Genomic DNA, 56,020 nt, shown 5'->3' on the forward strand with positions numbered 1-56,020 from the left:
CAGCCACAGCGCCAGCTCGGCCTCCTGCAGCTTGCGCGCCAGCGTGCGCTCCTGGGTCAGGAACAGGTTCTTGGCGAGCTGCTGCGTCAGGGTCGAGCCGCCCTGCGACACGCCGCGATGCAGGACGTTGGCGACCACGGCGCGGGCGATGCCGATCGGATCGATGCCGAAATGCTGGTAGAAGCGGCGGTCCTCGATGGCGATGAACGCCTTGGGCAGATAGGGCGGCAGATCCTTCAGCGCGACATTGGCGCCCGCCATCTCGCCGCGCTGCGCCAGCATGCTGCCGTCATAACCCACGATCTCGATCGTTGGCGGGCGCTTCGGGATCTCCAGCGACTGGATCGGCGGCAGATGCGCGCCGGCCCAGATCACCACGCCGACCAGTGCGATCACGCCCCACAGGCCGCAGACCAGTGCCCAGTAGGCCATGCGACCGATCGACATTCCCCAGCGTGACTTGGCTCGGGCAGGCTTCGGTTTCGGTGGGGTGGCTTTCGGCGCGCGCGCCGGCACATCGTCCTCGTCGTCCGGCTCGACCGGCTTTTTCTTTGCAGCGGACTTCTTGGGCGCGTTGTCGGAGGGAATGCGATCCTTGGGGTCGAGGCGCAGATCGGCCATCGCGGCCGCAAGACCGAATCGCGGCTCCTTGCGTCCGCCGCCCTGTTTCCGTCCCCGCGCCATACGCAACCCGAGCCCGCGATCCCGCCGTCCGACCACGGTAATGTCCGGAGTTTAAGGGGCAGTTAGGAAGAGCTTAACGCGCGATTAGGAGTTTCGCGCTCGTAACGCCGCGTTATGGTTAAGCCAAGGTAAACAACGACAGACGAGGGAGTTCATGGGCCATATCGATCCCACCAAGGAGGTGTTCGCGCAGTTCCGGGAGAACGACCGCCCGGGTCCGATCCACATGCTGAACCTGGTGCGACTGCGCAAGGAGGCGGCCTATCCCGACGGACGCAAGGTCAGCGGCGCGGAAGCCTATGCCGCCTATGGCCGCGAGAGCGGCCCGGTGTTCGAGCGCCTCGGCGGCCGCATCATCTGGCAGGGCCGCTTCGAGCTGATGCTGATCGGCCCGCAGGAGGAGCGCTGGGATCACTGCTTCATCGCGGAATATCCGTCCGTGCAGGCGTTCGTCGAGATGATCCGGGATCCCGTCTACCGCGAAGCGGTGAAGCACAGGCAGGCGGCGGTGGAAGACTCGCGGCTCATCCGGCATGCGGTACTGCCGGTGGGGAAGAACTTTGGCGAGGTGCCGGCGTAGTTTTTTCTCAGCAGTGTTGGTCGAAGTCGACGCCCCATCGGCGGTAGGTTCCCTCCCCCCTTGTGGGGGAGGGTTAGGGAGGGGGGTAGCTACGAGGACGGTCGCCCGGAGGCCCCCCTCCCCAACCCTCCCCCACAAGGGGGGAGGGAGCGCAGCGGGGGACTTTGCGAGAGTGTTTTCTACAGTGGAATGCAGTCCGCGAGCGTGGGATCGCTCGATAGGCTCGCCAATGCTTGGGCTGCGGGCTTGCACAAAACATAAGTGTATGCTTATGTGTCGTCATGATCGAGAGTGACATCTTCAAGGCGCTGGCCGATCCGACGCGCTACGCGATCTTCGAGAAGCTCGCGGCCGGCGGCATGAATGCCAGCGCCCTTCGCGAAGGTTTGACGATCAGCCAGCCGGCGATGTCGCAGCATCTCGCGGTGCTGCGGAACGCGGGGCTGGTGCGGGAAGAGCGGCAGGGCCGCTTCGTCAACTACGAGGTCGATCCGAATGGCCTGGCGCACATCGCGCGCTGGCTGGCGAAGTACCGCGCCTACTGGCCATCACGGGTCGATGCATTGAAAACCCTGCTGAAGGACATGGACCAATGACCGATCTCGAGGCTGACGCGCAGGGCGATGAACTGGTGCTCGACTACGAGCTCGATGCGCCGCCGGAGAAAGTCTGGCGTGCCATCAGCAGTCCGGCGCTGCGCGACACCTGGCTGCCGCCCGGCGACCTCGCCGATGCCGCGCCGATCTCGTCGACGCCAGGCGAGGAAGTGCGCTACCGCATGCGCGACGACGAGCCGCCCTACCTCGAAAGCATCGTGACGTTCCAGGTCATCCCCAACGCCGATGGCGGCACGCGGCTCAGGATCATCCACGGACTGGCCGCGGCGCCGCTGATGCGGCGGACGCCGCCAGCGGCGAACAGCAACATGCGCAGTCTGATGCGCGCGGCCTGACGCATCAACTCATCAGCAACTCACTGAACGGGAGCTCGCGCATGCGCGACACGATGCAACTCGTCCCCATGGTCATCGAGCAGTCGAGCCGGGGAGAGCGATCCTTCGACATCTATTCGCGGCTGCTGCGCGAGCGGATCGTCTTCCTCAACGGCGAGGTCAACGACACGGTCTCCGCCCTGGTCTGCGCGCAACTGCTGTTTCTCGAGGCGGAAAACCCGAAGCGGCCGATCCATCTCTACATCAATTCGCCCGGCGGCGTGATCACCAGCGGGCTGGCGATGTACGACACGATGCAATTCGTCAAGGCGCCGGTGCATACGCTGTGCATGGGAACGGCGCGCTCGATGGGCTCGTTTCTGCTGATGGCGGGGGAGCCTGGCGAGCGCACCGCGCTGCCCAATGCGAGCCTTCACGTGCATCAGCCGCTCGGCGGCTTCCAGGGCCAGGCGTCCGACATCCTGATCCACGCCAGGGAGATGGAGCAGACCAAGCGCCGCATGATCCGGCTCTATGCCGAGCATTGCGGACGCAGCTACGAGGATGTCGAACGTACGCTCGATCGCGATCATTTCATGACCGCGGATGAAGGCCTGCAGTGGGGCTTGATCGACCGGGTCGTGAAGCAGCGGGACTTGGCTAGCGTCAGCAGCGATTGATGCGCCTGTGAGGCGACGGTGGTTGCTGTCGCGACGAGTGTCGTCATCCGCCGAAGGCGGGTGACCTAGTACCCGGAATCATAGGGAAGTGATACGGCGGCCTTTGAAGGGGCGCTGGCGTACCCTTTTCTTGGTCCAGACGAAGGGCTCAGCTCTGTCGTTGTAGGCTTTGACATAAGCATCGATGTGCTGCTCGAGCTGCTTGAGACTGGTGAATGAGGCGCCGCTTAATGACTGCCCCTGCAAAATCGAAAACCAGACCTCGACCTGATTGAGCCATGAAGCGCTCGTGGGCGTGAAATGAAATGTCACATTGGGATGCGCTGCGAGCCATTCCTCGTTCTTCGTATGGGTGCTGAGGTTGTCGAGGATGACGTGAAGTTGGCGGTTCGGGAATGAGGCGGTCACCTGATCCATGAAGTCGAGAAACTCGACCCGGCGGCGTCGTTTCGAATGCGTCGCAAGGATCTTGCCGGTGGCGACTTCCAGCGCGGCGAACAGTGTGGTCGTGCCGTGCCGCTTGTAGTCGTGGCTTTGACCGGTCAGGGATCTGCCATTGGGTAGTTTCAGATAGCCCTGCGCTCGTTCCAAGGCCTGGATCGACGGCTTTTCGTCGACGCAGAGGACGATCGCCTTTCTTGGCGGCGCCACATAGAGACCGACCACGTCGGCGGCTTTGGTCGCGAACTTTGGGTCGTCACTCTCGCACCAGGACTTGCGAGCGGCGAGATCGATCTTGTTGCTGCGCAAGAATCGCCAGACATATTGCACATCGACGTCGCCGAGTTCCCGAGCCAACAGCGGTCCAGTCCAGCGTCCGTACCCGGCGGGAGGCGACTTATCGAGCAACTTCAATATCCGTTTGTCGGTGGCCTTTGTATAGATCGGCTGCTTGCCAGGCAGCGGCCTGCTCTGCAGGCCGTCAAGACCATGATCTGCATAGCGATGCCGCCAAAGGCTGACGATCCGTGGCTGGACCCCTACCTGCTTGGCGATCGACCGGGTGCTGTACCCGGCCGCTGCCAGCAGAACGATCTTTGGTCGCTTCAAATCGCGCTGGAGCGTCACCGGCGAGCGGCAACGTTCCTCAAGCGTCTCGCGATCCTTCCGCGACAGGCGCACTTCTCTTGCTTCGGGTATCATCCCAATGTTGAATCACGACTCACTTCCTAAGAAAAGTGGGTACTAGTATTCCAGAGGCCGCCGTGATGACCCGAGCGGCCGCGGCCGGTGAGGGCAGCGTAGGCTCGTTAGCGTCGCGTGGGCCATTATGCTTTGCCACGAAAATCGTCCGTTCCCTCCCCCCTTGTGGGGGAGGGCTAGGGAGGGGGTAGCTCCGGGCGACCGTCTTCGTGGCTACCCCCTCCCCAACCCTCCCCCACAAGGGGGGAGGGAGCGGAGTTGAGGTTTTGGCACGATTTGTTGTCTCTCGCACTTAGTCGCGTGGGCTTACCCCGCGGCTCCCGTGTCCTCGATGATCGGGCCGAACAGCTCCCAGCGCTCGCCATTGAACTTCATCATCTGCATCTGCTTGTTGATGCGGAAGTCGGTCGGCGACGTCGTGATCGAGAGGCCGGGCAGCGCGAGGCTGGGCACGAAGCCCTTGATGCTGGCGGCCTGGCGCATCACGTTCTCGCGCGTGAGGTCGTCACCGCACTGGCGCAGGATCTGCACCAGCAGCTCCGCCGTCGAATAGCCGTAGGTGTTGACGGTGTTGAGCTTGTCGCCTTCCGGGTAATATTTGTCCATGAACTCGAAATAGGCCTTCACGCCCGGATCGTCCTTCCATTGCGGGTCGGCCGGGTCCTTGCCGTAGTTGGTGCTGATGATGTCCTTGGAGATGTCGAGGCCGGCCGGCTTCAAGGTCGCCGACACCGGGCTCGCATTGATGTCGAGGATGTGCACCGGCTTCCAGCCGAGATCGGCGAGCTTCTTGATCGCCTGCGCCGCGAATTTCGGCGTCGAGGCGTCGTAGAGCAGGTCGGCGCCCGACGACTTCAGCTTGACGATCTGCGAGTCCACGGTCGGATCGGTCAGCTCGTAGGACGCCTCCGACACGATCATGCTGTCGGCCTTGGCGCCGAGGCCGCTTCTGAGGCCGGCGATGTAGTCGCGGCCGAGATCGTCGTTCTGGTAGAGGATGCCGATCTTGGCATTGGGGTGGTTGGCGAGAATGTATTTGGCGTAGATCCGTCCCTCCGACTGGTAGTTCGGATTGTAGGCGATGGTCCAAGGGAAATTCTGGGGATCGGTGAAGCGCGAGGCGCCGGTCGCTGCCAGCAGCTGCGGCACCTTCTTGCCATTGAGATATTTCTGCACGGCCGCGTTGGAGGGCGTGCCGATGATCTGGAAGGTGAACAGCACTTCGTCGCCTTCCACCAGCTTGCGCACCTGCTCGACCGCCTTGGGCGGCGAATAGGCATCGTCATACTGGATCAGGTTGAGCTTGCGGCCGTTGATGCCGCCCTTGTCGTTGATCATCTTCAGATAGGCGGCCTGCGTCTTGCCGATGCCGGCATAGGCGGAGGCCGGGCCGGAGAACGGCACGGTCTGGCCGATCTTGATCTCGGTGTCGGTGGCGCCGGTGTCGTATTTCTTCTGCGCGTAGCTGGATGATGCAGGCAGCGCGACGGCCAGCGACGCAGCAATTGCAATTGCGCCGAGACCGAACAGCGACGTTCTCATGCGGGTCCTCCCTCCGGTGATGTTTGGCGATGGTTCTTCTTGGTTGTTATGTCGCCATCGCTGCACGCAAGTGTGGAGGAAGCAAGTCGACAAGGCAACGTTTCAGGGAGCGACCAACCGGCGCAATCCGTGCCGCAACGCAAAAGGGGGCCGCGCTCTCGCGCAGCCCCGCACCTTCGATGTCGATCACGTCATTCCGGGGCGCTGCGCAGCAGCGAACCCGGAATCTCGATGTTCCAGGTTCGTCGCTGCGCGCCGCCCGGAACGACGTCGAGCGGTGCTAACCCGCCGCGCCCTTGTCCTCCAGGATCGGGCCGAACAGCTCCCAGCGCTCACCGTTGAACTTCATCATCTGCAGCTGCTTGTTGACGCGGTAGTCGGTCGGCGAGGTGTTGATCTTCATGCCCGGCAGCGACAGGTCGCCGACGACATCCTTCAGCGACGTCGCCTGCTTCATGACGTTCTCGCGCGTGAGATTGTCGCCGCACATGCGCAGGATGGTCACCAGCAGCTCGGCGTTGCCGTAGCCATAGGTGTTGAAGTTCGAGTTCTTGTCGCCTTCAGGATAATACTTGGCCATGAACTCGAAATAGCGCTTCATGCCCGGATCGTCCTTCCACTGCGGATCGAGCGGGTCCTTGCCGTAATTGACCGAGATCACGCCCTTGGACGCCTCCAGCCCGGCCGGCTGAAGCACCGCACCGACCGACGTCGCATTGATGTCGACGATGTGCACCGGATGCCAGTCGAGCTCGTGCAGCTTCTTGATCGCCTGCGCCGCCTGCTTCGGCGTCGCGGCCGAGAACAAGAGGTCGGCGCCGGCCGCCTTGAGCTTGAGGAGCTGGGAGTCGATCGTGGGATCGGAGACCTCGTAGGAGGCCTCGGACACGATCATCGTCGCCGCCTTGTCGCCGAGGCCGGCCTTGATGCCGTTGAGGTAGTCCTTGCCGAGATCGTCGTTCTGATAGAGCACGCCGACCTTGGCATTGGGGTGCTCCTTCAGAATGTACTGGCCGTAGATGCGGCCCTCGGTGAAGTAGTTGGGATTGTATCCCATGGTCCAGGGGAAGTTCTTCGGATCGGTGAACTTGGTGGCGCCGGTGGCCGCGAACAGCTGCGGCACCTTCTTGGCGTTCAGGTATTTCTGGACCGCGGCGTTGGACGGCGTGCCGATGATCTGGAACGTCAGCAGCACCTCGTCGTCCTCGACCAGCTTGCGCACCTGCTCCACGGCCTTCGGCGGCGAGTAGGCGTCGTCATACTGGATCAGCTTGATCTTGCGGCCGTTGATGCCGCCCTGCTCGTTGATCATGTTGAAATAGGCGGCCTGGGTCTTGCCGATCGAGGCATAGGCCGAGGCGGGACCCGAGAACGGCACGGTCTGGCCGATCTTGATCTCGGTATCCGATGCGCCGGGATCGTACTTCTTCTGGGCCGAGGCTGACGTGACGGAGAGGGTGACGGCCAGAGCGGCCGCCCCTGCAAGACGGAAATATCCCTGTCGCATGGGGTCTATCGTTCCTCCTGATTTGTTGTGCGGCTGGTCTGCCCAATGGGCGCCATCGCTGGAAGGCAGTGTGGAGGAACGGCTTGGCGGACGCAAGGCGAGGGGAGCGCGGGTGGGGCGGTTCCGCGGGGCGGGGGCGTGTGCTGATTTCGTCGCCTTTCGGCGAGAGCATTGGCCTCATGGTTCGAGACGCGCCGCAAAGGCGGCGCTCCTCACCATGAGGGTGGAGATTGCGCCGCGAATTCCGCCCTCGTCCTGAGGAGCCCGCCGGAGGCCGGCGTCTCGAAGGACGGCCGCAGCCTCGATGGGTCAGCCCGCGAGCCAGACCAGCACGAGACCGATCGTGGCCGGCACGCTCTGGATGAACAGGATCTTGCGGCTCGCGGTGGCCGCGCCGTAGAGCCCGGCGACCAGCACGCAGAGCAGGAAGAAGATCTTGATCTGGAACGCGAACGCCGGCGCCGGGTGCGCCAGGCCCCAGAACAGGCCGGCGGCGAGGAAGCCGTTGTAGAGGCCCTGATTGGCGCCGAGCACCTTGGTCTGCTCCGCGCGCTCCGGCGTGTTGTTGAACGCCCTCAAGCCGGCCGGCCTGGTCCAGAGAAACATCTCCAGCACGAGAATGTAGACGTGCAGCAGGCCGATCAGCCCGACGACGATGTCTGCAATCAATGCCATGGTTCGGCTCCCCCAAGCCTGCGTGGGCCGGCGGTGGTGCCGGTCCCCTTCTTCAAATCGGCTCCGAGCGGCTCAGGGCCGCGCGATGGTCCCTCATGCCGCCGGTTGAGCGGCCGCGTCGTCGTTCGCCAGCAGATGCAGCAGCGCGCTCTTGATCGCGGCCTGCCGGGTCGGCGCGTTGATCTGCGCGCCCAGGAGGTCGGTGACGTAGAACACGTCGCGGGCGCGCTCGCCGAAGGTGGCGACATGGGCGGAGGCGATGTTGAGGTTCAGCTTCGAGATCGCCGTGGTCAGCTCGTAGAGCAGGCCGGGCCGGTCGAGGCCGGAGACCTCGATGACAGTGTAGAGCTCCGACCATTGATTGTTGATGGTCACTTCCGGCTCGACCGAGAACGCCTTGTGCTGCTTGCCCCGCGTCGTCCGCCGCGCCACCGCGTCGGGCAGCCGCAGCTTGCCTTCCAGCACCTGCTCGATGGTCTCGCCGATCCGGGTCGCGCGCCGACCCTCGTCCTCGTCGCGCTCATATTCGCGGGAGATCGCGATGGTGTCGAGCGCGCGGCCGTCGGTCGTGGTGTAGATCTGGGCGTCGACGATGTTGGCGCCGGCCGAGGCGCAGGCGCCTGCGATGATCGATAGCAGCCAGGGGTGGTCCATCGCGAAGATCGTCAGTTCGGTGACGCCGCGGGCCGGATCGAAGCCGACATTGATCGCGAGCTTGTGTCCCGCATCCTCGCTCGCGCGCACGAAGCGGGCATGGCGGATCTTGCGCGGCAGCTCGACCTTGAGCCAGTAGGCCGGATAGTGCCGGCCGATATAGGTGTTGAGCTCGTCCTCGGGCCAGTCGGTGAAGGCGTTGCGGAACTCGGCCTGCGCCGCGGTGATGCGCTTGGCGCGATTGACCTCGGAGAAGCCGCCGGTCAGCACCGGCTCGGTCTCGTAATACAGCGTGCGCAACAGCTGCGCCTTCCAGCCGTTCCAGACGCCGGGGCCGACGCCGCGGATGTCTGCGGTGGTCAGGATCGTCAAGAGCTTCATCTGCTCCACCGACTGCACCACGGCGGCGAAATTCTCGATCGTCTTGCGGTCCGACAGGTCGCGCGACTGCGCCACCGTCGACATCGTCAGGTGCTCCTCGATCAGCCAGGCGACCAGTTCGGTGTCGGCATTGTTGAAGCCGAGCCGCGGGCACAGCCGGCGCGCGATCTTGGCGCCGGCGATGGAATGGTCCTCGGGCCGCCCCTTGGCGACGTCGTGCAGCAGCACGGTGATGTAGATGACGGCGCGGTGCTCCGGCCGGATCTTGCGCATCAGGTCGGAGGCCAGGGTGAACTCGTCGATGCCGCCGCGCTCGATCTCCTGCAGGAACCCGATGCAGCGGATCAGGTGCTCGTCGACCGTGTAGTGATGATACATGTTGAACTGCATCATCGAGACGATGCGGCCGAAGGCGCGAATGAAGTGGCCGAGCACGCCGGTCTCGTTCATCCGCCGCAGCACGACCTCGGCATCGTTGGAGGTCAGGATCTCCATGAACAGCCGGTTGGCCTCGGGATCGTCGCGCAGCTCGGTGTTGATCAGGTTCAGCGAGCGCGTGACCGCGCGCATCGCGTCGGGATGGAAGGCGAGGTTGTTCTTCTGCGCCAGCCGGAAGATGCGGATCAGATTGACCGGATCGTGCTTGAAGACGTCGGGCGCGGCGAGGTTGATGCGGTTGTTGTCGACGATGAAGTCGTCGCTCTCCGGCACGCGCCGCCAGGTCGAGCCGGTGGTCAGGCGCGAGATCATCCGGCTCAGCACCGGCGCCGGCTTGGCCTGCTGGTCCTCGAGCTTGGCGCACAGGATCGCGGTGAGATTGCCGACCTCCTTGGCGACCAGGAAGTAGTGCTTCATGAAGCGCTCGACATCCTGCATGCCGGGATGGCTGGTGTAGCCGAGCCGGACCGCGATCTCGCGCTGCAGGTCGAACGACAGCCGTTCCTCGGGCCGCCCGCTGACGAAATGCAGGTTGCAGCGCACCGACCACAGGAAGTCCGCGCAGCGCCGGAAGGTGCGGTATTCATGCGCGTCGAACACGCCGCGCTCGACCAGCTCGGCGGTCTCGCGCACGCGGTAGACGTATTTGGCGATCCAGAACAGCGTGTGCAGGTCGCGCAGGCCGCCCTTGCCGTCCTTGACGTTGGGCTCGACGAGATAGCGCGACTGGCCGCCGCGGCGATGCCGCTCCTCGCGCTCGGCGAGCTTGGCGGCGACGAACTCGGCGGCGGTGCCCTGCACCACCTCGCTGTCGAACCGCGCGACCAGCTCGTCGTAGAGCGGCCGGTCGCCGGCGAGATAACGCGTCTCCAGGATGGCGGTGCGGATGGTCATGTCGCCGCGCGCCTGGCGGATCGACTCGTCGACCGACCGGGTCGCGTGGCCGACCTTCAGCCCCATGTCCCACAGCGAATACAGGATGGCTTCGGCGACCTGCTCGCCCCAGGCGGTCTGCTTGTAGGGCAGGATGAACAGCAGATCGATGTCGGATTCCGGCGCCATCAGGCCGCGGCCATAGCCGCCGGTGGCGACCACCGCCATGCGCTCGGCGCCGCTCGGCACCTGCGAGCGATAGAGGTGCTGGGTGGCCGCGGCGTAGAGGATGCGAATGATCTCGTCCTGTACGAAGCAGAGCTGCTCGGCGCAGCGCCGGCCGTGGCGGTCCTTCAGCAGTTGCGCCTGGGCCGCCGCGCGCGCCTTGACCAGCTCGGCCTTGAGGAATTGCACCACCGCGGCGCGGAACATGTCCTCGCGTCCCGAATGCTGCGCGGCCAGCGCGTCGACCGCAGCCGCGATGCCGGCGCTATCGAAATCGGAAACGCTATCAGGGTGGGAATGGGGGGCGACGCTGTCCATGGCTGCAACCGGATATCGAACAAGGCCTGTGCTGTCACGAAACTTCCAATGCAACAATCGATCCATGCTGTCATCGGTGGTCACGGGATGATGATCGTTCTGGACCGCGCCGTCGAAAGGAAAAGCAATTCTCGCGCGCTTCCGGAATAAACCCCTGTAATAAAAGAGAGATTTCCGAGGCGCCGAACGAGCTGCGGCGGGTGATTGTCGGGGCGCGGATTTGCTGCGGTTGCGGCCGTGGTTCTACTGGGCTGCGACGCTTGACGCGCGGCCGAGCCGGTGAATGAGGTCCGCGGCGCGCGTGCGCTTTTGCGCGACGAGCCGTTCTCGGCGCTCGATGCCTTCACCCGCAAGGACCTGCAGGATCATCTGCTCGATCTCTCGACTGATACGCGCCCGACACTGGTGCTCGTGACCCACGACGTCGAGGAAGCCGTCGTGCTGGCCGACCGCGTGCTGGTGATGCGGCCGCATCCCGGCCGGCTGTTCGAGGAGATCACCATCAATCTGTCGCGGCCGCGGGACCGCAACGCGCCCTTGTTCGACCAGTTCAAGCGCCACGTGCTGACCGCGCTGGACCGCTCGCTCGACCGGACGATGCCGGACACGCAGGGCAGGGGTGAGCCCGGCGGCGGCCTGTGGTGGTGACAGCGGCAGCCGGTCCCGGTACATCTCGTCTGAAATAAATCCGGGAGAGAACGACAAATGGATGCTGCCGAGCTGCGCGCCATGCAGGCGCCGATCAAGGAACGCTACAAGGCCGACCCGTCCGCCGCCGTGATCACCTTGAAGGCCAAGGGGGAGGTCGGGCAGGAGGGGCTGACCTGCAAGCTCGAGACCGGGCGTGCGCTTGCCGTGGCCGGTCTGCATCCGGGAACCGGCGGCTCCGGGCTCGAGCTGTGCTCCGGCGACATGCTGCTCGAGGCGCTGGTCGCCTGCGCCGGCGTCACCTTGAAATCGGTCGCGACCGCGGTCGAGGTGCCGCTCAAGAGCGGGCACGTGTTCGCCGAAGGCGATCTCGATTTCCGCGGCACGCTCGGCGTCGACAAGGAGGCGCCGGTCGGCTTCCAGGAAATCCGCTTGCGCTTCGAGGTCGACACCGACGCCCCGCAGGACAAGCTCGACCTGCTGCTCAAGCTCACCGAGCGCTATTGCGTGGTCTATCAGACCATCAAGAACGGCCCGAAGGTGTCGGTCAGCCTGAAGCGGGTGGCGGCGTAGCCCGTCGTTCATTCTGTGTCTCGCCATTGGTGAGCGCAAGCCGGCGAGGCGTGCTCGGTCTGCGCCTTCCCCGCGCGCGGGGGAGGTCGTCTCGCATCGCAGATGCGAGGCGGGTGGGGGAATTCTCTCCTCACGGTACACTCATATCGATCACCACCCGAGCCGCGCCCCCACCCCAGCCCTCCCCCGCAGGCGGGGGAGGGAGAGCACCGCCGCTGCGGCATGAGCTGATGTCCCTCGATCCTTCCTTCCTGCTGCTGCTGGCCTTGCGCATGGCGATCGCCGCGTCATTCGTGGTCTCGGCGTCGATGATCGCCGAGCGCACGGGACCCGTCATTGGCGCGCTAGTCGCGACCCTGCCGATCTCGGCGGGGCCGACCTACGTGTTCCTCGCGCTCGACCACGACGCCGCCTTCATCGCGCAGGGCGCGCTGACCAGCCTGCCGATCAATGCCGCGACGATCTTCCTCAGTCTCGCCTATGCCGTGCTGGCGCAGCGCCACAGCGTGGGGGTGGCGAGCGCCACCGCCGTCGCGGTGTGGCTTGGTCTCGCCGCCCTAATCAAGAGCGTCGAGTGGACACTGTCGATGGGCATCGCTGCCAACGTCGTGACCTTTGCGATCTGCCTGCCGCAGCTCGCGCGCTACCGTCATGCCAAGATGCCGCTGATCACACGGCGCTGGTACGACGTTCCCTTACGCGCCTCGCTGGTCGCGACGCTGGTTGCGACCGTGACCTCGGTGTCGGGCTGGGCCGGCCCGAGCGTCTCCGGCATCCTGGCGCTGTTTCCGATCGTCTTCACCTCGATGATGCTGATCCTGCAGCCGCGCATCGGCGGACCCGCGACCGCGGCCGTGCTGGCCAACGGTGCCTGGGGCCTGATCGGCTTCTCGCTCGCCGTCGTCGTGCTGCATCTCGGCAGCCTGCATTTGGGCGCTACAGTGGGATTGAGCGGCGCGCTCGCAACCTGCGTCGGCTGGAATCTCGGCCTGTGGTGGCTGGGTCGGCGGAAGGCGGCGAGGCGGGTCGCGTAGGGTGGGCAAAGCGCAGCGTGCCCACCACTCTGCGCCACGTGCTCGACATGGTGGGCACGACGCTGCGCGTCTTTGCCCACCCTACGGCTCTCTCCGCCGTCATTGCAAGCGAAGCGAAGCAATCCAGGGCTCAGGTGGGACTCTGGATTGCTTCGGCGCGGGGGCGCCTCGCAATGACGGACAGTCTGAAGCAGCCGCCTCCCAGCCCACCGCCGTCATTCCGGGGCGCGCGAAGCGCGAGCCCGGAATCCATTGGGCCGCGTGCGCTGACGAGAGATGGATTCCGGGTTCGCGCTGATGCGCGCCCCGGAATGACGGAGAAACAAATCAGTTGCGCGGCAGCTTCGCCTTCAGCCGATACAGCGCGTCCATCGCCTCGCGCGGCGTCATCTCGTCGGGATGCAGCGCCTTGACCGCGGCGATCAGCTCTTCCGCTTCCTTCGACATCGCAGGCTCCACGGCCGCGCGCGACGGCACCGCGAACAGCGGCAGGTCGTCGACCAGCGCACGCGCGCTCTGGCCGCGGTCCTGAGCCTCCAGCTTCGCCAGCACCGATTTGGCGCGGCTGATCACCGCCGGGGGGAGACCGGCGAGCTTCGCCACCTGAATGCCGTAAGAGCGGTCGGCCGAGCCGGGCAGCACCTCGTGCAGGAACACCACGTCGCCCTGCCATTCCTTGACCCGCACCGTGGCATTGAACAGCCGCGGCAGCTTGGCGGCGAGGGCTGTCAGCTCATGGTAATGCGTCGCGAACAGCGTGCGGCAGCGGTTGCTCTCGTGCAGATGCTCGATCGCCGCCCAGGCAATGGAGAGACCGTCGAACGTCGCGGTGCCGCGTCCGATCTCGTCGAGGATCACCAGCGCGCGCTCGCCGGCCTGGTTGAGGATCGCGGCGGTCTCGACCATCTCGACCATGAAGGTCGAACGTCCGCGCGCGAGATCGTCTGCGGCGCCGACGCGCGAGAACAGCCGGTCGACGATGCCGATGCGGGCGCGGCTCGCCGGCACGAAGCTGCCGATCTGCGCCAGCAAGGCAATCAGCGCGTTCTGACGCAGGAAGGTCGATTTACCCGCCATGTTCGGACCGGTGAGCAGCCACAACTGGCCGCTCTTGTGTCCCGGCGTCGGCGACAGGTCGCAGGAATTGGCGATGAACGGCTGACCCTCGCGCTTCAGGGCCTGCTCGACCACCGGATGGCGGCCACCTTCGATGGCAAAGCCGAGCGAGCCATCGACCTCGGGCCTGACGTAGTTGTCGTCGACCGCGAGCTTGGCGAGGGCGGTGGCGACATCCAGCATCGCAAAGCCATGCGCGGCGGCGCGCAGATCGTCGCCGATCGCGAGCGCGGCCGCACACAGCCGGTCGAAGATCTCGAGCTCGAGATTGAGCGCGCGCTCGCCGGCATTGGCGATCTTGGCCTCGATCTCGCCGAGCTCCGACGTGGTGAAACGCACCTGGCCGGCCAGCGTCTGGCGATGGATGAAGGTCGCGTTCAACGGTGCCGTCATCAGCTTGTCGCCGTGCTGCGCGGTGACCTCGACGAAATAGCCGAGCACGTTGTTGTGCCGGATCTTGAGTGCCTTCACCCCGGTCTGGTCGGCGTAGCGCGCCTGCATCGAGGCGACGACGAGCCGCGAGGCGTCGCGCAGATTGCGCGTCTCGTCCAAGGTCGCATCATAGCCTGATCGCACGAAGCCGCCGTCGCGCTTGATCAGCGGCAGCTGCTCGTCGAGCGCGCGGGCGAATTCGTCGGCGAGCGCGCGCGCCGGCCGCGCCAGCGCGGCCATCACCGAGGCGATCTCCTGCGGCGGCTGGTCGAGCGCCGACAGCCGCTCCAGCGCCTGGTCGGCGGCGAGGATGCCATCGCGCAGAGCGGCGAGATCGCGCGGGCCGCCGCGGCCGACCGAGAGCCGCGCCATCGCGCGGGTCATGTCGGGCGCGCCGCGCAGGATCGAGCGGATGTCCTCGCGCGCGGCGCTATCGGCAACGAAAACGTTGACCGCGTCGAGCCTTCGCCCGATCTGCGCGGGCTCGGTCAGCGGCGCAGCGAGGCGTTGCGCGAGGAGGCGCGAGCCGGCCGAGGTCACCGTGCAGTCGATGGCGTCGAGCAGCGAGCCGCGCCGCTCGCCGGCGAGCGTGCGCGTCAATTCGAGATTGGCGCGGGTCGCCGGATCGATCGCCATGGTGCTGCCGGTCGCCTCGCGCGCTGGCGGCGCCAGCGGCGGGCGCTGGCCCACTTGCGTGCGCTCGACATAGGTGACGCAGGCAGCGGCGGCGGTCGCCTCCAGCCGCGACAGCACCGCGAGCCCGTCCATGGTCGCGACCGCGAAATAGTCGCACAGCCGCCGCTCTGCGGTGGCGCCGTCGAACACGTCGCGGGTCAGCGGCGTCACGGCGGTGAGCTCGCGCAGCACAGGCTCGAACGCCGCGTCCGAATACAGCGCGTCGGAGACGATGACCTCGTTCGGGTTGATACGGGCCAGCGTCGCCGTGAGCTCGGCAAAGGCACATTCGGTGACGATGAAGTCCGAAGTCGAGATGTCGATCCAGGCGAGCCCGAGCCGGTCGCCGCCGGACGAGCCGCGGCTGCGCGCGATCGCCAGCAGATAGTTGTTGGCGCGCGCGTCGAGCAGATTGTCTTCCGTCAAGGTGCCCGGCGTCACCACGCGCACCACGCCGCGCTTGACCACGCTCTTGTTGCCGCGCGCCCGCGCCGCCGCCGGATCCTCCATCTGCTCGCACACGGCGACGCGGATGCCTTGCGCGATCAAGCGATGCAGATAGTCCTCGGAGCGCTCCACCGGCACGCCGCACATCGGGATATCCTGGCCCAGGTGCTTGCCGCGCTTGGTCAGCACGATGCCGAGCGCTTTCGAGGCGACCTCCGCATCCTCGAAGAACAGCTCGTAGAAGTCGCCCATCCGGTAGAACAGCATCAGCCCCGGATGCGCTGCCTTGATGTCGAGATACTGCTCCATCATCGGCGTGAGCTTGGCCGGCGCCTCGGCGGGCGCGGTGTCAGGCGGAACCGGGGCGGAGATGGGTTGCTGGATCGTCATGGCGCGGAAACTAGCCAATTTGCCCGGACGGTCCTACCGCTTTGCAGGCGATGTCCCGGTTTTCCACGATGGCGATTCTTGCCCTGATCGACCGCTTGTGAGGGGCGCCGCTCTCTCCTCTCGTCATTCCGGGCCGTGCGCAGCACGAACCCGGAATCCATCGTGCGGCATCACGCGCAGCCGGATGGATTCCGGGCTCGCCGCGCTGCGCGCGCCGCCCCGGAATGACGGCGAGTGTGGCGCGACGGTGTTCGCCAAACTTGCGGTTCGGGCAGTGAAAGTCGTTGCGCCTCCCCCGCGCTTGTCCGCCGTAGCTCGAGGAGCGAAGGCGGATGCGGGGGAGGTCGTATCGCATCGAAGATGCGATACGGGTGGGGGACGTCTCTCGACACGACGAGTGGCGCTTGGGGCGGCCCCCACCCCAACCCTCCCCCGCAAGCGGGGAGGGGGCGCACCGTGTGCTGGGAGACGGTGTGCGCACGCCATTGTCGGCGCATAGCACCCCGCGTCCCCGTCATTTGACCTGCCTCCAGGGCACTCCTAAAACCGCCGTCAATTCTGACCAGAAACACGAAAGTTCGGGAGAGAGCGATGCGAGACGTGTTCATTTGTGATGCGGTGCGGACTCCGATCGGCCGCTTCGGCGGCGCGCTGGCCAAGGTGCGCACCGACGATCTCGCGGCCACCCCGCTCAAGGCGCTCAAGGCGAAGCATCCCAATCTCGACTGGGCTGCCGTCGACGAGGTGTTCTTCGGCTGCGCCAACCAGGCTGGCGAGGACAACCGCAACGTCGCGCGCATGGCGCTGCTGCTCGCGGGCCTGCCGGATTCCATTCCCGGCCAGACCTTGAACCGTCTCTGCGCCTCCGGTCTCGACGCGGTCGGCGCGGCGGGACGTGCGATCCGCGCCGGCGAGGTCGATCTGGCGATCGCCGGCGGCGTCGAATCCATGACGCGCGCGCCGTTCGTGCAGGGCAAGGCGACCGAGGCGTTCTCGCGCTCGGCCGAGATCTTCGACACCACGATCGGCTGGCGCTTCATCAATCCCTTGATGAAGCAGCAGTATGGCGTCGACTCCATGCCGGAGACCGGCGAGAACGTCGCCGAGGAATTCCAGGTCTCGCGCGCCGACCAGGACGCGTTCGCGATCCGCTCCCAGCAGCGCGCCGGAAAGGCCATCGCCTCTGGCTATTTCGCCGCCGAGATCACGCCGGTCATGGTGCCCGGCGGCAAGGCCGGCCCTGTGACGGTGGACAAGGATGAGCATCCGCGCCCCGAGACCACGCTCGAAGGCCTCGCCAAGCTGAAGCCGATCGTGCGCAATCCCGGCACCGTCACCGCCGGCAATGCGTCGGGCGTCAATGACGGCGCCGCCGCCATGATTCTCGCCTCGGAAGCGGCGGTGAAGAAGCACGGCCTCACGCCCCGCGCGCGCGTGCTCGGCCTGGCCTCCGCCGGCGTGCCGCCGCGCATCATGGGCATCGGCCCGGTGCCGGCGGTGCGCAAGCTGATGGAGCGGCTCGGCCTGAAGATCAGCGATTTCGACCTGATCGAGCTCAACGAGGCGTTCGCCTCCCAGGGCATCGCCTGCCTGCGCCAGCTCGGCGTCGCCGAGGACGCCGATTTCGTCAACCCGCATGGCGGCGCCATCGCGCTGGGACATCCGCTCGGCATGAGCGGCGCGCGCATCGCGATGACCGCGGTGCACGGCCTCGAGGTGCGCGGGGGAAAACGCGCACTGGCCACGATGTGCGTCGGCGTCGGCCAGGGCGTCGCGCTGGCGGTCGAGATGATCAACTGATCCCAAACCCTCATCCTGAGGAGCCCGCCTCTTGGCGGGCGTCTCGAAGGATGAGGCCCGGCACTGGCCTCATGGTTCGAGACGGCGCTTCGCGCCTCCTCACCATGAGGGGAAACAGCGGAGAGCGCCGCCATGACCATCTTCCGCGAACAGGACGTCACGCCGGCCGTATTGGCGGTGATGGAGCGCACCGAGAATCCGCGGCTGCGCGAGATCATGGTGTCGCTGATCAAGCACCTGCACGGCTTCGTCCGCGATGTCAGGCTGACCGAGGCGGAATTTCGCGAAGCCGCCGCCATCATTGCCGAGCTCGGACAGCGCACCAACGACACGCATAACGAAGTCGTGCTGATGGCCGGCTCGCTCGGCGTCTCGCCGCTGGTCTGCCTGCTCAACAATGGCGATGGCGGCAACACAGAGACGGCGCAGTCGCTGCTTGGCCCGTTCTGGCGGCTGAATTCGCCTGTTACCGAGAACGGCGGCTCGATCGTGCGTTCGGCGACGCCGGGTCCGGCGTTGTTCGTGCACGGGCGCGTGGTCGATCCGAAGGGCGCGCCGATTGCCGGCGCCGAGGTCGACGTCTGGCACGCCTCGCCGGTCGGCTATTACGAGAACCAGGATCCGGAGCAGGCCGATATGAACCTGCGCGGCAAGCTCGTGACCGACGCCGACGGCCGCTTCTGGTTTCGCTCGGTGATGATGGTCGGCTACCCCATCCCGACCGACGGCGTCGTCGGCCGTCTCCTGAAGGCGCAGGGCCGCCATCCCTATCGCCCGGCGCATCTGCATGCGCTGATCGTCAAGCCCGGCTTCAAGGTCCTGATCTCGCAGGTCTACGACCCCAACGACCCCCACATCGACAGCGACGTGCAGTTCGGCGTGACCAAGGCGCTGCTCGGCAACTTCATCCGCCACGACACGCCGCACCCGACGGAGGTCGATATCACCGCGCCCTGGTACTCGCTCGATCACGTCTACCGGATGGAAGCCGGCGACACCGTACTGCCGCGGGCGCCGATCAAGTAGCGCTCAACGACTTCCATGCTAGTGTGGGCCAGGCTGCAACCCTGAAGGGATAGCGCCCGCATGGCCTCAACCGACTTGCCCTCCGCTGCCGAGCCTGCCGCGTTGACGGCCACGATGCGCGACGCGGGCGTGCTCGATTCTGGCACGGTGTCGGATGTCACCGTGATCAGCGACCGCCCGATGCTGGTGTCGCGCATCATCCGTCTTGGGCTGACCTATGATGGCGCCGCGCCGGATGCGCCGAAGACGCTGATCCTGAAGACCCCGCTGCCGGCCTTTGCCAAGACGCTGTGGCAGGGCGGCCGCCACGAGGTCACCTTCTATCGGGAGCTGGCACGGGTCATGCCGCCGCGCCTCGTGCCGGGCGGCTTCGGCGGTGCCTGGGACGAAGGCGCCATGACCTGGCACCTGCTGCTGGAGGATCTCACCGACACCCATCGGATGGCGACACAATGGCCGCTGCCGCCGACCGTGCCGGACGCCGAGCGAATCGTGCGCGCGCTGGCGCGGCTGCATGCGGCGTGGTGGGACGATCCGCGGCTCGGCGTGAGCGTCGGTAGCTTCGCGACACCAGAGCAGACGGCGGCGAATGTCAGCGAGTTTGCCGGCCACTACGCGCGCTTCGCCGATCAGCTGGGTGACCGGCTGAGCGCAGAGCGTCGCGCCATCTACGAGCGTTTCCTCGCGGCCACGCCACAGCTTCTGGAGCGCTATCATTCGCGGCGAAATCTCAGCATCGCCCATGGCGATGCGCATGTCTGGAATTTCCTCGTGCCCAAGGCCGCAGGCAGCGATGACGTCCGTGTGTTCGATTTCGACCATTGGCGGATCAACGTGCCGGCGCAGGATCTCGCCTACATGATCGCGCTGCATCTCTTTCCCGAGCGCCGCTCCGTCGTCGAGCGGCCATTGCTCGACTGCTATCACGAGACGTTGGTTGCGCATGGTGTCACCGGCTATGACCGCGCGGCGCTCGATCGGGACTATCGTTACGCCGTGCTGTGGCACATCACCAAGCCGGTCTGGCAATGGGCGATCGAGATCCCGCCGCTGATCTGGTGGGCTCATCTGGAGCGCATCTTCCTCGCCATCGACGACCTCGGCTGCCGCGATCTGCTGGACTGATCGTCCCGACATCCACTGAGGTCGCTCACGTCAGGCGTGTTCATCGCGACGTTGCACGTCAATGCCGTGCTTTTGGCGCTGCCGTTATCAGCCGTCTTAACGATCACCAGAGATTGTTCATCGGCCTTAAACCGCCGGATGGGGGCGGCGCGACATATCTGCATGTGCACGGCGTTCGGCGTGGTCACGGAAAGGTGCGGCTCCCCAGGGGTAGAGGGTGGCTTGCGAAAGCACGAAAATAGTGCTTTGATGTTCCTCATGGCCGGAATTTACGATCAGGCTGTTCGCTACCGTCTCGTCCCCAACTCCGAGGCGCGGGCGGCGATCGAGGCGACCTTCGCCGATTATGCCCGGATGATGGACATGCTCGACGAGATCGCTGCCGCCAAAGGCATCGGCGCCAATCTGGTCGCGCTGCACGGCCATGCCTATGGGCCGGTCCGCAAGGCCACCCGGCTGCCCTCGCGCCTGGTCACGCTCGGCCTGCGCGACCGCGCCGCCTATCGCGCCGCATCGACCCCGCGACTGCCGCTCGACGACCGCCTGGTGAATGTTCGGGACGCCGGCACGCTGTCGCTCGGCACCGCGCTCGGCCGCTTCACCATCCCGTTCGAGGTCACCGGCTATGCCGCGGGCTGGACGCATGCGACGCCGGCGCAACTCGTCCGCACCGATAATGGCGACGTCGAAGTCCGTTTCGGCGTCACCGCCAGCTCACATCCGACCATCAGCCCAGGAAAGGACCACGTCATGCTCGCCGAACACGCGCCGGCTCCCGACACGCTCCTGTCACGCGCCGGGCGCCTCATCGCCGGCATCGCTTATGGAGCGATCGAAAAGGCCGAGGACAAGAATCGGGTCGCGCTGGTCAGCCAGGCGATCCGCGAGATCGAGCAGGCCGAGCGCGAATCGCGCGAGAGCCTGTCGCATGCGCGCGCCGAGGAATATCGGCTCAACGCACGCCGCGCCGAGATCGAGCGCGAGACGACCGTGCTGGCCGAGCAGATCCGCGTCGCCATCGCCGAGCACCGCGACGATCTCGCCCGCGCCGGCATCGCCCGGCAGATGGATCTCGAAGCCCAGTTCGAGGTGCTGTCGAAGGCGATCGACGAGAATGCCGAGCGCGTCGATGTGGTGCTCACGACCCTGCGTGCGATCCTGTCGAGCCTGCAGGACGCGCAGGCGCGGCTCGCCGAACTCGAGCGCAGCGAGGCGCTCGCCGAGCAGCCGAAGGCCACGTCGCGCAAGTCGGGCGATACCGGCCTCGCCAGGGCCGCGCGCGCCTCCCGCGTCATCGCCCGCGCGACCGGCGTGCCGGAAGGCATCGCGCCGTCGCCCGACATCGACGAATTGTCGAAGCTGAAGCGCGACAAGGACATTGCCGAGCGGCTGGCGCGGCTGAAATCGCAGAATTGAACGGGCAGGGGCGCGTCGTCCCATGACCATCGTCGACCATTTCATGCAACCTGAGGTGCGGCCGTTCGCGATCGCCGCCGTGATGATCGTGCTGGTCGGCGGCGTCGAGATCGGCTCGATGCTGATCGGCCTGTCGATCAGCGAGCTGCTCGGCCAGACCGTCGATCTCGGTCACGACGGCGACAGCACCAGCGTCGGTCATGTGCTGTCCTGGATCAATGTCGGCGGTGTGCCGCTGATGATCTGCATCCTGCTCGCGCTCGGCATCTTCTCGATCACGGGTTTTCTCATTCAGGATGCCGCGCGGCTGGTAGCGGTGGCGCTGCCGCCAACGGCCGCGGGCATGCTCGCCGCCGTCGTCACCGTGCCGCTGCTGCGCAGCTCGACGCGCTATGCGGCGCGGCTGGTCCCGCAGGATGAGAGCTATGCGGTCGGCCTGTCCGATCTCGTCGGCCGCACCGGTGAGGTCGCGGTCGGCCCGCTCGACGGCGGGCTGCCCGGCCGCGTTCGCGTCAAGGACGTCCACGGCAATTGGCACATGGTGACGGCCTCGGCCGCGCCGGACTCACCAGCCTTGCCGGTGGGCGCGTCGGTTCTCCTCGTCGACCGCAAGGACGGCCGCTTCATCGCGATCGCCGCAGCCGACGAGCTCACGAGCTCCAAGACACTTTAGCCCCAAGACACTTTCCTCAACCCGAAAGTAAATCCCATGTTTGATCTGGTTCTGCCTGCGTCGATCGGCGTTGTGCTGCTGGTCGTTCTCGGCACTGTCTTTGCCGTTCTCTACCATCGTTCCACCCGCGACGAGGCGTTCGTGCGCACCGGCCTCGGCGGCAAGAAGGTGGTGCTCGACGGCGGCGCCGTGGTGCTGCCGATCTTCCACTCCATCGCGCGCGTGAATCTGAAGACGCTGCGGCTGCGCGTCGAGCGCTCGAAGAAGGATTCGCTGATCACCAAGGACCGCATGCGCGTGGACATCGACGCCGAATTCTACGTGCGCGTGAAACCCGACGTCGATTCGATCGCGCTGGCCGCGCAGACGCTCGGCGCCGTCACCAACAATGCCGAATTGCTGCGCGACCAGGTCGAGGCCAAGTTCGTCGACGGACTGCGCTCGGTCGCGGCGACGATGGAGCTGTTGGACCTGCAGGAGAAGCGCTCGGATTTCGTCAAGCACGTCCAGGCCGCGGTCGAGGCCGACGTGCAGTCCAACGGCCTGGAGCTGGAATCGGTGTCGCTGACCAAGCTCGACCAGACCGACATCTCGTTCTTCAACGCCGAGAACTTCTTCGACGCCGAAGGCCTCACTCTCTTGAAAACGGTCACCGAGACCCGCCGCCGCGACCGCAACGCGATCGTGCGCGACAACGAGGTCGCGATTGCGCAGAAGGACCTCGAGGCGCGCCAGCTCACCCTGACGATCGAGCGCACCAAGAAGGAGGCCGAGCTCAGCCAGGAGCGCGACATCGCCAACAAGACCGCGAGCACCCGCGCCGAGGTTGCGAGCGCCACCCAGACCGCGTGGCAGACCGAGGAGAATGCCCGCATCGAGGCGCAGCAGAAGATCGCCCAGCGCGAAGCCGAGGCATTGAAGGTGCGCGAGACCGCGGCGATCGAAAGCAATCTCGCGATCAACCGCCGCAAGACCGACGCCGACCGCGAGATCCAGATCGCCACCCAGGACAACGACATCCAGATCGCGACCAAGAGCAAGGAAACCTCGGAGGCGCGCGCGGTCGCCAAGGCGGCCGAGGCGCTCGCGGTCTCCGCGGAGGAAAAGGTCACGACGGCGCGCGCCATCGAGATCGCCGATCGCGAGCGTCAGACCGCGGTCATGGCGGCGCGGAAGGAGGCCGAGCAGCGCTCGACCGGGATCACTGTCGCTGCGGAAGCCGAGAAGCGCGCGGCGGTCGATCGCGGCGAGGCCGCCAAGACCCTGGCCGAAGCGGAGGCCGAGGCCAACAAGATCAAGGCTGTCGGCGTGCGCCAGATCGGCGAGGCGGAAGCCGCGGTGATCCTGATGAAGAACGAAGCCCAGAACAAGCTCGGTAGCAACGTGATCGATTTCGAGCTCGCCAAGCAGCGCATCGCGACCATGCCCGCCGCGCTCGGCGAGATGGTCAAGCCGATCGCCAACCTGAAGGACGTCCGCATCCTGCACACCGGTGGCGCCTTCGGCGGCAACGGCAATGGCGCGGCCGGCGGCAATGTCGGCTTCGGCGAGGGCCTCGCCGGCGAGCTGCTGCGCGTGCACGCGCTGAAGCCCTTGATCGACGAGATCCTGGTGCAGTCCGGATTCAAGCCCGGCGACGATCCGGTGCAGGCGCTGGCGGGTGTGATCGTGCCGGCCACGGAGACGAATACCGCTGCCGGGCCGAAGATCGAGCCACTGCAGAAGCCGTAAGCAAGACACATGAAAAGGGAAGCCCCGGGGCTGGGGGCGGCGCTGGAGGAGCCACCGCCCCCGCCCGGCACATCACGAGTGGGGCGCTCATGAGGTGCAGTCTCTGCGCGCAACTCATACGCAGAGAACCGAGTGGGGTGAACAGAAGATAGCCGGAAACGCGCCGGATTGAAGTTACAAATCCATCACGTCGTGGTCACCTTTTTGCTATCCCGGTCCCGCTGCGTCTCAACAGCACGCGAATTTTCCGTCACGGGGAAGCGTCACTCCATCACGGCGTGGTCGGCCGGGGCAGACTGGGCGCGCAGCGCGCTGCGCGTCGAGCCGATCATGACCGCGAGCGGGATCGACACCAGGATGAACGTCATGACCAGCTGGTAGTCGTGCGAGAAGGCCAGGATCTGCGCCTGCACCATGACCATCGCGTCGGCCATTGCGCGCCCGGCATCGGTGGACAGGTTCAGCAGGCCGGCGACATTGGGCATCTGCAGGGCGTGATTGAACGGATTGATGTGCTCGACCAGGATCGCGTGGTTGCGCCGCGTTCCCTCGGTGAGCTGCGCGATCGCGATGGAGATGCCGATCGAGCTTGCGACATTTCGCACCAGGGTCAGCATCGAGGTTCCATCCGTGCGCAACTCGCCCGGCAGCGTCAGGAACGCCACGGTCGACAGCGGCACAAAGACGAGGCCGAAGCCGAACCCCTGCATGATGCTGATGGTGATGATCTCGGGCACGCCGGTCTGGTCGGTCCACGCCGTCATCTGGAACAATGACAGCGCCGTCAGCGCCAGCCCGACCACGATCAAGGTCCGCGCCTCGATGTAGCGCAGCAGGCGGCCGACCAGCATCATCGCGACGAAGGTGCCGCAGCCGCGGGTCGCGAGCAGCACGCCGGCCGTGATGATCGGATAGCCGATGACGTTCTGCAGATAGGGCGAGGACAGCGCCATGGTCGAGAACAGCACCAAGCCCATCACCGTCATGAACACGCAGCCGCCGACGAAGTTGCGGTCCTTGAACAGCGCGAACTGGATGAACGGCCGCTTCGTCGTCAGCGAATGCGCCAGGAAATAATAGAAGCCGACGCCGGCGACGATGAACTCGATGATGATCTCGTTGCTCTCCAGCCAGCCCTGATCCTCGCCGCGGTCGAGCGCGATCTGCAGCGAGCCGATGCCGATGGCGAGCGCGGCGAAGCCGAACCAGTCGAAGGTCAGCTCCGCGTTCGGCTTGGTTTCCTCCATGAACGCCATCAGGCCGAGCACGGTCACGGCGCCGAACGGCAGGTTGACGAAGAACACCCAGTGCCAGGAATAGGTCTCGGTCAGCCAGGCGCCGAGCGACGGCCCCATGATCGGGCCGAGCATCACGCCCATGCCCCAGATGGCCATCGCCTTGGCGCGCTCATGCAGCGCGTAGGAGTCGAGCATCACCGCCTGCGACAGCGGCACCAGCGAGGCACCGAACACGCCCTGCAGCAGGCGGAACAGCACCATCTGCGTGATGTCCTGGGCCAGCCCGCACATCACGGACGCGATGGTGAAGCCGGCCGAGCAGACGATGAAGGTGCGCTTGCGGCCGAAGCGGTTGGCGATCCATCCCACCGGCGCGGTCATGATCGCGGCGGCGACGATGTAGGACGTCAGCACCCAGTTGATCTGGTCCTGCGACGCCGACAAGGTGCCCTGCATGTAGGGCAGCGCGACGTTGGCGATGGTGGTGTCGAGCGCCTGCATGATCGTCGCCGTCATTGCGCAGATCGTCACCATGTTCCGGCGCAGGCCCGGAACCGCCGATGAGGCTGCCGGCGCGGTCATGACGCTACTCGTCCTTGTCCGCCGCGTGCGCCGATCCGAACAGCCCGGCCAGCGAACGCTCGTGCCCGGTGTCGATCGAGACGTTGACGCTCATGCCGGCCTTCAGCTTCGCGACGAACTTGTCGGACTTGTCGAAATGGATTCTGACGGGCACGCGCTGCACGACCTTGACGAAATTGCCGGTCGCATTCTGCGGCGGCAGGATTGCGAACTGCGCGCCGGTGCCCGGCGACAGCGAGCCGACCGTGCCCTTGAAGCGGTGGTTCGGGAAGGCGTCGACGTCGAGCTCGACCGGCTGGCCGACCGCGACATAGGTGAAGTCGCTCTCCTTCGGATTGGCGTCGACCCAGGGATTGGCGATGTCGATCACCGAGAAGACCGGCGTGCCCGCGGTGACGAAGCGGCCGAGCTGGATCTGGTCGACCTGGGTGGCGATGCCCGGCATCGGCGCGCGCAAGGTGGTGTGGTCGAGGTCGCGCTGGGCATCGTCGAGCTTGGCCTTGGCCTGGACGTACGGCGGAAACTGCTCCAGCGGCAGCTCGGGATTGCCGAGCAGTTGCGTCCTGGCATTCGACAGCTGCTGCTTGATGAACTGCGCCTGCGCGCTCGCCGTCACCAGTGCGTTCGCGGCGTTGTCGAGGTCGAGCTGCGAGCCGAAATTGTTCTTGGCGAGCGTCTGCTTGCGCTCGACGTCTTTCTGCTTGAGCTCGATGCCCTGCTGGGCGAGGTCGAGCATCTGACCGTAGATCTTGATGTTGGCGGTGAGATTCTCATAGCTCGTCCGCGCCTGCTCCAGCGCCGCCTTGGCCTGGTCGACCGCCAGGCGATAGGGCACGGGGTCGATCTCGAACAGCTCGTCGCCCTTCTGCACCTGCTGGCCTTCCTTGACGACGACCTTGACGATCTTGCCGGAGATATCGGGCGTGATGAGCACCTTCTGGGCGCCGACATAGGCGTCGTCGGTCGTCACGTAGCGTCCGCCATTGAGATACAGCACGAGGCCGCCGATGACGGCGACGAGCGGCAGCACGACCAGCAGCAAGGTGCGACGGTAGCGGCGCAGGAATCCGGGGCGCGCCGGCTTCGCGGCCGCGGCCGCGGGCGCCGCCGCATCCGGGCTGGCCTTCTGTTCAGGGGCGAGTTTCAGGGCGGGCTCAGCCATAGCGCTGTTCCTTTCGCTGCTCGTCGCACAGCGACTGCAGGGCGTTTCTCACGTTTTCCTTGATGGCTTCGAGATGGGTCATCAGCCGCTCGGCATCACCGGCGCTGATGCCCTGAAGGGCGGTGTCGGTCAGCTCGGCCTTGAGCACGCCGAGCTTGGCGAGCAGCGGGCGGGCGGCCTTCTTCAGATAGAGCCTGTTGACGCGGCGGTCGGTGTCGTCGCCGCGGCGCTCGATCAGCCCGGCCTCGGCGAGCTTGTCGATCAGCCGTGTCAGCGTGATCGGCTGCATCTCCAGCTGCTCGGCCAGCTCCGACTGCTTCATCCCCTCGTTGCGCTCGACCTTGGCCAGCACGGCCCATTGCGCGCGGGTCATGCCGAAGCGCGCGGCCTCCTTGTCGGCATAGGCGCGCATCAGGCGCTGCAGCTCGCCGAGCGTAAACAGGAAGTTGGCGTCCGCGGAGGTGCGGCTCATGGCGGTCTCGATTCGGGATCGGAGGGAACTAAGCTTTGGCTGTAATGAGCCTTGGATATAATAAGCAAGCTTATGAATATTTCATGTCCCCGCCGAGCGCACCCGCTCCGCTCAGGATGCATGGCTCGGCCGCGGCCTTTGGCGAGAGCGGCCCGAGATGCTAGATTGTCGCCAATGACCCTCGCAAAACCCACCTTCCCGGCGCCGGACCACGATCATGGCCGCTGCGCGGCCGATGCCTTGGACCATGCCGAGCGCATCTGCGCCCAGCGTGGCCAGAAGTTCACGCCGCAGCGCCGCCAGGTGCTGGAGGCGCTGCTGTCGAGCCACCGGCCGCTCGGCGCCTACGAGATCATCGAGGAACTCGCCAAGGTCGCCGCGCGGCCGGCGCCGATCACGGTGTACCGCGCGCTCGAGTTCCTGATGGCGAACGGCCTGGTGCACCGCATCGAGAGCCGCAACGCCTTCCTTGCCTGCGCCCACGACCATGAGCAGACCGCGCTGGTGGCGTTCCTGATCTGCGAGAGCTGCGGCGCCGTCGGCGAGGTTCCGGCAGCGCCGATCGCGGAAAGCCTGAAGCTGGCTGCCGCGGCATCGGGCTTCACGCCGAAACTGTCGGTCGTCGAGATCACCGGGCTGTGCGCCCATTGCCAGAAGGCGGCGTGAGGTCGGTCACTGGAGCTCAAGTCGGACAGCTGTACACATGTGACCGACCGTCGTATGCGATGACCTTGCCGCGAGGGTGGTGCGTTCCCTCTTCCCAGCCAGCGGGGCGAGGTGACCAGTGCCGTTGCTGCAGCCACGTCAGCCTCGTCTCGGGCGGATCGCGGCAACGCTGACCGCAGGTTCAATTGCGGTCCAACAAGGAAACGCTTTCGGGAGTCCACGTCCTCGTGTCCGCAACGTCCACCTCGTCCGCCGCGAGCCGTCCCCTTGGCCCCGGCGCCATCGCAGTCATTCTCGTGCTCTGCATCTCCTGGGCCTTCAACCAGATCGCGGTCAAGCTGGCGCTGCCGGAGATTCCGCCGATGCTGCAGGCGACGTTGCGCTCGGCCGGGGCGCTGCCTGTCCTCCTGCTCATCGCCCGGGTGCGCGGCGTGAGGATGTTCGAGCGCGACGGCACGCTCGTCCCCGGCCTGATCGCCGGCATGATGTTCGGCGTCGAGTTCGTGCTGATCTATGGCGGATTGCTGCTGACGTCCGCCTCGCGCGCGGTCGTGTTCCTCTACACCGCGCCCTTCTTCGTCGCGCTTGGCTCCTACCGCTTCCTGGGCGAGCGGCTCGGCGCCATGCAATGGTCGGGCTTGGCGCTCAGCTTCGCGGGCGTGGCGCTCGCGATCGGCGTTCCCCAGGCCAATGTCGATCGAACCGTGCTGCTGGGCGACCTCATGGTGGTCGGGGGCGGGTTGCTGTGGGGCGCGACCACGGTCGTCGCGAAAGGCACCCGGCTCCGCTTCGCACCCCCGGAGAAGGCCCTTGCGTACCAGGTTGCCATGTCGATTCCGATTCTGGGGGCGGCCGCCCTGCTGGCCGGGGAACGGCTCCATCAGGTTCCCAGCCCGTTCGTGACCGGCCTGATGGCCTACCAGTCGATCTGGGTGGTCGGGGCCACGTTCACGATCTGGTTCGCGCTGATCAAGGCCTACTCGGCCAGCAAATTGTCGGCATTTACCTTCATCACCCCTTTATTCGGGGTGGTGGCGAGCTATTTCATCCTGCATGACGCCCTGACGCTGGCCTTTGGCCTGGCCGCCGTGCTTGTGATCGTTGGGCTTTTTCTCGTAAACCGCCCGAACCGCGTGGTCCTGGCCGCGACTGATCCATTGCTGAATGTCACCAAAACCTGATATCCGAGCGCCCATGAACAAGCCCGAGACACTGACCCAGACCGATGTCGCCGGACCCGCTCCCCGGCATCAGACCACCAAAGTCATGGTCGGCAACGTCGCCGTGGGCGGCGGGGCGCCGATCGTGGTCCAGTCCATGACCAACACCGACACCGCCGATGTCGAGCAGACGGTGGCCCAGGTCGCAGCGCTGGCGCGCGCCGGGTCGGAGATGGTCCGCATCACCGTTGATCGCGACGAGGCCGCCGCTGCCGTCCCGCACATCCGCGAGCAGCTCGACAAGCGCGGCATCACCACGCCCCTGATCGGCGACTTCCACTATATCGGCCACAAGCTGCTGACCGACTATCCGGCCTGCGCCGAGGCGCTGGCGAAATACCGCATCAATCCCGGCAATGTCGGCTTCAAGGACAAGCGCGACACCCAGTTCTCGACCATCATCGAGCTCGCCAACAAATACGGCAAGCCGGTGCGCATCGGCGCCAATTGGGGGTCGCTCGACCAGGAGCTGTTGTCCAAGCTGATGGACGAGAACGCGGCCTCCGCGAACCCGCGCGATGCGCGCGCGGTGATGCGCGAGGCGATGGTGCAGTCGGCGCTGCACTCGGCGGAGCGCGCGCAGGAGCTCGGCATGCCGAAGGACCGCATCATCCTCTCGGCCAAGGTCTCGGCCGTGCAGGACCTGATCGCGGTGTATCAGGACCTCGCCGCGCGCTCCGACTACGCCATCCACCTCGGCCTCACCGAAGCCGGCATGGGCTCGAAGGGCATCGTCGCCTCCTCGGCCGCGCTCGGCATCCTGCTGCAGCAGGGCATCGGCGACACCATCCGCATCTCGCTGACGCCGGAGCCCGGCGGCGACCGCACGCTCGAGGTCCAGGTCGCGCAGGAGCTGCTGCAGACCATGGGCTTCCGCACCTTCGTGCCGCTGGTCGCGGCCTGCCCGGGCTGCGGCCGCACCACCTCGACCACGTTCCAGGAGCTGGCGCGCTCGATCCAGGACTTCATCCGCGAGGAGATGCCGGCCTGGAAGACGCAATATCCGGGCGTGGAAGCGCTCAACGTCGCCGTCATGGGCTGCATCGTCAACGGCCCCGGCGAATCCAAGCACGCCAATATCGGCATCTCCCTGCCCGGTACCGGCGAGGCCCCGGCCGCGCCCGTCTTCGTCGACGGCAAGAAGTTCCGCACCCTGCGCGGCCCGACCATCGCCGCCGACTTCAAGGCGCTGGTGATCGACTACATCGACCAGCGCTACGGCAGCGGCGCCAAGGCTGCGGAAAGCGTGACCGCGGCGGAGTAGGGGCGCCCGGATCTGAATCGGCGGCGCCTCCTGCGTCTCTGGGATGATTGCGCTGTGCTTCATATCGCTGCCCGAGCATCTGCTTATTAGTTTCTCCGTCATGCCCGGGCTTGTCCCGGGCATCCACGTCTTTCCCAGGATGCCGAACGAGGTGGATGGCCGGGACAAGCCCGGCCATGACGATGGGGAAGCAAGCGTGCGCATCAATCAGGTCGCGGCATACGCGTTCGCCGTGGCGCAGGGCGCCGAAAGCACGAGGAAGAGCCGGCAAAGCGACCTCCTCTTCAAAGTGCAACCTTGAGAGCGGCCAGCCCTGCAACCGTCAGCTGCTTGTGCCGCGCGCCTCAGTCTGGAATTTTCATCCGTGGATCAGCCGCTACGCGCCGCTGCCGTGACCGGCACGATCCGCCGGCCACGCCCCACTGCTGCCCGCATGATCAGCACCTTGAGGCCTGCTGAAAAAGGGACGCCTCGATGACTCTCGATATCCGTGAAATGGAGCTCGCCGAGACCTCGCTGGTCATCGACTACTTCTATGCGTCGAGCATCGAGCAGCTCGACCTGATGGGCATCGATCCGACCCGGATGCCGACCAGGGCGGTCTGGAGCAGCCTGTTCAAGACGCTCTACGCGACGCCGCTCGCCGAGCGCGCGGCGCTGCTGGTGATCTGGCGGCTCGACGGCCGGCCGATCGGCTTCTCCAGCTGCGACCGCATCGTCTACGGCAATCGGGCCCACATGCATCTGCACGTCACCGAGCCGGAGCTGCGCGGCCGCGGCCTCGGCGCCGCATGCGTCAGCCGCAGCGTCGACCTGTATTTCGAGAAGCTGCAGCTCAAGCAGTTGTTCTGCGAGCCGCACGCCTACAACACCGCCCCCAACCGCGCGCTGCAGAAGGCGGGTTTCCGCTACTTGAAGACCTACAAGACCGTGCCCGGCCCGATGAACTACCACCAGGCGGTGACGCGCTGGATGATCGAGCGGTGAGAGAGGCTGCCACGTTGAGCGCGGTGAGAACCGGCGATGGGCGGCGGATCGGACCACGTGAGACAAGAGCAAGTTTGTTGGCGAGATCTTACCGCGCCAACAGTGTCGTCCCAGCCTTGAGCCGAGACCTATAACCACCGACCTCAGTTGTCGAGCAGGCTGCCGCTGCTTTCTTCGCTATCACCCTGCCCTGTGATTATGGGTCCCGGCTCAAGGCCGGGACGACAGCGGAGGATGTGGTCGGCTATCGGTCATATCGGCCGTTCTTCGCGCGGCAAGCCGCCAGCACTTACGAATCTCAAATTTTGCCCGTCGCGTTACCATGTCGCAGCCGTCAGGCCTTGTGCCGTCGGGCAAATCAGATCGATGTTTCCGCCCGTCCCGCCTCGCTCACGAGGGGCGCTTCGCGGTCGTCACGAACGTGGAGGCGGGATGCGGTGGACGCGACGTGGCGCAGTGAGCTCGGTGCTTGCGGACGAACGTCATGGCGCGGACGGTCAAGTCGCATGGTCCTGACATCCCGATGCTGATGCCAAGCTGGCGGTGATGATCCGCTGGTGACGGGGGCAAGAAAGCCCGGTCCCCGGGGAGAGTGCGAAGCAGCCGTTAAAACCATTGCGCAGGGAGGGCCGGGTCTGTCCGGCTGAACCTGTGGTTCCTGCCGCCTGCATTTTTTTCGCAGGCGGGCCACGGGCCTCAGTCGGGGCCCGGCCTTCCCTGCGCCCTCTGATTGGAGAGGGCGGCATGAGGATCAACACTCGGACGCGAGAGCGGGCGCGAGGATGAGATGCTGTGTCTACAAGCTCAGTCGCCGTATTTGTACCCCCGCTCCGTCCACGTCATTGCGAGCGCAGCGAAGCAATCCAGAGTCCCGCCCGCCACCCTGGATTGCTTCGCTGCGCTCGCAATGACGAACGGAGAGAGCTATGCGCGACAACTCACGCCCTACAACGGAACGTGCCCATATTCCCGGTTGGCGAGGCTCGCCTCTTCCAGATCCAAATCGCGCTCGATGCGGCGGCGGGTTTCGTCGGTGATCTGGCCGTCGCGGAGCATGACGTGAATGGTCTTGCGTTCCACGCCGATCAGCTCGCGGGTCAGCTCGATGCCGAGCGCGGAGGCGTCGTATTCGTCGGCGTCGAACGCGGCCGGCAGCTGGTTGACGCGGACCTCGTGTCGAGCGCGCAGCAGCCGCATGACCTCGTCGGACACCTCGCGGTCGCTGGTCATCATCTCCAGCGACTTCAGCGCCCGGTCGAGCCCCTCGCGCCGTGCCGCAATCTCCTGCTCGTGCTCTCGCACATGCTCGGCGCGTCCGGTGTTGGAGACGCCGAGCAGGCGCACGACGATCGGCAGGGTCAGGCCGAGGCCGATCAAGGTGAAGAAGATCACGCCGAAGGCGATGAACAGGATCTCGTCGCGATAGGGAAAGGCTTCACCGGTCGAGAGCGTGAGCGGCAGCGCCAACGCGGTGGCGAGCGAGACCGTGCCGCGGACCCCGGTGAAGCCGATGATGAAGGTCTGCTGCCACGGCGGCAGCGGATCCCTGGCGCGCAGCGAGGGGCTCAGCACGCGTGGCAGGATGGTCGCCGGAAAGGTCCAGGCGAAGCGCGCGATCACGACGATCGCGACCACGAGCGCGGTGGCGATCATGATTTCGTCGAGCGGGAACGCCTTCGACTTCTCGTAGATCAGCCGCATCTGGAAGCCGGTCAAGAGGAACAGCATGCCCTCGATCAGGTAGACGACGAGGTCCCAGAAGAACACGCCCTGCAGGCGGGTCGCGGAGGAGATCCAGAGCGGTCCGTTCCAGCTCATATAGAGGCCGCAGGCGACCGTCGCGATCACGCCGGAGCCGCCGACATGCTCGGGGATCCAGTAGGCGAGATAGGGTGTCAGCAGCGACAGCGTGATCTCGACCTGCGGATCCCTGGCGTAGTGGCGGGCGCGCAGCATCAGCCAGCCGACGCCGATGCCGAACGCGATCTCGCCGACCACGATCGCGGCGAACTCGCCGGCCGCGACCGGAAGCGAGAACGCGCCGGTGGTGATGGCGGCCACGGCGAAGCGATAGAGAATCAGCGCCGTCGCATCATTGGCGAGGCCCTCGCCTTCGAGGATGACCATCACCCGGCGCGGCAGGTGCAGCCGGCGGGCGATGGCGAGCGGCGCCACGACGTCGGGCGGCGCCACGATGGCGCCGAGCAGGAAGCCGAGGCTCCAGGGCAGACCGAGAAGATAGTGGGTCGCCATCGCAACCATGGAGGCGGTGAAGATCACGCAGCCGACGGCGAGCAGCACGATCGGCCGCAGGTTGCGCTTGAACTCGCGCCAGCTCATCGCGACGCTCGACGAATAGATCAGCGGCGGCAACACCACCAGCAGCACCAGCTCCGGCGGCAGCGCGAAGGCGGGCATGCCCGGCACGAAGGCCAGCGCGATGCCGGCGAGCATCAGCAGGATCGCCGGCGCCAGGTTGGCCCGCCGTGCAAGAAGTGCGGTTCCCGCCAGCACGGCCAGCAGGATGAGGAAGGTCTGAAAATGGGCTTCCATTTGAAACAGCCTGGCGTCCTTGCGCCGGCCTCAATCCCGGAGGTCGTAGCGGTAGGACTTCGACACGATCTGCCAGCCGTCCTTCAGCTTCATCGCCACCAGGTAATCGGTGAAATAGCGCGGCGGCAGCTGGCAGCGCACCTTGATGAAGGCGGTCTTGTCGTCGGAACGGTCGATGGTGACGATGAAGTCCTCGCGCGGCTTGCCTTCGCCTTTGGCGGAGGGGCGCTTGCGCACCCAGGCCAGCCAGTCCGGCACGGTGAGGATCTTGAGCTCGCCGTTCTCGACCCAGCGCAGGTCCGCGGTGGGGTGGAACACGGCGCCAAGCTTGTCGGCATCGCCCTCGTAGAGCGCGTCGAAATAGCCCTGCACGACGGCCTCGACAGTGGAACGGTCTGCGCTCATGGCCAACTCCCTGGGGAACCGCGGACAAACAAGGATCGCATTTTCGATGCAAAACGGGACTTGGCAAGCCATGAACTGCGGATGATGCTCCGTCGACAGAAATATCGTGGCCCAGGCGGGATGTCCCCGGACCGAACCTTGCGTGATCCCGGTCACAAGCCGAACGGCCGCAATCTGCTAGCAGACCGAGCATGTTTCCCAGGGCTATGGGGTAGATACGATGTCGTGGTCAGTTCGATTGGGCGGTTTTCTCGTGGCGGCAGCGCTGCTGCTGGCCGGCCACCCGGCGCTCGCGGAGAAGCGGGTGGCGCTCGTCATCGGCAACTCCGCCTATCAGAACGTGCCGCAACTGACGAACCCGGTCAATGACGGCGCGGTCATGACGGCGACCTTCAAGAGCGCGGGCTTCGATGTCGTCGATTATCGGCGCGATCTCACCGCGCGGGAGACGCGCCGGGCACTGCGCGATTTCGCCGATGCCGCCCGCGATGCCGATATCGCGGTGGTCTACTACGCCGGCCACGGCATGGAGGTCGAAGGGTCGAACTATCTGATCCCGATCGACGCCCGGCTCGAGCGCGACACCGATGTCTACGACGAGACGCTGTCGCTCGACCGCATTCTGGTTGCCGTCGAGCCGGCGAAGAAGCTGCGCCTCGTCATTCTCGATGCCTGCCGTGACAACCCGTTCACCCGCAACATGCAGCGGACGGTGGCGACCCGCAGCCTCGGCCGCGGCCTCGCCAAGGTCGAGCCGACCAGCCCGAACACGCTGATCGCCTATTCCGCCAAGGCCGGTTCGACCGCGCAGGACGGCGACGGCAAGAACTCACCGTTCACCTTGGCGCTGTCGCGGCACATCGCGACGCCCGGGCTCGACGTCCGCAAGGCGTTCGGCTTCGTCCGCGACGAGGTGTTGAAGGCGACCGCCAACCGCCAGGAACCGTTCGTGTACGGCTCGCTCGGCGGCGAGGACGTGCCGCTGGTTCCCGGCGTGCCGCGCGTCGTGACGCAGATGCCGGTGACGCCGCCGCCGAACCCTCAGGCCGACATCCGGCGCGATTACGAGCTCGCGATGCAGGTCGGCAACAAGGGCGCGCTGAACGCCTTCCTGGCGCAGTACCCCGACGGTTTCTATGCGAGCCTCGCCAAGCTGCAGCTCGAAAAGCTGACCGCCGAGGAGAACCGCGTGGTCGCCGCCGAGAAAGCCCGCGCGACCGAGGCCGAGCGGGCGCGGCTCGCCGCCGAGGGCGCGCGCAAGGAGACGCTCGCCAAGGCGGAGGCCGAGGCCAAGGCCGCGGAGCAGGCGCGGATCGCAGCCGAGAAGGCCACGCAGCTCGCGCAGCAGCAGGCGGCCGAAGCCGAGAAGAAGCGCGGGGAGCAGCAGCTCGCGGCGGTCGACAATCCGCGCGCGGCGACATCGCCCGGCACGCCGACGGCCGCAGCGCCGCAGCAGGGGCCGCAGGTGGCCGCGCTCACCCCGGCCGCGCAGCCCGCCGATCTCACCAAGTCGGTGCAGCTCGAGCTGCGCCGGGTCGGCTGCCTCACCGAGGATGCCGATGGCGACTGGGGCTCGGCCTCGCGCCGCTCGCTGTCGCAGTTCAACCGCTATGCCGGCACCAAGCTCGACACCCAGGCGGCATCGGCCGATGCGCTCCAGGCGATCAAGCTCAAGCAGGCGCGGGTGTGCCCCCTGGTCTGCCAGCATGGCAGCAAGCCGGACGGCGACCGCTGCACCCGCATCGTCTGTGCCGAAGGCTCGTTCGTCAACGACGACAATGAATGCGAGAAGCGGCGCGACCGGAAGCCGGTCGCCAAGCGCGACAGCAGCGACGAAGATGTGCCGTCGCGCCGCCGCGGCCGTGCGGCACCGGACGCCGGCCTGCCGATGCCGGCTCCCGGTACGGGCGTCGGGGTGGGGATCGGAGGTGGTGGCGGTCTCGGCATCGGGGCGGCCCCGGGCTACACCAGGCCGCAGACGCAGGCGGCCCGGCCCGCGAAGTCGGGCGGGCAGATCTATTGCGACGCCTATCTGTGCCGCACCGTCCGGCCCGGCTGCCGGCTCGAATATCGCGGCGGCGGCGGGCCGGCCAACAATGCCAGCGTCGAGGTATGCAACTGATCAGGAGGAGATCGCGCTGGCGGCGATGTTGACCATCAGGGCGACCAGCGCGGTGTTGTAGACGAACGAGATGATGCCGTGGACGGTCGCGGTGCGGCGGATGATCTTGTCGGTGATGCCGACGTCGGAGACCTGGGCGGTCATGCCGATGATGAAGGAGAAGTAGACGAAGTCCCAGTAGTCGGCGTGCTCGTCTTTGTCGCCGCTGGGGAATTGCAGGCCCCCAGGCTTGGCGCCGCGGTAATAATCATGGGCGTAGTGCAGGGCGAAGGTCGCATGCACCGCGGCCCAGGACAGCGAGACGGTGAGCAGCGCCAGCGTCAGCGCCGGAGCGTCGCGCTTGGAAGCGCCGAGCTCGAGCACGATCGCGGCGATGCTGGCGAAGGCGCCCAGCGCCGTCACCATCAGGATCACGAAGCGGCCGTCGTCCTGCATGACCGCCTTGCGGCGGATGTGATGATGCTCGCTGCGCAGCATCATCACCGCGACCAGCACGAGGTAGATCGCGGTGAAGATGTCCCAGCCGATCAGCAGCCGCGTGATCAGGCGGAGCGCCGGCGGCAGCAGGAAGAACGCGACGATCGCGAGCCCCAGCGATATGAAGGTCCGCGGCCGCGCATAGATGACGCGCAGCGCAGCTGGCAGCCTTGCAAAGCGGGCGAGGTCCGGATCGTCAGGATGGACTCCGGCCAACGCCTCGCCTCAGCTCTTGCGTTCGGCAACGAAGTGGGCGGCGGCGCGCAGCACGTCGCCCTTGGCGCCGAAGATCGACAGCGCGGCATCGCCGCGGGCGAGCAGGTCGCGGACGCGCTGCCTGGCGCCCTCGATGCCGAGCTGGGTGACGAAGGTGGTCTTGCCGAGCTCGGCGTCGGCGCCGGCCGGCTTGCCGAGGGTCGCCGCATCGCCCTCGACGTCGAGCAGGTCGTCGGCGATCTGGAAGGCCTCTCCGAGCGCGCGGCCGTAATCGTCGAGCGCCTGGTACTCGGCCGCCGAGGCCTGACCGAGCAGGGCGCCGGCGATGCAGCCGAAGCGGAGCAGGGCGCCGGTCTTCATCTGCTGAACGCGGGCGACGTCGACCGGGCCGCTGTCGCCGAACCGGCCCTCGCCGGCGAGGTCGAGGATCTGGCCGCCGGCCATGCCGCCGACACCGGCGCAGCGGGCCAGCGCCCGGGTCAAAGCGAGGCGGACGCCGGCATCGGGATGAATCTCGTCGCGGGTGATGATGTCGAAGGCGATGGTCAGCAGGGCGTCACCGGCCAGGATCGCGGTGGCGTCGTCATAGGCCTTGTGCAGCGTGGGGCGGCCGCGGCGCAGATCGGAATTGTCCATCGCCGGCAGGTCGTCATGGATGAGGGAGTAGCAGTGGATGCATTCGAGCGCGGCGCCGGCCATCAGCGCGCCCCGGCGCGGGACGCCGAACACGGCGGCGCTCTCGACCACCAGGAACGGGCGCAGCCGCTTGCCGCCGTTCAGGCTGGAATAGCGCATCGATTCGATCAGCCGCTTCGGCCTGATGATCTCGTCGGCCATCGGCGCATCGGACAGGAGCTCCCCGAGCAGCGCTTCGGTCTCCTCCGCGGTCTTGTCCAGGCGTTGGGTGAAGTCGGTGGCCGTCGCAGTCATTTAAGAAGAGCTCCAGGGGGGCGAAATTCGCCGGACAATCGTTGATGGCGGCGACTTCGTCAATTGCCGGAGCGGTGGCGGCTTTCGGCCGCAACGGCGGAAAAAAGCAGGAAACCACATCGAGATGTCGGATAATCCCGGCCAACTGGCCGCACCCGCGGCGGTCCCAACCGAGCGGCGCCTGCCCTTGCGTACCGTCAGAACCCTCCTCGTGATCGCCGTGCTGGTGCTGCTCGTGCCCTACGCGCTGACGCCGTTCTATGCCGTGGGCCACCCGGTCTCGACCCTGATGCTGTGGCGGTCGGTGACGGGGCAGCCGGTGACGCGGCACTGGATCGACCTCTCGGCGATGTCGCCGTATCTGCCGCGCTCGGTGGTGGCGGCGGAGGATGCCAAATTCTGCAGCCATCACGGCATCGACTGGGGCGCGCTGCGCGAGGTCATGGACGATGCCGAGGACGGCGAGGTCAGCCGCGGCGGCTCGACCATCACCCAGCAGGTCGCCAAGAATTTGTTCCTCTGGCAGGGCCGCAGCTACGTCCGCAAGGCGCTGGAACTGCCGCTGGCGCTGTGGATCGACCTCGTCCTCGGCAAGCGGCGCATCCTCGAAATCTACCTCAACATCGCCGAGCTCGGCCCGTCCGGCCAATTCGGCGCCGAGGCCGGCGCGAATTACGCCTTCAACCGCTCGGCGGCGGGCCTGGGTGCGCGTGAGGCGGCGCTGATGGCGTCGATCCTGCCGAACCCGGTCCGGCGCAGCGCCCGCACGCCCGGCCCCGGCGTGAGACGGCTGTCGGCGACCTATATGATGCGGGCGCAGGCCCAGGGCTTGCAGACCTGCTGGGGGGAGCGGCGTTGAGACCGGGCGGGCCGAATTTTGGCCAAAAATGCCTCGCCGAGCCCCTAGCCATACCGGAGCCCTTCCTCTATAAGCGCGGCCTTGATCGGCATCCGGGCTCGCCAGCTTCATGGCTGCAGCCGTCCTTTGCGGACGATGCCTTGCAAAAATACCCTAGAGGATACCGATATGGCCGTCCCCAGAAGAAAAACTTCGCCGTCGCGCCGCGGCATGCGCCGCTCGGCTGACGCGATCAAGAAGCCGACCTATGTCGAGGACAAGGATTCCGGCGAGCTGCGTCGTCCGCACCACCTGGACCTGAAGACCGGCATGTACAAGGGCCGCCAGGTCCTGAAGAAGAAAGACGCCTGATTGTCCGCGCGGGCCGCTTTCCAAGCCGCCCGAATTCGGCCATCGATGGGGTTGAAAGCGGTCCCGTGCGACGTGATTCGCCGGGACCGTTGCGTATCTGTGCCGCGTGATCCCGTCTCGCTGTCATCTTCTTCGCACCGATTGATTTTGCGCCGGGCCGCCGCCCGCGCCATCCAAGGCTTCAACCGATGTCCATGGTCGGTTTCCCGCTGCTGCTGATCCCGCTGGCGATCTACAACATGATCGTCTTCCTGATGCCGGGGGTCGCCTTCAGCGAGACGCTGCTGCGCCTTCAGCTTCCGTCCGGCGAGCTCTGGACGATCTCGCTCGGCGACATGCTGCTGGCCCTGGGCGTGCTGCTGCTGCTGCTCGAGATCATCAAGGCGGCGAAGCCGAACGGCAAATATCTCACCGACCACCTGCTGTCGCTGCTGGTCTTCGGCGCCGCCGCCGCCGAATTCGCGATGTGGCAGAAGTTCGGGAACTCGACCTTCCTGCTGCTGACCCTGCTGGCGATGGTCGATTTCTTCGGCGGAGTCTCGCTGCGCACCAAGCGCGTCGCCCGCGCCATCGTCGCAGCTCCCGCTCCCATGCCGGTGCCGGCCGAAGCGACCGTGCCTGATCCGGAGCCTGAGCCGATCGAAGAGCCGGCCAGAGAAACGGTCAAGGAACCGACCAAGGTGGAGGTTGAGCAGGCGGAGGTTCAGAAGGCGGATGCTGCCGCGCCTGCCGTTGAAGAGCCGAGCGATGCCGTGCCGGCTGCTGCTTCGGTCGCCGAGTCCGTGCTGCTCGATCGCTCGGTCCCCCGGCCGGCTCCCGCGCCGACGACTGGCTGGGTCGCGGAGGCAAAGGAGACCGAGACCGCTGCACCTGGCGCTCCAGAGCCGGCCAAACCCGACACGCCGAAGCCCTGAGGCGCAGGAGCGCGCTTAGATCATTTCTCGGGTCCGGCCGCCGGCACGCGTGACCGGCTGAAGCCTCGCCGCATAGGCACTGTGGACGTCGGCGGCGGCCGCGCGCCTGAGCGTGCGGGTCTGCGGCAGCTGCTCGGCGGTCGCGATCAGATGGGTCACGAAGCCGGCATCGGGGCGGGCTGCGCGAATGATCCGCGCGCGACGGTCATGGCTCGCATCGCTCGGCAGCAGCGTCACCGAGCGGGGGGTCTCCTCCAACCCATCCAGGCGACCGCCGTCCTGATCAATCGTTAACATTGTCCAACCACCGCCGGCGCGATTGTCACGTTCTGGGACGCCGGTACCTTTCGCTCCTCGATCTCGCAAAAGCAATGCCGTCCCAAGCGTCGCTGGGCGCTGCATGTTCCAAACATGGTTGACGCGTCTCGGACACGCGCTCGTCGCCTCGGCATGCTCTCCGTTAACCAGAGATGCGTAGTCTGATTCGCGAACTCGGCCGCCGCCGCTCGCGCGGATACGCGTCGGCCGTTCCCAAATCAGCGCCGGTCCTGCCGGCCTGTGCCGAAACGAGGCGACCTTGACATCCGAATTGCCACAGACCGCGATGATCCTGGCGTCCCTGGGCCAAGCCGCCTTCGTCTGGGACCTTGCAAGCGACGTGATCGTCTGGAGCGACCATGTCGGCGCGGTGTTTGCCGACGTTCCGCTGCCGCAGCTCTGCAATGGGGCCGAGTTCAGCAAGCTGATCGAGCCGGACCGCGGCATCCGCACTGAGATCATGCTCCAGACGGCACCGCTATACGGCGCCAGCGGCACGCCGTACCGGATCGAATATGGCGTGCGCACCCACGCCGGGGCGCCGCTGATCTGGGTCGAGGAAACCGGCTGCTGGTTCGCAGGCTCCGACGGGCGGCCGGCCCGTGCCCAGGGCATCGTCCGGATCAACAACGAGCGCCACGCCCGCGAGGAGCAACTGCTCAAGCTGTCACGGCACGATCCGCTGACCGGCGAGCTGAACCGGACGCATCTGCTGGCGACGCTTGCCGAGGTGATCGAGGAGGCGCAGCGGTTCCGCTTCTCCTGCGCCTTCATGCTGGTCGGCATCGATCATCTCGCGCGCATCAACGACGCCTTCGGCTTCGACGTCGCCGACGGCGTCGTGCTGGAGATCGCCCAGCGCATCCGGGGCCGGCTCCGTGGTGGCGACACGCTCGGGCGGTTCTCGGGCAACAAGTTCGGGTTGATCCTGAAGAACTGCACGATGGACGACATGACCACCGCCGCCGAGCGTTTTCTCGCGACCGTGCGCGACGAGGTGGTGCCGACCAAGTCAGGGCCGGTCGCCGTCACCGCGACGATCGGCGCAGTGAGCGTTCCCCGTCACGCCCGCTCGGTCGAGGAAGCGGTCAACCGCGCCCATGAGACGCTCGACGCCGCCAAGCGCCGCCGCATCGGATCGTTCTCGACCTGGCGGCCGAACGTGGAGCGCGACGCGCAGCGCAAGGTCAACATCCGCGTCACCGACGAGATCGTGACGGCGCTCAATGAGCGGCGCATCGTCACGGCGTTCGAGCCGGTGGTGAATGCCAACACGCTTGCGCCCGCCTTCTATGAATGCCTGGTGCGGATGCGCCAGGATGACGGCCGGGCCTTGCTGGCGCCGGACGTCGTCCCGGTCGCCGAACGGCTCGGATTGATCCGTCTGGTCGATCACCGCATTCTGGAGCTGGTGGTGGCTGAGCTCGCGAGCACGCCCGACGTCACCCTGAGCCTCAACATCTCGCCTGAGACCACCATGGATCCGGACTGGTGGGCCTCGATCGAATCCATGATGCGCGCCCATCCTGGGGTCGCCGAACGGCTGATCGTCGAGATCACCGAGACGGTCGAGATCCAGGACGTCGACGATCTCCGCGGCTTCGTGACGCGGCTGAAGGATCTCGGCAGCCGAATCGCCATCGATGATTTCGGCGCCGGGCACACCTCGTTCCGCAATCTGCGCAAGCTCGGCGTCGACATCGTCAAGATCGACGGCGCCTTCGTGCAGAATCTCGTGCGCTCGGCTGACGACCGCGCCTTCGTCCAGACGCTGGTCGAGCTGGCGCGACGGCTGCAGATCAAGACGGTCGCGGAATGGGTGCAGGACGAGGCGTCGGTCGCGCTGCTGCGCGACTGGGGCTGCGATTACATCCAGGGCCGGGTGATCGGCCTCGCCTCGGTCGATCGGCCGTGGATCGAGCACGGCAGGGCAGAATTGCCGGCGGCGAGCTGATCAGCCGCCGGCCTCCAATCGCGGATCAAGCGGCAAGCGTCAGCCTTGCTGCTCGTCCTTCTTCGGCTCCGACATGCGGTCGAGCCGGTCCTGCATTTCCTTCATCTGGCGGCGCAGCTCGTCGATGTTGTCGTCGGCGGCGGCAGCAGCGGGCTCGGCGGCCTTCTCCTCGGCGCGGACCGCACCAGGCGCGAACGGCTTGAACATCGAGAAGGTCTGCTGGAACAGCTCCATGTTGCGGCGCACCTGCTCCTCGAGCGGCGCGAAAGGCGTCCCGCTGAAGGTGTCGGCGATCTGCTTGCGGAACTTCTCCTGCTCCTTGGTCAGTGTGTCGATCGACTGCTCCAGGTATTTGGGTACCACCATCTGCATGCTGTCGCCGTAGAAGCGGATCAACTGGCGCAGGAATGTGGTGGGCAGCAGGTTCTGTCCCGCCTTGTTCTCCTGCTCGAAGATGATCTGGGCGAGCACGGACCGGGTGATGTCGTCGCCGGTCTTGGCGTCGTAGACCAGGAAATCCTCCCCGTTCTTAACCATCGAGGCCAGATCTTCGAGGGTCACGTAGGTACTCGTCCCGGTATTGTAGAGCCGCCGGTTCGCGTATTTCTTGATCGTGGTGGGTTGGTCAGATTTCGCCATGAGCTCACACATGCAAACCGAGAACAGGGAACCCGGCGGCGTCGCCGCAGGGCGAAGAGCTACGCAATGCAATAACGTAATCACTTTCGGGCGAGTTCGGCTACGGTTTTGTGCGGAACGGTTAATCCCGCAGCAGAATTCCTGCTCACGAAACCGCCAAGCGTGCCAATTTGAATGCGCCGCAACAGGAATCGCTGATGCCGCCAATTGACATGTCGCAACGACGTTAACAGGATGAAGTGCGAAGGTTGCGCATCTGCCAATCCGAGGCTTGCGGACGGCCGGCGCGACCGTGAACGAAGAAATTCGGTTTGATTTCAAATACGCCCGATCTCTCAAGCCCTCGTTTCCACGTCCAAGATCAAGAACCCCAGGAGATGCTCATGTCAGACGATGTCGTCATCGTCAGCGCCGCCCGCACCGCGGTTGGAAGTTTCAACGGTGCCTTCGCCAGTGTCCCGGCCCATGAGCTGGGTGCGGTGGCCATCAAGGCCGCGCTGGAGCGCGCCGGTGTCGAGCCCGGCCGCGTCTCGGAGGTCATCATGGGCCAGATCCTGACTGCGGCGCAGGGCCAGAACCCGGCGCGCCAGGCCTCGATCGCCGCCGGCATTCCAGTCGAGAGCCCGGCCTGGGGCATCAACCAGCTGTGCGGCTCCGGCCTGCGCTCCGTTGCGCTCGGCTATCAGGCGCTCGTCAATGGCGACTCCGACATCGTGGTCGCCGGCGGCCAGGAGTCGATGAGCATGGCGGCGCATGCGCAATATCTGCGCGCCGGCGTGAAGATGGGCTCGCTCGATCTGGTCGACACGATGATCAAGGACGGCCTGTGGGACGCCTTCAATGGCTATCACATGGGCAACACCGCGGAGAACGTTGCGAAGCAATATCAGATCACGCGTGCGCAGCAGGACGAGTTCGCCGTTGCATCGCAGAACAAGGCCGAGGCGGCTCAGAAGGCCGGCAGGTTCAAGGACGAGATCGCGCCCGTGACGGTGAAGAGCCGCAAGGGCGACACTGTGGTCGACACCGACGAATATCCGCGTCATGGCGCGACGATCGAGGCCATGGCCAAGTTGCGCGCGGCCTTCGAGAAGGACGGCACGGTCACAGCCGGCAACGCGTCGGGCATCAATGACGGCGCCGCGGCCGTGGTGCTGATGACCGCCAAGCAGGCGGCCAAGGAAGGCAAGACCCCGCTCGCGCGGATCGTGTCCTGGGGCCAGGCCGGCGTCGATCCGAAGGTCATGGGCACCGGCCCGATCCCGGCGTCGCGCACGGCGCTGAAGAAGGCCGGTTGGAACATCGCCGACCTCGACCTGATCGAAGCCAACGAGGCGTTCGCCGCGCAGGCCTGTGCCGTGAACAAGGACCTCGGCTGGGATCCGGCCAAGGTCAACGTCAACGGCGGCGCGATCGCGATCGGCCATCCGATCGGCGCATCCGGCGCGCGCGTGCTCGTGACCCTGCTGCATGAGATGCAGAAGCGCGACGCTAAGAAGGGCCTCGCGACGCTGTGCATCGGCGGCGGCATGGGTATCGCGCTGTGCGTCGCACGCGACTAAAAAGCCGGCAGTGACTGCGAACCGTTCAGCCTTCGCAATCGCGTCCAGCTCAACTAAAGATCAACGCCCGGCGATCTCGCCGGGCGTTTTGTTCTTGATGTCCGTCAAACACGTCGCATAATCGACCACTAAAAAAATGGAGTTGAGCGAGCATGGATGGTCGTGCGGCAAGGTGATGGTCGCGCGGAGGTTCATGATCCAATAACAACGGTAGGCACGGTGGCAGCCAGAGGTTGTCCTGTGCGATCAGTCATCGAGGGAAGGATTCGACATGGCACGTGTGGCGTTGGTGACGGGGGGAACGCGCGGTATCGGAGCGGCGATCAGCAAGGCGCTGAAGGCGGCGGGATATAAGGTCGCGGCGAATTACGGCGGCAACGATGCCGCTGCGGAGAAGTTCAAGAGCGAGACCGAGATCCCCGTCTACAAATGGGACGTCAGCTCGTTCGAGGCTTGCGGTGAGGGCATCAAGAAGGTCGAAGCCGATCTCGGTCCCGTCGATGTCCTGATCAACAATGCCGGCATCACCCGTGACACCGCCTTCCACAAGATGACGCTCGAGCAATGGAGCGCGGTGATCAACACCAATCTCGGCTCGCTGTTCAACATGACCCGCCCGGTGATCGAGGGCATGCGCGCGCGCAAGTTCGGCCGCATCATCAACATCTCCTCGATCAACGGCCAGAAGGGCCAGTTCGGCCAGGTCAACTACTCCGCGGCGAAGGCCGGCGACATCGGCTTCACCAAGGCGCTCGCGCTGGAGACGGCCAAGGCCGGCATCACCGTCAACGTGATCTGCCCGGGCTACATCAACACCGAGATGGTGCAGGCGGTGCCGAAGGACGTGCTCGAGAAAGCCATCCTGCCGCTGATTCCGGTGGGGCGCCTCGGCGAGCCCGAGGAGATCGCGCGCGCCGTGGTGTTCCTCGCGGCCGACGAGGCAGGGGCCATCACCGGCTCGACGCTGTCGGTCAATGGCGGCCAGTACATGGTGTGATCTGCGCCGGCGGCGTTGCCTCCGGCCGCCGTCTGCGGCTAAGGAAAACGTGATGCCCGCGCTCGCCGCGGGCATTCACGTCTTGGACGCTCCCCGCACGGACGCAGGCGTGGGTGGCCGGCATGAGCCGGCCTTGACGGAGCCTGCCGCCTGATGTCCCAGCGCACTGCGACCCTGATCGGTCTGACCGCGATCCTGATGTGGTCGCTGCTCGCCTTGTTGACGGTCGCGACCGGCACGATTCCCGCCTTCCAACTGGCGGCAATGACCTTCGCGATCGGCGGTGCGGTCGGCCTGGCCAGTTTGATCCGCCGAGCGGCCGGGCTGGAGGTGCTGCGGCAGCCGGTGGCGGCGTGGGTCGTGGGCGTGGGCGGGCTGTTTGGCTACCACGCGCTTTATTTTCTGGCGCTGCGCTTCGCGCCACCGGCCGAGGCCGGGCTGCTGAACTATCTCTGGCCGCTGCTGATCGTGCTGTTCTCGGCCTTTCTGCCGGGCGAGCGGCTCGCGGTTCATCACGTGATCGGTGCCGGGATCGGTCTCGTCGGCACCGCGCTGCTGTTGCTCGGCAATGGTGCGAGCTTCGCTGCGAGCCAGTTGCCGGGGCTTGCGGCCGCCTTCGTCGCGGCGTTCGTGTGGGCGATCTATTCGGTGCTCTCGCGCCGTCTGAAGGCGGTGCCGACCGATGCCGTCGCCGGCTTCTGCCTGGCGACGTCCGCTCTCGCGGCTCTGGTCCATGTTGCGGTCGAGCGAACGGTCTGGCCTGACGGTCCGATGCAGTGGCTCGCTGTTGCCGGTCTCGGCATCGGTCCGGTCGGTGCTGCGTTCTATGCCTGGGACATCGGCATGAAGCGCGGCGACATTCGGGTGCTGGGTGCGGCGTCCTATGCGACGCCGCTGTTGTCGACGGCGTTCCTCATCGTTGCCGGCTACGCGCGGCCGAGCGCGACGATCGCCGTGGCGGCGCTGCTGATCGCCGGTGGCGGTCTGGTCGCGGCCAAGGACATGTTCCTTCTGCGCAAGCGCTGAGCGCTCGGGTGAAGGGCGAGGTGAGCGGAGTCAGGCCTCGCATGCGAACTTCGGCGGCCCAATCCGACGGTTATCCTTGATGCGCACTTAACCGTGCGCAAAACCAGCGCGCCGGCCGGTAGCTCACAACCGTCGATTACAGTTTGACGCGTTCTGCACCTAACCCGCCCTTTACCCGTCCTGAGCGATAGTCCCTGCGAAATGGTGCTGACAACGGGGCGGCAATGCCGGACGTGAGACGTTACATGGCCCGCGCGGCGGAGTTGTTTCGCGTTCCCGCCGACAATCCCGAGCTGACGCGTGCGCAGTTCCAGGCGTTCTCCAAGCAGGTGCCGCTGCTCTATTTCATTCTCATCACCAATAGTCTGGCGCTCGCCTACACGTTCCTGCCGGTGGCGCCGGCGTGGCTGACGATTTCAGTGCCGGCGCTGCTGTCGACGATTACCGGCGTTCGCATGCTGTGGTGGCTGCGGCAGGGCGAGTCCGCCAGCAGCGACGCCGAGGTGCTGCGCAACCTCCGTGTCACCAACCGGATTGCCGGTCCGATCGGAGCGCTGTTCGTCGTCTGGTCGTTCGCGTTGTTTCCCTATGGCGATCCGTTCGCCAAGGGGCAGGTCGCGTTCTACATGGCGGTCACGGTCATCGGCATCATCTTCTGCCTCATGCATCTGCGCTCCGCGGCGCTGATCGTGACCCTCGTGGTCATCGTCCCCTATGTCGTCTTCTTCATGTCCACGGGCGTTCACGCGCTGCGGGCGATCGCTGTCAATCAGCTGCTCGTGTCCGGCGCCATGGTCACGGTGCTGTTCATCTACTACCGCGATTTCGCTGCGCTGGTTGCCAGCCGCAAATCGCTGCTCGCGGAGCAGGCCGCGACGCAAGCGCTGTCGGATGAAAACTTCCGGCTCGCCAATCTGGATTCGCTGACCGATCTGCCCAATCGCCGTCGCTTCTTCTCGGAGCTCACGCAAGCCTTCGCCGAGGCCGAGCGGGACGGCACGCGGCTTGCCGTCGGCATCATCGATCTCGACGGCTTCAAGCCGATCAACGACACCTATGGGCATACGGTCGGCGACCGCGTGCTGATGGAGGCCGCGCGCCGCATCCGCGACGCCTGTGCCGGCCATGGCGGCCAGGTCCATCTCGCCCGGCTCGGCGGCGACGAGTTCGGACTAGTGGTCGCCGGCAATCCAACGGACGACGATCTGCTCAACCTCGGACGGCAGATCACCGACCTCATCAAGCTGCCTTATCAGTTCGACACGACTCATACGGGCCTGTCGTGCTCGACCGGCTTTGCGCTGTATCCGCGCTCGGCCATGGTTGCGGATGCGCTGTACGAATGCGCCGATTATGCGCTCTACCACGCCAAGCGTCGCGCCCGCGGCCAGGCCATCATCTTCTCGACCGAGCTCGAGGCGGAGATCCGCAGCCGCAGCGTGATCGAGCATCTGTTGCGCACGGCCGATTTCGACGCCGAGATGGATCTGGCGTTTCAGCCGATCATGGACGCCACGAACGCACGCACCACCGGCTTCGAGGTCCTGGCGCGCTGGCACAGTCCCAAGCTGGGCACGGTGTCGCCCGCGAGCTTCATCCCGGCCGCCGAGCGGATCGGCGTCATCCGCAGCCTGACGCGTTGTCTCCTGGTCAAGGCGCTCGCCGCGGCGCGGACCTGGCCGGACGACATTCGCGTGTCGTTCAATCTCTCCGCACACGACATCTGTTCTCCGGACGGCGTTCTTCCGCTGCTGGCCGTCATCCATGCCAGCGGTGTGCCGCCGCGCCGCATCGAGTTCGAGATCACCGAAACCGCCGTCACCTTCGATTTCGCTCGTGCCGAGCAGTCGATCGCGGCATTGAAGGCGATCGGTTGCGGCATCTCGCTGGACGATTTCGGCACCGGCTACTCGTCGCTCAGCCACGTTCACCGGCTGCCGCTCGACAAGCTCAAGGTCGACCGCAGTTTCGTGAGCGACGTCAATGCCAATCCGATCAGCCACAAGATCATCAAGTCGCTGACCGGCCTCTGCGCCGACATGGAAATTTCGTGCGTAGTCGAAGGTGTCGAGACCAAGGAGCAGCTCGACAGCCTGCGGCGTCTGGGCGCGGACTACATCCAGGGCTACTACTTCGCCAAGCCGATGCCGGCCGATGCGGTTTCCGGCTTCCTCGCCCAGGAGCGCGAGCGCTTCGCCGAGCCGGCCGCGAAGGTCGTCGGCGCGAGCGCCTGACTCAGACCTCCGGCTCCCAGCCGGGCGGCGCGAGTTCGAATCCTTCGAACATGAAGCCCGGCGCCACCGTGCAGCCGACGAGCGTCCAATCGCCGCTGCTCTCGGCGGCCTGCCAGGCATGGGCGGGCACCACCGCCTGCGGTTGCTGGCCGGCTGCGAGGTCGATGCCCAGCGTCGTCGTTTGCAGCGCCTGGCCTTCGGCGGCGATCCGCAAGGTCAGCGGTGCCCCGGCATAGAAGTGCCAGGTCTCGACTGCATCGACCCGGTGCCAATGCGAACGCTCGCCGCGCGCAAGCAGGAAATAGATCAGCGTCGATGCGGCGCGGCCGGAGGCGTCGACGGCCGGATCGCGAAACGTCTCGCGAAAATGTCCGCCCTCCGGATGCGGCTGCAGACCGAGACGCGCGATGATGTCGGCAGCCGAGAGCGTAGCCATCGTCCTCAGCCCTACGACTTGTTCTTGCGCTCGCGCAACTCGCCGAACACCTGCTCGGCGCTCGCGCCCTTCATGCGCAGCCGCAGCGCGACGGCCGGATCGTCGGCGCGCAGGAACACGTTGGTGTTCTTTTCGTCGCCGAGCAGCGACGGGATGGTCGGCCGGTTGGCGGCACGGAGCCGTCCCACCTCGTCGGCGCGGGCTTTCAGTGCCTCGTTGTCGCCGTCGACGGTGAGGGCGAATTTGACGTTCGATGCGGTGTATTCGTGGCCGCAATACAGCCTGAAATCGTCCGGCAGGGCGCGCAGCTTGAGCAGCGAGTCCCACATCATCGAATAGGTGCCCTCGAACACGCGGCCGCAGCCGACCGAGAACAGCGTGTCGGCCGCAAACAACGCCTTGTCGGCATCGAACACGTAGGAGACGTGGTCGAGCGTATGGCCTGGCGTTTCCAGCACGCGCGCGAGCAATTCGCCGATCTTCACGACATCGCCATGGGCGACTCGCAGATCGACGTTGGCGATCGCCGTCGTCTTGTCGTGCGGCGCGACGACCCGGCAGCCATATTTCTGCTTGAGCTCGGCGACGCCGCCGACGTGGTCGTGATGATGATGCGTGATCAGGATGTCGGTGAGCGTCCAGCCTTCGGCGTCCAACTGCCGGACGATCGGTCCGGCCTCGGGGGCGTCGATCGAGGCAGTCGCACCGGTCGCAGGGTCATGGATCAGATAGCCGAAATTGTCGGACAGGCAGGTGAAGGCGCGGATGTCGGCGGCCATGATGTCTCCGTCGGCGGGACCGGGCGAGGCACGATGGTCGCGCTCGCGATGCCAAGAGGTCGTGGAGGCGGAGCCCGGGCGCAGCGCTGCGGGCGGCCTCCGATGTGCCGGGCAGAGATATGGCGTTAACGCTGGAGGCGCAACGCAATATTGGACACGCGGCGGCGCGCGCCCGCATGATACATTGACGTCATGGACGTGATCGATCTGCGAAATTTCTATTCGGGTCGCCTCGGGATCGTCGCGCGGCTCCTGATCAACCGCGGTATCCGCGCGCGCTGGCCGAGCGCGGCCGGGCAGCGGGTGCTGGGCATCGGCTATCCCACGCCCTATCTCGGCTTGTTCCGCGAGGATTCCGAACGCTGCATCGCCTTCATGCCGGCGGCCCAGGGGGTGCTGAAATGGCCGACGGCACGGCCGACGCTGGCCTCGCTGGTGGACGAATTCTCGCTGCCGCTGCCTGATGCGGCGGTCGACCGCATCCTGATCGTGCATGCGCTGGAGATGTCGGACGACCCGGCCGGGCTGCTGCGCGAGATGTGGCGGGTGCTGGCGCCGGCGGGACGCATGATCATCGTGATCCCGAACCGGCGCGGCGTCTGGACGCGGACCGACAACACGCCGTTCGGCCATGGCCGGCCTTATTCGCGCTCGCAGATCACGCAGCTGCTGCGGCAGACCTGGTTCACGCCGACCGGCTGGGGCGAGGCGCTGTTCATGCCCCCGGTTGGCGGCTGGTTCCTGAAATCGGCGATGGCCTGGGAGCGCGTCGGCGCGGCGCTGTCGCTGCCGTTCGCCGGTGTCCACATCGTCGAGGCGACCAAGCAGGTCTACCGGGTGATCCCGGCGCGCCGCGAGCGCATCCGGCTGATCCCGCGGCTCGAACCGGTGCTGGCGCCGTCGCCGTCGGCCCCCGGATCCAGTGGCTCCGGTCGCCGCGAGGCCGGTCCGCCGTCGCGCGAGGGATGATCCCGGGCCGTTCTCCTGCGCGCCTCCCGCACAAAAAAACGGGTGGGCTCTGAGCCCACCCGTTTCGTCATGATGGAGCGTAATCGCTATTCGCCCGGATTGAGATCCTCGCTCGGCGCCGGTGCAGCAGCGGCCGCTTCAGTGCGCGGACCATGCGGACGCCGGCGGCGGCGCGGATAGCGCTCGGCAGCGCCCTCGAAGGCGGCCGGGGGATTGGCGATCTGCGGCTGCGGACCGGTGATGAAGGACGGCAGCCGATCGACACCGCTGTCGGCGATGACGGGCTGGGGTTGCGGCTGCGGCTGGTACTGGACGGGCTGCGGACGCTCGCGGTGCTCGCGCGGCTCCCGCTCGCGATGCTCCCGCGGTTCACGGTGCTCCCGCGGCTCGCGGTGTTCGCGCGGCTCGCGATGCTCACGCGCTTCGCGATGCTCACGCGGCTGCTGCTCGCGCTGATAGGGCTGGTTGTCGCCGCGCTCGCGCTGGCCGCCTTCGCGGTCGCGCATGAAGGGCTGGGGTTGAGGCTGCGGCTGGGCCGGAACGAAGCCGGGCTCCTGGCCGAAATGCGAGAAGCTCTCGCCGTCATCATCGAGGTCGTCGACGGTCAGGTCCTCGGTGTTGCGCGGCTGCTGCGGCTGGTTCTGGCGGAATTGCTCCTGCGCGGCGGCAATCAGGCGGAAATAGTGCTCGGCATGCTGGTAGTAATTTTCGGCGGCAACGGGGTCACCCGAGGAGCGGGCGTCGCGGGCAAGCTGGACATATTTCTCGGCGACATGAGAGGCTGTGCCGCGGATCTTGATGTCCGGCCCGTTGGACTCGAACACCCTGGTCAGCGGATTCTGGCCGCGCCGGTTATTATTGTTGTTACCGCTGTTCCGGTTGCGCATCCGCTTGTTGTTCTGACCGTTTCTCATGTCCTGCCTTTATTCCAACCCTGCGTTAGGAGCACCGATTGTCTGAGCACTGATTGTTATGCACTGATTGTTATCGGAATACCGAGAGCGTATTGAAATACCTTCGCTGGGCTCGGGCGCCTCGCGCGCGGTCCAAATGGTCCCATCCGACCCATGTCGGTTCCGACATGCCGGTTCGGTTCCGACATGCCGGTTTGATCCATGCCGATGTGATCGACAGCCGATTCTCTCGACAAAAGCGCGTTCAAAACGCGTTCCCCACCCGCCAGCCCCTGGGACCGGCGAACCACGTCATTCAGCCAGCCAAGGCGACATGCGCCACGACCACCCAGTTTGCTTAGCGTAAGACCTCAAGTGCAAAGTCAGGCTTTCGTTCGCTTTGCAGTCGCGGGCTGCGCAGCCATCCGGCTCTCGCGCTCAGCAGATCTGCGTTCTGGAACCTATCGCCCGGCGTGGCTCTCTGGCATCTGACCGCGGCGGTGTTCCGTGAATACCGCTCGTCGTGGCCTGCACCGGTGCTGTGAATGGAACGTAGTCGCTCCCGGGGGATATTCCAAGAGCTTTTTCCGTATCCCCGGACCTTTACCGGAGCTTTTTTAGGCCCATGACGGTTCGGGGAATACCGGCCAGATCGGCCCGGATCGTGGAGGAATCGGCCGCCAGGCCAGCCCTCACCATCAATGCAGCGACGCCGTCACTCTGGCCAAGCCCGACCTCCACGATGACAGCGCCGCCTGGCCGAAGCAGGGCCGCTGCCTGCGGGATCAGCGCGCGGTAGGCGTCGAGCCCGTCCTTGCCTCCGTCCAGTGCGCGCAGCGGATCATGACTGCGCACCTCGACGTCGAGCTCGCTGATCTCGGACGACGGAATGTAGGGCGGGTTCGACACGATCAGGTCGAAGCCAGCGGACAGCGCTGCTGCATAGGAGCAGGCGACGAAGCCGGCGCGGTCGGCCAATCCGAGCGCGCGCGCATTGTCCCGCGCGGTGGCCAGCGCGCCCACGCTGATGTCGGTGCCGACGCCATGGGCCCGTGGCAGCTCGGACAGCAATGCCAGCAGGATCGCGCCGGAGCCGGTGCCGAGATCGGCGATGCGCAAGGGGCGCGTCAGGGCGCCGCCGGCGGCGAGATGCTCGAGTGCCAGTTCGACCACGGTCTCGGTGTCCGGCCGCGGCACCAGCGTATCCGCCGAGAGCTGCAGCGGCAGGCCCCAGAACTCCTTGGCTCCGAGGAGGCGCGCCACCGGCTCGCCGACCAGCCGGCGTTGCACCAGCGCTTCCAGACGCTGCGCATCCGCGTGGGATAGCTGCCGTTGGCCATGCATTACGAGACCGGTGAGGTCGAGCTGAAGCGCATGGCCCAGAAGCAGCCGCGCATCGAGCTCCGGCGAATCGAGACCGGCGGCTGCAAAGCGGGCCGCAACCGCGCGCCGCGCCGAGTCGATGTTTGCGCCGGCGATGATCTCGGTCATCGCCCGCGCTCTCTCCACGGGTCATCCCCGCGAACGCGGGGATCCATACGCCGTGCCGTTGCGAGGCGGAAGGTCGGAGTTGCAGCCTTTGCCAGCCACGAATACCTGTGGTGATGGGTCCCGGCGTTCGCCGGGACGACAGCTGATGTGCCGCAACACGGTCGCGCTTCGGTTGGCAGCGCGCAGGCGCCGCTCACGCCGCAGCGCCCTGCGCGGCAAGCTGTGCCGCCTGATGCTCCGTCGTCAGCGCGTCGATCAGTTCGCCCAGCGCTTCGCCCGCGATCACCTGCGGCAGCTTGTAGAGCGTCAGATTGATGCGGTGGTCGGTGACGCGCCCCTGCGGGAAATTGTAGGTGCGGATGCGCTCCGAGCGGTCGCCGGAGCCGACCTTCTCCTTGCGGTCGGCGGAGCGCGCGGCGTCGACCTTCTGCCGCTCGGCGTCGTAGATGCGCGAGCGCAGGATGTTCATCGCCGAGGCGCGGTTCTTATGCTGCGAGCGGCTGTCCTGCATCATCACCACGATGCCGGTCGGAAGGTGGGTGATGCGGATCGCCGATTCGGTCTTGTTGACGTGCTGGCCGCCGGCGCCCTGCGCGCGCATGGTCTCGATGCGCAAATCGTCCTGCTTGATGTCGACGTCGACATCCTCGACCTCGGGCAGCACGGCGACCGTCGCCGCCGAGGTGTGGATGCGGCCCTGCGTCTCGGTATCCGGCACGCGCTGCACCCGGTGCACGCCGGATTCGAACTTCAGCTTGGCGAAGGCGCCGCGGCCCTGCACCTCGGCGATGATCTCCTTGTAGCCGCCGACGGTGCCTTCGGACGCCGAGATCACCTCGACCTTCCAGCCCTGCAGGGCGGCGAACCGTTCGTACATGCGGAACAGATCGCCGGCGAACAACGAGGCCTCGTCGCCGCCGGTGCCGGCGCGGATTTCGAGCACGACGTTGCGGTCGTCCATCGCGTCCTTGGGCAGCAGCGCGACACGGATCTTCTGCTCGAGCTCGCCGCGGCGCGCGATCAGCTCGTCGCGCTCGGCCTCGGCCATCGCCCGCATCTCGGCATCGGTGGCGGGATCGGCGATCAGCGCCTCGGTGTCGGCGAGTTCTTTGACTCCTGCACGATAAGCCTTCACCGCGTCGATCAGCGGATTGAGCTCGGCCAGCTCGCGGGTGATCTGCACGTAGCGGTCGGAATTGACCTGGCCGAGCAGCTCCGCCTCGAGCGAGGCGTGATGCGCGAGTAGGACATCGAGTTTGGCTTCGGGAAGCGACGACATGTTGCAATCTGATCTAGGAGCAAACGATACGGACGGAAGGCGGCCGGCGCGACAGGCCGGCTACAGCGCGAGGCCTTCGCTCTCGGCGAACTCGGTCAGCTTCTGCCGCATCGAGAAGCTGCCGGCCGGCGCGGCCAGCCACTCGGCCATCTTCGTCGCCGCCTTGCCGGCGTCCAGTTCGAGGATCATCGCCTTCACAGGGCCGTGCGCGGTGGCCGACAACGACAGCGAGCGGTAGCCGAGCGCGATCAGCGCCAATGCGCCGATCGGCTTGGAGGCCATCTCGCCGCACAGTGACACCGACCGTTTCGCCGCCTTGGCCTTGTGCACGATCTGCTGCAACGCCCGCAGGATCGGCGTCGACAGCGTGTCGAAGCGCTCGGAGACCTTGGCGTTGCCGCGATCGACCGCGAACAGGAACTGGAACAGGTCGTTCGAGCCGACCGAGATGAAATCGACCTTCGAAAGCAGCTCGTCGAGCTGATACAGCAGCGCCGGGACCTCGAGCATGGTGCCGACGTCGACGCGCTCCGGCAGCGTATGGCCGTGCTGGCGCAGATAGGTCAGCTCGCGCTCGACGATCGCCTTGGCCGTGTCGAACTCGGCGACTTCCGAGATCATCGGGAACATGATGCGCAGCGAGCGGCCGCCGCCGGCGCGCAGCAGCGCCCGGATCTGGCCGCGCAGCAGGCCCGGACGGTCGAGGCCGAGGCGGATCGCGCGCCAGCCGAGCGCCGGATTCTCCTCGATCACGGTCTCCATGTAGGGCAGCGCCTTGTCGCCGCCGATGTCGAGCGTGCGGAACGTGACCGGCTTGTGGCCGGCGGCGTCGAGCACCGTGCGATACAGCGCCAGCTGGTCGCTGGAGCGCGGCAGGCTGGCGGACACCATGAACTGCAACTCGGTGCGGAACAGGCCGATGCCGGCGCTGCCGGTGTCCTCGATATGCGGCAGGTCGATGACCAGGCCGGCATTGATCATCAGCTCGACCGGCTGGCCGTCCTTGGTCACGCAGGGCTTGTTGCGCAGCTCGCCATATTGCGCCTGGCGGCGGGCGCGGAAGCGCACCCGTTCGGCATAGGCGGATTCGATCTCGGAGGACGGCCGAACGTAGATCGAGCCCGACGTGCCATCGACGATGATGGCGTCGCCGGGATCGGCGATGCCCGGCGCGTTCGGCACCTCGCCGACGGCGGGAATGCCGAGCGCACGCGCCACGATCGCGACATGCGAGTTGGCGGTGCCTTCCTCGAGCACGAGGCCGCGCAGCCGCTTGCGGTCGTAGTCGAGCAGCGCCGCCGGACCCAT

At 66.3% G+C, this 56,020-nt stretch carries 49 protein-coding genes and 1 pseudogene (2 of these 50 running past the window's edge); 28 read left to right on the forward strand and 22 right to left on the reverse strand.

The features are described from left to right. Positions 1-684 carry the beginning of a transglycosylase domain-containing protein gene (locus ACQR1D_RS02815; RefSeq protein WP_434893713.1) on the reverse strand. It extends 1,521 nt beyond the left edge of the window, so only the first 684 of its 2,205 coding nucleotides appear in the window; it begins with the start codon at positions 682-684; its stop codon lies off the left edge, out of view. 154 nt (positions 685-838) lie between these two features. Here ACQR1D_RS02815 and ACQR1D_RS02820 point away from each other — a divergent pair, with 154 nt between their 5' ends. The 4 genes from ACQR1D_RS02820 to ACQR1D_RS02835 all read left to right on the forward strand — a co-directional run bounded on the left by ACQR1D_RS02820 (position 839) and on the right by ACQR1D_RS02835 (position 2,875). Continuing rightward, on the forward strand, positions 839-1,264 hold the full coding sequence (locus ACQR1D_RS02820) for a DUF1330 domain-containing protein (protein WP_315803828.1): 426 nt from the start codon (positions 839-841) through the stop codon (positions 1,262-1,264). 281 nt (positions 1,265-1,545) lie between these two features. Continuing rightward, on the forward strand, positions 1,546-1,860 hold the full coding sequence (locus ACQR1D_RS02825) for an ArsR/SmtB family transcription factor (protein WP_315803827.1): 315 nt from the start codon (positions 1,546-1,548) through the stop codon (positions 1,858-1,860). After that, complete coding sequence (locus tag ACQR1D_RS02830; protein ID WP_316215304.1) at positions 1,857-2,216, forward strand: SRPBCC family protein; 360 nt, start codon at positions 1,857-1,859, stop codon at positions 2,214-2,216. The genes ACQR1D_RS02825 and ACQR1D_RS02830 overlap by 4 nt, the downstream gene beginning before the upstream one ends. Positions 2,217-2,257: 41 nt before the next feature. Beyond that, positions 2,258-2,875, forward strand: a complete 618-nt coding sequence (locus ACQR1D_RS02835; protein ID WP_434893637.1) for an ATP-dependent Clp protease proteolytic subunit — start codon at positions 2,258-2,260, stop codon at positions 2,873-2,875. Between the two features lie 78 nt (positions 2,876-2,953). Here the strand turns inward: ACQR1D_RS02835 and ACQR1D_RS02840 are convergent, their stop codons facing one another. From ACQR1D_RS02840 to ACQR1D_RS02860, 5 genes are all read right to left on the reverse strand, one after another. Then, complete coding sequence (locus ACQR1D_RS02840) at positions 2,954-4,018, reverse strand: IS630 family transposase (protein WP_434893636.1); 1,065 nt, start codon at positions 4,016-4,018, stop codon at positions 2,954-2,956. Positions 4,019-4,324: 306 nt separating this feature from the next. Then, positions 4,325-5,560 (reverse strand): ABC transporter substrate-binding protein, encoded by a 1,236-nt coding sequence (locus tag ACQR1D_RS02845; protein ID WP_434893635.1) that lies wholly within the window; start codon positions 5,558-5,560, stop codon positions 4,325-4,327. A 280-nt stretch (positions 5,561-5,840) separates the two neighbouring features. Next, positions 5,841-7,067, reverse strand: coding sequence for an ABC transporter substrate-binding protein (locus ACQR1D_RS02850; protein ID WP_315803823.1), 1,227 nt, complete (start codon positions 7,065-7,067; stop codon positions 5,841-5,843). Positions 7,068-7,376: 309 nt separating this feature from the next. Then, the gene (locus ACQR1D_RS02855) at positions 7,377-7,742 is read right to left on the reverse strand and encodes a DUF1304 domain-containing protein (RefSeq protein WP_434893634.1); all 366 of its coding nucleotides are present in this window, start codon (positions 7,740-7,742) and stop codon (positions 7,377-7,379) included. Positions 7,743-7,835: 93 nt separating this feature from the next. After that, positions 7,836-10,631, reverse strand: coding sequence for a [protein-PII] uridylyltransferase (locus tag ACQR1D_RS02860; RefSeq protein WP_434839911.1), 2,796 nt, complete (start codon positions 10,629-10,631; stop codon positions 7,836-7,838). A 264-nt stretch (positions 10,632-10,895) separates the two neighbouring features. On the opposite strand from ACQR1D_RS02860, the pseudogene ACQR1D_RS02865 reads away from it, so the two are divergent. The 3 genes and pseudogenes from ACQR1D_RS02865 to ACQR1D_RS02875 all read left to right on the forward strand — a co-directional run. Next, positions 10,896-11,279 (forward strand): annotated as a pseudogene (locus ACQR1D_RS02865) (ABC transporter ATP-binding protein); the annotation flags it as partial. A gap of 57 nt (positions 11,280-11,336) precedes the next feature. Then, positions 11,337-11,852, forward strand: coding sequence for an OsmC family protein (locus ACQR1D_RS02870; RefSeq protein WP_434839910.1), 516 nt, complete (start codon positions 11,337-11,339; stop codon positions 11,850-11,852). Positions 11,853-12,082: 230 nt separating this feature from the next. Then, entirely contained in the window at positions 12,083-12,886 is an 804-nt protein-coding gene (locus ACQR1D_RS02875; protein ID WP_315803819.1) for a hypothetical protein, read from the forward strand. Positions 12,887-13,213: 327 nt separating this feature from the next. On the opposite strand, the gene mutS is transcribed toward ACQR1D_RS02875, so the two are convergent. Next, the gene (mutS, locus tag ACQR1D_RS02880; protein WP_434839909.1) at positions 13,214-15,946 is read right to left on the reverse strand and encodes a DNA mismatch repair protein MutS; all 2,733 of its coding nucleotides are present in this window, start codon (positions 15,944-15,946) and stop codon (positions 13,214-13,216) included. A gap of 591 nt (positions 15,947-16,537) precedes the next feature. On the opposite strand from mutS, the gene pcaF reads away from it, so the two are divergent. The 6 genes from pcaF to ACQR1D_RS02910 all read left to right on the forward strand — a co-directional run bounded on the left by pcaF (position 16,538) and on the right by ACQR1D_RS02910 (position 23,717). Continuing rightward, positions 16,538-17,746: a 3-oxoadipyl-CoA thiolase gene (gene pcaF, locus ACQR1D_RS02885; RefSeq protein ID WP_315803817.1), complete on the forward strand. Its 1,209-nt coding sequence runs from the start codon at positions 16,538-16,540 to the stop codon at positions 17,744-17,746. 132 nt (positions 17,747-17,878) lie between these two features. Continuing rightward, complete coding sequence (locus ACQR1D_RS02890) at positions 17,879-18,772, forward strand: dioxygenase (RefSeq protein WP_434839908.1); 894 nt, start codon at positions 17,879-17,881, stop codon at positions 18,770-18,772. A gap of 60 nt (positions 18,773-18,832) precedes the next feature. After that, complete coding sequence (locus ACQR1D_RS02895) at positions 18,833-19,897, forward strand: phosphotransferase (protein ID WP_434839907.1); 1,065 nt, start codon at positions 18,833-18,835, stop codon at positions 19,895-19,897. A 249-nt stretch (positions 19,898-20,146) separates the two neighbouring features. Then, the gene (locus ACQR1D_RS02900) at positions 20,147-21,313 is read left to right on the forward strand and encodes a PspA/IM30 family protein (protein ID WP_434839906.1); all 1,167 of its coding nucleotides are present in this window, start codon (positions 20,147-20,149) and stop codon (positions 21,311-21,313) included. A gap of 22 nt (positions 21,314-21,335) precedes the next feature. Further along, a complete protein-coding gene (locus ACQR1D_RS02905) occupies positions 21,336-21,986 on the forward strand; it encodes an OB-fold-containig protein (RefSeq protein ID WP_315803814.1) in 651 nt (216 codons plus the stop codon). A 36-nt stretch (positions 21,987-22,022) separates the two neighbouring features. Beyond that, positions 22,023-23,717 carry a flotillin family protein gene (locus tag ACQR1D_RS02910; protein WP_434839905.1) on the forward strand — a complete coding sequence of 565 codons (1,695 nt, stop codon included), beginning with the start codon at positions 22,023-22,025 and terminating at the stop codon, positions 23,715-23,717. 263 nt (positions 23,718-23,980) lie between these two features. On the opposite strand, the gene ACQR1D_RS02915 is transcribed toward ACQR1D_RS02910, so the two are convergent. From ACQR1D_RS02915 to ACQR1D_RS02925, 3 genes are read right to left on the reverse strand one after another with little or no spacing between them, the layout of a single operon-like run. After that, positions 23,981-25,537, reverse strand: coding sequence for a DHA2 family efflux MFS transporter permease subunit (locus ACQR1D_RS02915; protein ID WP_315803812.1), 1,557 nt, complete (start codon positions 25,535-25,537; stop codon positions 23,981-23,983). 4 nt (positions 25,538-25,541) lie between these two features. Further along, positions 25,542-26,699: an HlyD family secretion protein gene (locus ACQR1D_RS02920; RefSeq protein ID WP_316215291.1), complete on the reverse strand. Its 1,158-nt coding sequence runs from the start codon at positions 26,697-26,699 to the stop codon at positions 25,542-25,544. Continuing rightward, on the reverse strand, positions 26,692-27,171 hold the full coding sequence (locus tag ACQR1D_RS02925; protein ID WP_315803810.1) for a MarR family winged helix-turn-helix transcriptional regulator: 480 nt from the start codon (positions 27,169-27,171) through the stop codon (positions 26,692-26,694). Before ACQR1D_RS02925 ends, ACQR1D_RS02920 begins: the two co-directional genes overlap by 8 nt. A 174-nt stretch (positions 27,172-27,345) precedes the next feature. Here ACQR1D_RS02925 and ACQR1D_RS02930 point away from each other — a divergent pair, with 174 nt between their 5' ends. From ACQR1D_RS02930 to ACQR1D_RS02950, 5 genes are all read left to right on the forward strand, one after another. After that, the gene (locus tag ACQR1D_RS02930; RefSeq protein WP_315751916.1) at positions 27,346-27,837 is read left to right on the forward strand and encodes a Fur family transcriptional regulator; all 492 of its coding nucleotides are present in this window, start codon (positions 27,346-27,348) and stop codon (positions 27,835-27,837) included. Between the two features lie 227 nt (positions 27,838-28,064). After that, positions 28,065-29,018: a DMT family transporter gene (locus ACQR1D_RS02935; protein ID WP_434839978.1), complete on the forward strand. Its 954-nt coding sequence runs from the start codon at positions 28,065-28,067 to the stop codon at positions 29,016-29,018. Positions 29,019-29,031: 13 nt separating this feature from the next. Continuing rightward, positions 29,032-30,321: a flavodoxin-dependent (E)-4-hydroxy-3-methylbut-2-enyl-diphosphate synthase gene (gene ispG, locus ACQR1D_RS02940; RefSeq protein WP_315803808.1), complete on the forward strand. Its 1,290-nt coding sequence runs from the start codon at positions 29,032-29,034 to the stop codon at positions 30,319-30,321. Positions 30,322-30,364: 43 nt separating this feature from the next. Then, positions 30,365-30,622: a hypothetical protein gene (locus ACQR1D_RS02945; RefSeq protein ID WP_434839904.1), complete on the forward strand. Its 258-nt coding sequence runs from the start codon at positions 30,365-30,367 to the stop codon at positions 30,620-30,622. A gap of 173 nt (positions 30,623-30,795) precedes the next feature. Continuing rightward, positions 30,796-31,308: a GNAT family N-acetyltransferase gene (locus tag ACQR1D_RS02950; RefSeq protein WP_315803806.1), complete on the forward strand. Its 513-nt coding sequence runs from the start codon at positions 30,796-30,798 to the stop codon at positions 31,306-31,308. Between the two features lie 945 nt (positions 31,309-32,253). Here ACQR1D_RS02950 and ACQR1D_RS02955 read toward each other — a convergent pair. Together ACQR1D_RS02955 and ACQR1D_RS02960 are read right to left on the reverse strand one after the other, a co-directional pair. Next, positions 32,254-33,861, reverse strand: coding sequence for a Na+/H+ antiporter (locus ACQR1D_RS02955; RefSeq protein ID WP_434840480.1), 1,608 nt, complete (start codon positions 33,859-33,861; stop codon positions 32,254-32,256). A 30-nt stretch (positions 33,862-33,891) separates the two neighbouring features. Continuing rightward, positions 33,892-34,266, reverse strand: coding sequence for a nuclear transport factor 2 family protein (locus ACQR1D_RS02960; RefSeq protein WP_431337776.1), 375 nt, complete (start codon positions 34,264-34,266; stop codon positions 33,892-33,894). Between the two features lie 220 nt (positions 34,267-34,486). Here ACQR1D_RS02960 and ACQR1D_RS02965 point away from each other — a divergent pair, with 220 nt between their 5' ends. Continuing rightward, on the forward strand, positions 34,487-36,388 hold the full coding sequence (locus ACQR1D_RS02965) for a caspase family protein (protein ID WP_434840479.1): 1,902 nt from the start codon (positions 34,487-34,489) through the stop codon (positions 36,386-36,388). Here the strand turns inward: ACQR1D_RS02965 and ACQR1D_RS02970 are convergent, their stop codons facing one another. Together ACQR1D_RS02970 and ACQR1D_RS02975 are read right to left on the reverse strand one after the other, a co-directional pair. Continuing rightward, a complete protein-coding gene (locus ACQR1D_RS02970) occupies positions 36,389-37,081 on the reverse strand; it encodes a DUF1345 domain-containing protein (protein WP_315801750.1) in 693 nt (230 codons plus the stop codon). Between the two features lie 9 nt (positions 37,082-37,090). Continuing rightward, entirely contained in the window at positions 37,091-38,011 is a 921-nt protein-coding gene (locus ACQR1D_RS02975) for a polyprenyl synthetase family protein (RefSeq protein ID WP_315801749.1), read from the reverse strand. A 187-nt stretch (positions 38,012-38,198) separates the two neighbouring features. Here ACQR1D_RS02975 and mtgA point away from each other — a divergent pair, with 187 nt between their 5' ends. From mtgA to ACQR1D_RS02990, 3 genes are all read left to right on the forward strand, one after another. Next, positions 38,199-38,870: a monofunctional biosynthetic peptidoglycan transglycosylase gene (mtgA, locus tag ACQR1D_RS02980; protein ID WP_434840482.1), complete on the forward strand. Its 672-nt coding sequence runs from the start codon at positions 38,199-38,201 to the stop codon at positions 38,868-38,870. A gap of 168 nt (positions 38,871-39,038) precedes the next feature. Beyond that, positions 39,039-39,221, forward strand: coding sequence for a 50S ribosomal protein L32 (rpmF, locus tag ACQR1D_RS02985; RefSeq protein WP_006610266.1), 183 nt, complete (start codon positions 39,039-39,041; stop codon positions 39,219-39,221). Positions 39,222-39,409: 188 nt separating this feature from the next. Beyond that, positions 39,410-40,135 carry a hypothetical protein gene (locus ACQR1D_RS02990; RefSeq protein ID WP_434840478.1) on the forward strand — a complete coding sequence of 242 codons (726 nt, stop codon included), beginning with the start codon at positions 39,410-39,412 and terminating at the stop codon, positions 40,133-40,135. A 15-nt stretch (positions 40,136-40,150) separates the two neighbouring features. Here the strand turns inward: ACQR1D_RS02990 and ACQR1D_RS02995 are convergent, their stop codons facing one another. Further along, complete coding sequence (locus ACQR1D_RS02995) at positions 40,151-40,372, reverse strand: hypothetical protein (RefSeq protein ID WP_315801747.1); 222 nt, start codon at positions 40,370-40,372, stop codon at positions 40,151-40,153. A 367-nt stretch (positions 40,373-40,739) separates the two neighbouring features. On the opposite strand from ACQR1D_RS02995, the gene ACQR1D_RS03000 reads away from it, so the two are divergent. Then, entirely contained in the window at positions 40,740-42,407 is a 1,668-nt protein-coding gene (locus ACQR1D_RS03000; protein WP_316179424.1) for a bifunctional diguanylate cyclase/phosphodiesterase, read from the forward strand. A gap of 39 nt (positions 42,408-42,446) precedes the next feature. Here the strand turns inward: ACQR1D_RS03000 and phaR are convergent, their stop codons facing one another. Further along, positions 42,447-43,046 carry a polyhydroxyalkanoate synthesis repressor PhaR gene (phaR, locus tag ACQR1D_RS03005; RefSeq protein ID WP_257167926.1) on the reverse strand — a complete coding sequence of 200 codons (600 nt, stop codon included), beginning with the start codon at positions 43,044-43,046 and terminating at the stop codon, positions 42,447-42,449. Positions 43,047-43,429: 383 nt separating this feature from the next. Between phaR and ACQR1D_RS03010 the strand changes: the two genes are divergently transcribed. The 4 genes from ACQR1D_RS03010 (at position 43,430) to ACQR1D_RS03025 (ending at position 48,865) form a co-directional block, all read left to right on the forward strand. Beyond that, complete coding sequence (locus ACQR1D_RS03010) at positions 43,430-44,608, forward strand: acetyl-CoA C-acetyltransferase (RefSeq protein WP_315801746.1); 1,179 nt, start codon at positions 43,430-43,432, stop codon at positions 44,606-44,608. A 271-nt stretch (positions 44,609-44,879) separates the two neighbouring features. Then, entirely contained in the window at positions 44,880-45,605 is a 726-nt protein-coding gene (locus ACQR1D_RS03015; RefSeq protein ID WP_316179215.1) for a beta-ketoacyl-ACP reductase, read from the forward strand. A 153-nt stretch (positions 45,606-45,758) separates the two neighbouring features. Then, a complete protein-coding gene (yddG, locus tag ACQR1D_RS03020) occupies positions 45,759-46,631 on the forward strand; it encodes an aromatic amino acid exporter YddG (protein WP_316179217.1) in 873 nt (290 codons plus the stop codon). 224 nt (positions 46,632-46,855) lie between these two features. Beyond that, positions 46,856-48,865, forward strand: a complete 2,010-nt coding sequence (locus tag ACQR1D_RS03025; protein ID WP_315801743.1) for a putative bifunctional diguanylate cyclase/phosphodiesterase — start codon at positions 46,856-46,858, stop codon at positions 48,863-48,865. A gap of 1 nt (position 48,866) precedes the next feature. Here the strand turns inward: ACQR1D_RS03025 and ACQR1D_RS03030 are convergent, their stop codons facing one another. Then, on the reverse strand, positions 48,867-49,301 hold the full coding sequence (locus ACQR1D_RS03030; RefSeq protein WP_316215284.1) for a cupin domain-containing protein: 435 nt from the start codon (positions 49,299-49,301) through the stop codon (positions 48,867-48,869). Between the two features lie 11 nt (positions 49,302-49,312). Further along, positions 49,313-50,080 carry a hydroxyacylglutathione hydrolase gene (gloB, locus tag ACQR1D_RS03035; RefSeq protein ID WP_315801741.1) on the reverse strand — a complete coding sequence of 256 codons (768 nt, stop codon included), beginning with the start codon at positions 50,078-50,080 and terminating at the stop codon, positions 49,313-49,315. A 192-nt stretch (positions 50,081-50,272) separates the two neighbouring features. Here gloB and ACQR1D_RS03040 point away from each other — a divergent pair, with 192 nt between their 5' ends. After that, positions 50,273-51,049, forward strand: coding sequence for a class I SAM-dependent methyltransferase (locus ACQR1D_RS03040; protein WP_315801740.1), 777 nt, complete (start codon positions 50,273-50,275; stop codon positions 51,047-51,049). Positions 51,050-51,135: 86 nt separating this feature from the next. Here the strand turns inward: ACQR1D_RS03040 and ACQR1D_RS03045 are convergent, their stop codons facing one another. The 4 genes from ACQR1D_RS03045 to ptsP form a co-directional block, all read right to left on the reverse strand. Next, a complete protein-coding gene (locus tag ACQR1D_RS03045) occupies positions 51,136-51,963 on the reverse strand; it encodes a DUF4167 domain-containing protein (RefSeq protein WP_315801739.1) in 828 nt (275 codons plus the stop codon). A gap of 582 nt (positions 51,964-52,545) precedes the next feature. Continuing rightward, complete coding sequence (gene prmC, locus ACQR1D_RS03050; RefSeq protein ID WP_434881362.1) at positions 52,546-53,433, reverse strand: peptide chain release factor N(5)-glutamine methyltransferase; 888 nt, start codon at positions 53,431-53,433, stop codon at positions 52,546-52,548. Positions 53,434-53,626: 193 nt separating this feature from the next. Beyond that, positions 53,627-54,712: a peptide chain release factor 1 gene (prfA, locus tag ACQR1D_RS03055; RefSeq protein WP_316179225.1), complete on the reverse strand. Its 1,086-nt coding sequence runs from the start codon at positions 54,710-54,712 to the stop codon at positions 53,627-53,629. 60 nt (positions 54,713-54,772) lie between these two features. After that, on the reverse strand, positions 54,773-56,020 hold the 3' portion of the coding sequence (gene ptsP / locus ACQR1D_RS03060; protein ID WP_315715187.1) for a phosphoenolpyruvate--protein phosphotransferase. It continues 1,020 nt past the right edge of the window; 1,248 of the gene's 2,268 nt are visible here — the last part of the coding sequence; its start codon lies off the right edge, out of view — the gene reads right to left on this strand; it ends in the stop codon at positions 54,773-54,775.

The organism is Bradyrhizobium sp. HKCCYLRH2047 (genome assembly GCF_051168175.1).
Classification (GTDB): domain Bacteria; phylum Pseudomonadota; class Alphaproteobacteria; order Rhizobiales; family Xanthobacteraceae; genus Bradyrhizobium.

What these genes read in the sequence shown, in the direction of transcription:
- ACQR1D_RS02820 (WP_315803828.1), top strand. Translation starts at nt 839, where the DNA reads ATGGGCCATATCGATCCCACCAAGGAGGTGTTCGCGCAGTTCCGGGAG.
- ACQR1D_RS02825 (WP_315803827.1), top strand. Translation starts at nt 1,546, where the DNA reads ATGATCGAGAGTGACATCTTCAAGGCGCTGGCCGATCCGACGCGCTAC.
- ACQR1D_RS02830 (WP_316215304.1), top strand. Translation starts at nt 1,857, where the DNA reads ATGACCGATCTCGAGGCTGACGCGCAGGGCGATGAACTGGTGCTCGAC.
- ACQR1D_RS02835 (WP_434893637.1), top strand. Translation starts at nt 2,258, where the DNA reads ATGCGCGACACGATGCAACTCGTCCCCATGGTCATCGAGCAGTCGAGC.
- ACQR1D_RS02840 (WP_434893636.1), bottom strand. Translation starts at nt 4,018, where the DNA reads ATGATACCCGAAGCAAGAGAAGTGCGCCTGTCGCGGAAGGATCGCGAG.
- ACQR1D_RS02845 (WP_434893635.1), bottom strand. Translation starts at nt 5,560, where the DNA reads ATGAGAACGTCGCTGTTCGGTCTCGGCGCAATTGCAATTGCTGCGTCG.
- ACQR1D_RS02850 (WP_315803823.1), bottom strand. Translation starts at nt 7,067, where the DNA reads ATGCGACAGGGATATTTCCGTCTTGCAGGGGCGGCCGCTCTGGCCGTC.
- ACQR1D_RS02855 (WP_434893634.1), bottom strand. Translation starts at nt 7,742, where the DNA reads ATGGCATTGATTGCAGACATCGTCGTCGGGCTGATCGGCCTGCTGCAC.
- ACQR1D_RS02860 (WP_434839911.1), bottom strand. Translation starts at nt 10,631, where the DNA reads ATGGACAGCGTCGCCCCCCATTCCCACCCTGATAGCGTTTCCGATTTC.
- ACQR1D_RS02870 (WP_434839910.1), top strand. Translation starts at nt 11,337, where the DNA reads ATGGATGCTGCCGAGCTGCGCGCCATGCAGGCGCCGATCAAGGAACGC.
- ACQR1D_RS02875 (WP_315803819.1), top strand. Translation starts at nt 12,083, where the DNA reads ATGTCCCTCGATCCTTCCTTCCTGCTGCTGCTGGCCTTGCGCATGGCG.
- mutS (WP_434839909.1), bottom strand. Translation starts at nt 15,946, where the DNA reads ATGACGATCCAGCAACCCATCTCCGCCCCGGTTCCGCCTGACACCGCG.
- pcaF (WP_315803817.1), top strand. Translation starts at nt 16,538, where the DNA reads ATGCGAGACGTGTTCATTTGTGATGCGGTGCGGACTCCGATCGGCCGC.
- ACQR1D_RS02890 (WP_434839908.1), top strand. Translation starts at nt 17,879, where the DNA reads ATGACCATCTTCCGCGAACAGGACGTCACGCCGGCCGTATTGGCGGTG.
- ACQR1D_RS02895 (WP_434839907.1), top strand. Translation starts at nt 18,833, where the DNA reads ATGGCCTCAACCGACTTGCCCTCCGCTGCCGAGCCTGCCGCGTTGACG.
- ACQR1D_RS02900 (WP_434839906.1), top strand. Translation starts at nt 20,147, where the DNA reads ATGTTCCTCATGGCCGGAATTTACGATCAGGCTGTTCGCTACCGTCTC.
- ACQR1D_RS02905 (WP_315803814.1), top strand. Translation starts at nt 21,336, where the DNA reads ATGACCATCGTCGACCATTTCATGCAACCTGAGGTGCGGCCGTTCGCG.
- ACQR1D_RS02910 (WP_434839905.1), top strand. Translation starts at nt 22,023, where the DNA reads ATGTTTGATCTGGTTCTGCCTGCGTCGATCGGCGTTGTGCTGCTGGTC.
- ACQR1D_RS02915 (WP_315803812.1), bottom strand. Translation starts at nt 25,537, where the DNA reads ATGACCGCGCCGGCAGCCTCATCGGCGGTTCCGGGCCTGCGCCGGAAC.
- ACQR1D_RS02920 (WP_316215291.1), bottom strand. Translation starts at nt 26,699, where the DNA reads ATGGCTGAGCCCGCCCTGAAACTCGCCCCTGAACAGAAGGCCAGCCCG.
- ACQR1D_RS02925 (WP_315803810.1), bottom strand. Translation starts at nt 27,171, where the DNA reads ATGAGCCGCACCTCCGCGGACGCCAACTTCCTGTTTACGCTCGGCGAG.
- ACQR1D_RS02930 (WP_315751916.1), top strand. Translation starts at nt 27,346, where the DNA reads ATGACCCTCGCAAAACCCACCTTCCCGGCGCCGGACCACGATCATGGC.
- ispG (WP_315803808.1), top strand. Translation starts at nt 29,032, where the DNA reads ATGAACAAGCCCGAGACACTGACCCAGACCGATGTCGCCGGACCCGCT.
- ACQR1D_RS02945 (WP_434839904.1), top strand. Translation starts at nt 30,365, where the DNA reads ATGATTGCGCTGTGCTTCATATCGCTGCCCGAGCATCTGCTTATTAGT.
- ACQR1D_RS02950 (WP_315803806.1), top strand. Translation starts at nt 30,796, where the DNA reads ATGACTCTCGATATCCGTGAAATGGAGCTCGCCGAGACCTCGCTGGTC.
- ACQR1D_RS02955 (WP_434840480.1), bottom strand. Translation starts at nt 33,861, where the DNA reads ATGGAAGCCCATTTTCAGACCTTCCTCATCCTGCTGGCCGTGCTGGCG.
- ACQR1D_RS02960 (WP_431337776.1), bottom strand. Translation starts at nt 34,266, where the DNA reads ATGAGCGCAGACCGTTCCACTGTCGAGGCCGTCGTGCAGGGCTATTTC.
- ACQR1D_RS02965 (WP_434840479.1), top strand. Translation starts at nt 34,487, where the DNA reads ATGTCGTGGTCAGTTCGATTGGGCGGTTTTCTCGTGGCGGCAGCGCTG.
- ACQR1D_RS02975 (WP_315801749.1), bottom strand. Translation starts at nt 38,011, where the DNA reads ATGACTGCGACGGCCACCGACTTCACCCAACGCCTGGACAAGACCGCG.
- rpmF (WP_006610266.1), top strand. Translation starts at nt 39,039, where the DNA reads ATGGCCGTCCCCAGAAGAAAAACTTCGCCGTCGCGCCGCGGCATGCGC.
- ACQR1D_RS02990 (WP_434840478.1), top strand. Translation starts at nt 39,410, where the DNA reads ATGTCCATGGTCGGTTTCCCGCTGCTGCTGATCCCGCTGGCGATCTAC.
- ACQR1D_RS03000 (WP_316179424.1), top strand. Translation starts at nt 40,740, where the DNA reads ATGATCCTGGCGTCCCTGGGCCAAGCCGCCTTCGTCTGGGACCTTGCA.
- phaR (WP_257167926.1), bottom strand. Translation starts at nt 43,046, where the DNA reads ATGGCGAAATCTGACCAACCCACCACGATCAAGAAATACGCGAACCGG.
- ACQR1D_RS03010 (WP_315801746.1), top strand. Translation starts at nt 43,430, where the DNA reads ATGTCAGACGATGTCGTCATCGTCAGCGCCGCCCGCACCGCGGTTGGA.
- ACQR1D_RS03015 (WP_316179215.1), top strand. Translation starts at nt 44,880, where the DNA reads ATGGCACGTGTGGCGTTGGTGACGGGGGGAACGCGCGGTATCGGAGCG.
- yddG (WP_316179217.1), top strand. Translation starts at nt 45,759, where the DNA reads ATGTCCCAGCGCACTGCGACCCTGATCGGTCTGACCGCGATCCTGATG.
- ACQR1D_RS03025 (WP_315801743.1), top strand. Translation starts at nt 46,856, where the DNA reads ATGCCGGACGTGAGACGTTACATGGCCCGCGCGGCGGAGTTGTTTCGC.
- ACQR1D_RS03030 (WP_316215284.1), bottom strand. Translation starts at nt 49,301, where the DNA reads ATGGCTACGCTCTCGGCTGCCGACATCATCGCGCGTCTCGGTCTGCAG.
- gloB (WP_315801741.1), bottom strand. Translation starts at nt 50,080, where the DNA reads ATGGCCGCCGACATCCGCGCCTTCACCTGCCTGTCCGACAATTTCGGC.
- ACQR1D_RS03040 (WP_315801740.1), top strand. Translation starts at nt 50,273, where the DNA reads ATGGACGTGATCGATCTGCGAAATTTCTATTCGGGTCGCCTCGGGATC.
- ACQR1D_RS03045 (WP_315801739.1), bottom strand. Translation starts at nt 51,963, where the DNA reads ATGAGAAACGGTCAGAACAACAAGCGGATGCGCAACCGGAACAGCGGT.
- prmC (WP_434881362.1), bottom strand. Translation starts at nt 53,433, where the DNA reads ATGACCGAGATCATCGCCGGCGCAAACATCGACTCGGCGCGGCGCGCG.
- prfA (WP_316179225.1), bottom strand. Translation starts at nt 54,712, where the DNA reads ATGTCGTCGCTTCCCGAAGCCAAACTCGATGTCCTACTCGCGCATCAC.